The organism is Chloracidobacterium sp. (assembly GCA_015075585.1).
GTDB lineage: Bacteria > Acidobacteriota > Blastocatellia > Pyrinomonadales > Pyrinomonadaceae > OLB17.
Genome location: JABTUB010000001.1, coordinates 173,015 through 230,685, shown reverse-complemented (window position 1 = coordinate 230,685; position 57,671 = coordinate 173,015). Strand labels below are relative to the sequence as shown.

Annotated in this window: 55 protein-coding genes (2 of these 55 running past the window's edge); 29 read left to right on the top strand and 26 right to left on the bottom strand. The window is 54.1% G+C overall.

Going from position 1 to position 57,671, the window contains the following annotated elements; genetic code table 11:
• Nucleotides 1-896 carry the 3' portion of an OmpA family protein gene (locus tag HS105_01070; protein ID MBE7515194.1) on the top strand. It extends 307 nt beyond the left edge of the window, so 896 of the gene's 1,203 nt are visible here — the last part of the coding sequence; the start codon falls outside the window, past its left edge; it ends in the stop codon at nucleotides 894-896.
• Between the two features lie 5 nt (nucleotides 897-901).
• Here the strand turns inward: HS105_01070 and HS105_01065 are convergent, their stop codons facing one another.
• On the bottom strand, nucleotides 902-1,747 hold the full coding sequence (locus HS105_01065; protein MBE7515193.1) for a thymidylate synthase: 846 nt from the start codon (nucleotides 1,745-1,747) through the stop codon (nucleotides 902-904).
• Nucleotides 1,748-1,850: 103 nt separating this feature from the next.
• On the opposite strand from HS105_01065, the gene HS105_01060 reads away from it, so the two are divergent.
• The 10 genes from HS105_01060 to HS105_01015 all read left to right on the top strand — a co-directional run bounded on the left by HS105_01060 (nucleotide 1,851) and on the right by HS105_01015 (nucleotide 12,299).
• Complete coding sequence (locus tag HS105_01060) at nucleotides 1,851-2,312, top strand: hypothetical protein (protein MBE7515192.1); 462 nt, start codon at nucleotides 1,851-1,853, stop codon at nucleotides 2,310-2,312.
• 51 nt (nucleotides 2,313-2,363) lie between these two features.
• Nucleotides 2,364-3,359: a methyltransferase domain-containing protein gene (locus HS105_01055; protein ID MBE7515191.1), complete on the top strand. Its 996-nt coding sequence runs from the start codon at nucleotides 2,364-2,366 to the stop codon at nucleotides 3,357-3,359.
• 8 nt (nucleotides 3,360-3,367) lie between these two features.
• Nucleotides 3,368-4,006 (top strand): hypothetical protein, encoded by a 639-nt coding sequence (locus tag HS105_01050; GenBank protein ID MBE7515190.1) that lies wholly within the window; start codon nucleotides 3,368-3,370, stop codon nucleotides 4,004-4,006.
• Nucleotides 4,007-4,026: 20 nt separating this feature from the next.
• The gene (locus HS105_01045) at nucleotides 4,027-4,788 is read left to right on the top strand and encodes a class I SAM-dependent methyltransferase (GenBank protein ID MBE7515189.1); all 762 of its coding nucleotides are present in this window, start codon (nucleotides 4,027-4,029) and stop codon (nucleotides 4,786-4,788) included.
• Between the two features lie 10 nt (nucleotides 4,789-4,798).
• Nucleotides 4,799-5,758: a glycosyltransferase family 2 protein gene (locus tag HS105_01040; protein ID MBE7515188.1), complete on the top strand. Its 960-nt coding sequence runs from the start codon at nucleotides 4,799-4,801 to the stop codon at nucleotides 5,756-5,758.
• 57 nt (nucleotides 5,759-5,815) lie between these two features.
• Nucleotides 5,816-7,657 (top strand): DNA adenine methylase, encoded by a 1,842-nt coding sequence (locus HS105_01035; GenBank protein ID MBE7515187.1) that lies wholly within the window; start codon nucleotides 5,816-5,818, stop codon nucleotides 7,655-7,657.
• Nucleotides 7,650-8,540 (top strand): hypothetical protein, encoded by an 891-nt coding sequence (locus HS105_01030; GenBank protein ID MBE7515186.1) that lies wholly within the window; start codon nucleotides 7,650-7,652, stop codon nucleotides 8,538-8,540. The genes HS105_01035 and HS105_01030 overlap by 8 nt, the downstream gene beginning before the upstream one ends.
• Before the next feature lie 487 nt (nucleotides 8,541-9,027).
• Complete coding sequence (asnB, locus tag HS105_01025; GenBank protein MBE7515185.1) at nucleotides 9,028-10,947, top strand: asparagine synthase (glutamine-hydrolyzing); 1,920 nt, start codon at nucleotides 9,028-9,030, stop codon at nucleotides 10,945-10,947.
• Between the two features lie 54 nt (nucleotides 10,948-11,001).
• Nucleotides 11,002-11,952 (top strand): prolyl aminopeptidase, encoded by a 951-nt coding sequence (gene pip, locus HS105_01020; protein MBE7515184.1) that lies wholly within the window; start codon nucleotides 11,002-11,004, stop codon nucleotides 11,950-11,952.
• Between the two features lie 89 nt (nucleotides 11,953-12,041).
• Complete coding sequence (locus tag HS105_01015; GenBank protein ID MBE7515183.1) at nucleotides 12,042-12,299, top strand: twin-arginine translocase TatA/TatE family subunit; 258 nt, start codon at nucleotides 12,042-12,044, stop codon at nucleotides 12,297-12,299.
• A 9-nt stretch (nucleotides 12,300-12,308) separates the two neighbouring features.
• On the opposite strand, the gene HS105_01010 is transcribed toward HS105_01015, so the two are convergent.
• Both HS105_01010 and HS105_01005 read right to left on the bottom strand, forming a co-directional pair.
• Nucleotides 12,309-13,097, bottom strand: coding sequence for a methyltransferase domain-containing protein (locus HS105_01010; protein ID MBE7515182.1), 789 nt, complete (start codon nucleotides 13,095-13,097; stop codon nucleotides 12,309-12,311).
• A gap of 13 nt (nucleotides 13,098-13,110) precedes the next feature.
• Entirely contained in the window at nucleotides 13,111-16,809 is a 3,699-nt protein-coding gene (locus tag HS105_01005; protein ID MBE7515181.1) for an FAD-dependent oxidoreductase, read from the bottom strand.
• A 265-nt stretch (nucleotides 16,810-17,074) separates the two neighbouring features.
• Here HS105_01005 and HS105_01000 point away from each other — a divergent pair, with 265 nt between their 5' ends.
• Nucleotides 17,075-19,573 carry a polysaccharide biosynthesis tyrosine autokinase gene (locus tag HS105_01000; protein ID MBE7515180.1) on the top strand — a complete coding sequence of 833 codons (2,499 nt, stop codon included), beginning with the start codon at nucleotides 17,075-17,077 and terminating at the stop codon, nucleotides 19,571-19,573.
• Here the strand turns inward: HS105_01000 and rfbD are convergent.
• From rfbD to HS105_00980, 4 genes are all read right to left on the bottom strand, one after another.
• Nucleotides 19,570-20,412, bottom strand: a complete 843-nt coding sequence (rfbD, locus tag HS105_00995; GenBank protein ID MBE7515179.1) for a dTDP-4-dehydrorhamnose reductase — start codon at nucleotides 20,410-20,412, stop codon at nucleotides 19,570-19,572. The two genes, HS105_01000 and rfbD, sit on opposite strands and share 4 nt — an antisense overlap.
• Nucleotides 20,413-21,423, bottom strand: a complete 1,011-nt coding sequence (gene rfbB, locus HS105_00990; protein ID MBE7515178.1) for a dTDP-glucose 4,6-dehydratase — start codon at nucleotides 21,421-21,423, stop codon at nucleotides 20,413-20,415.
• 28 nt (nucleotides 21,424-21,451) lie between these two features.
• On the bottom strand, nucleotides 21,452-22,087 hold the full coding sequence (locus HS105_00985) for a PH domain-containing protein (GenBank protein MBE7515177.1): 636 nt from the start codon (nucleotides 22,085-22,087) through the stop codon (nucleotides 21,452-21,454).
• 179 nt (nucleotides 22,088-22,266) lie between these two features.
• Complete coding sequence (locus HS105_00980; GenBank protein ID MBE7515176.1) at nucleotides 22,267-23,112, bottom strand: lytic transglycosylase domain-containing protein; 846 nt, start codon at nucleotides 23,110-23,112, stop codon at nucleotides 22,267-22,269.
• Between the two features lie 212 nt (nucleotides 23,113-23,324).
• On the opposite strand from HS105_00980, the gene HS105_00975 reads away from it, so the two are divergent.
• The 5 genes from HS105_00975 (at nucleotide 23,325) to hemW (ending at nucleotide 30,707) form a co-directional block, all read left to right on the top strand.
• A complete protein-coding gene (locus HS105_00975) occupies nucleotides 23,325-24,572 on the top strand; it encodes a magnesium transporter (protein ID MBE7515175.1) in 1,248 nt (415 codons plus the stop codon).
• 169 nt (nucleotides 24,573-24,741) lie between these two features.
• A complete protein-coding gene (locus HS105_00970; protein MBE7515174.1) occupies nucleotides 24,742-26,091 on the top strand; it encodes a hypothetical protein in 1,350 nt (449 codons plus the stop codon).
• Nucleotides 26,092-26,184: 93 nt separating this feature from the next.
• Entirely contained in the window at nucleotides 26,185-27,051 is an 867-nt protein-coding gene (locus tag HS105_00965) for a TlpA family protein disulfide reductase (protein ID MBE7515173.1), read from the top strand.
• A gap of 85 nt (nucleotides 27,052-27,136) precedes the next feature.
• Complete coding sequence (gene purL / locus HS105_00960; GenBank protein MBE7515172.1) at nucleotides 27,137-29,491, top strand: phosphoribosylformylglycinamidine synthase subunit PurL; 2,355 nt, start codon at nucleotides 27,137-27,139, stop codon at nucleotides 29,489-29,491.
• Entirely contained in the window at nucleotides 29,469-30,707 is a 1,239-nt protein-coding gene (gene hemW / locus HS105_00955) for a radical SAM family heme chaperone HemW (protein ID MBE7515171.1), read from the top strand. The genes purL and hemW overlap by 23 nt, the downstream gene beginning before the upstream one ends.
• A gap of 13 nt (nucleotides 30,708-30,720) precedes the next feature.
• Here hemW and HS105_00950 read toward each other — a convergent pair whose 3' ends face one another.
• Nucleotides 30,721-31,509 (bottom strand): tryptophan 2,3-dioxygenase, encoded by a 789-nt coding sequence (locus tag HS105_00950; GenBank protein MBE7515170.1) that lies wholly within the window; start codon nucleotides 31,507-31,509, stop codon nucleotides 30,721-30,723.
• Between the two features lie 344 nt (nucleotides 31,510-31,853).
• Here HS105_00950 and HS105_00945 point away from each other — a divergent pair, with 344 nt between their 5' ends.
• Nucleotides 31,854-32,063 (top strand): cold shock domain-containing protein, encoded by a 210-nt coding sequence (locus HS105_00945; GenBank protein ID MBE7515169.1) that lies wholly within the window; start codon nucleotides 31,854-31,856, stop codon nucleotides 32,061-32,063.
• Nucleotides 32,064-32,115: 52 nt separating this feature from the next.
• On the opposite strand, the gene HS105_00940 is transcribed toward HS105_00945, so the two are convergent.
• Nucleotides 32,116-32,433, bottom strand: a complete 318-nt coding sequence (locus HS105_00940; protein MBE7515168.1) for a hypothetical protein — start codon at nucleotides 32,431-32,433, stop codon at nucleotides 32,116-32,118.
• Between the two features lie 99 nt (nucleotides 32,434-32,532).
• On the opposite strand from HS105_00940, the gene HS105_00935 reads away from it, so the two are divergent.
• Nucleotides 32,533-33,948: an L-seryl-tRNA(Sec) selenium transferase gene (locus HS105_00935; protein MBE7515167.1), complete on the top strand. Its 1,416-nt coding sequence runs from the start codon at nucleotides 32,533-32,535 to the stop codon at nucleotides 33,946-33,948.
• Here HS105_00935 and serC read toward each other — a convergent pair.
• A complete protein-coding gene (gene serC / locus HS105_00930; GenBank protein MBE7515166.1) occupies nucleotides 33,931-35,019 on the bottom strand; it encodes a 3-phosphoserine/phosphohydroxythreonine transaminase in 1,089 nt (362 codons plus the stop codon). The two genes, HS105_00935 and serC, sit on opposite strands and share 18 nt — an antisense overlap.
• 190 nt (nucleotides 35,020-35,209) lie before the next feature.
• Here serC and HS105_00925 point away from each other — a divergent pair, with 190 nt between their 5' ends.
• Nucleotides 35,210-36,586 carry a carboxypeptidase regulatory-like domain-containing protein gene (locus tag HS105_00925; GenBank protein MBE7515165.1) on the top strand — a complete coding sequence of 459 codons (1,377 nt, stop codon included), beginning with the start codon at nucleotides 35,210-35,212 and terminating at the stop codon, nucleotides 36,584-36,586.
• A 140-nt stretch (nucleotides 36,587-36,726) separates the two neighbouring features.
• A complete protein-coding gene (locus HS105_00920; protein MBE7515164.1) occupies nucleotides 36,727-36,864 on the top strand; it encodes a hypothetical protein in 138 nt (45 codons plus the stop codon).
• A 21-nt stretch (nucleotides 36,865-36,885) separates the two neighbouring features.
• Here HS105_00920 and HS105_00915 read toward each other — a convergent pair whose 3' ends face one another.
• Both HS105_00915 and HS105_00910 read right to left on the bottom strand, forming a co-directional pair.
• The gene (locus tag HS105_00915) at nucleotides 36,886-37,128 is read right to left on the bottom strand and encodes a hypothetical protein (protein ID MBE7515163.1); all 243 of its coding nucleotides are present in this window, start codon (nucleotides 37,126-37,128) and stop codon (nucleotides 36,886-36,888) included.
• A 19-nt stretch (nucleotides 37,129-37,147) separates the two neighbouring features.
• Nucleotides 37,148-37,804: a DUF480 domain-containing protein gene (locus HS105_00910; protein ID MBE7515162.1), complete on the bottom strand. Its 657-nt coding sequence runs from the start codon at nucleotides 37,802-37,804 to the stop codon at nucleotides 37,148-37,150.
• 79 nt (nucleotides 37,805-37,883) lie between these two features.
• Here HS105_00910 and HS105_00905 point away from each other — a divergent pair, with 79 nt between their 5' ends.
• Entirely contained in the window at nucleotides 37,884-38,474 is a 591-nt protein-coding gene (locus tag HS105_00905; protein MBE7515161.1) for a ribonuclease D, read from the top strand.
• A 6-nt stretch (nucleotides 38,475-38,480) separates the two neighbouring features.
• Here HS105_00905 and HS105_00900 read toward each other — a convergent pair whose 3' ends face one another.
• The 9 genes from HS105_00900 to HS105_00860 form a co-directional block, all read right to left on the bottom strand.
• Nucleotides 38,481-38,942, bottom strand: a complete 462-nt coding sequence (locus tag HS105_00900) for a PaaI family thioesterase (protein ID MBE7515160.1) — start codon at nucleotides 38,940-38,942, stop codon at nucleotides 38,481-38,483.
• Between the two features lie 72 nt (nucleotides 38,943-39,014).
• Entirely contained in the window at nucleotides 39,015-39,662 is a 648-nt protein-coding gene (locus HS105_00895; GenBank protein MBE7515159.1) for a hypothetical protein, read from the bottom strand.
• A gap of 73 nt (nucleotides 39,663-39,735) precedes the next feature.
• Nucleotides 39,736-41,550, bottom strand: a complete 1,815-nt coding sequence (gene aspS / locus HS105_00890) for an aspartate--tRNA ligase (protein MBE7515158.1) — start codon at nucleotides 41,548-41,550, stop codon at nucleotides 39,736-39,738.
• A 152-nt stretch (nucleotides 41,551-41,702) separates the two neighbouring features.
• On the bottom strand, nucleotides 41,703-42,548 hold the full coding sequence (locus tag HS105_00885; GenBank protein ID MBE7515157.1) for a phosphatidate cytidylyltransferase: 846 nt from the start codon (nucleotides 42,546-42,548) through the stop codon (nucleotides 41,703-41,705).
• A 6-nt stretch (nucleotides 42,549-42,554) separates the two neighbouring features.
• A complete protein-coding gene (locus HS105_00880) occupies nucleotides 42,555-43,340 on the bottom strand; it encodes an isoprenyl transferase (protein MBE7515156.1) in 786 nt (261 codons plus the stop codon).
• Nucleotides 43,341-43,416: 76 nt separating this feature from the next.
• Nucleotides 43,417-43,719, bottom strand: a complete 303-nt coding sequence (locus HS105_00875) for a DUF952 domain-containing protein (GenBank protein MBE7515155.1) — start codon at nucleotides 43,717-43,719, stop codon at nucleotides 43,417-43,419.
• A 17-nt stretch (nucleotides 43,720-43,736) separates the two neighbouring features.
• The gene (gene truA, locus HS105_00870; protein ID MBE7515154.1) at nucleotides 43,737-44,486 is read right to left on the bottom strand and encodes a tRNA pseudouridine(38-40) synthase TruA; all 750 of its coding nucleotides are present in this window, start codon (nucleotides 44,484-44,486) and stop codon (nucleotides 43,737-43,739) included.
• Complete coding sequence (locus tag HS105_00865; GenBank protein MBE7515153.1) at nucleotides 44,483-45,328, bottom strand: hypothetical protein; 846 nt, start codon at nucleotides 45,326-45,328, stop codon at nucleotides 44,483-44,485. The genes truA and HS105_00865 overlap by 4 nt, the downstream gene beginning before the upstream one ends.
• On the bottom strand, nucleotides 45,325-46,089 hold the full coding sequence (locus HS105_00860) for an orotate phosphoribosyltransferase (protein MBE7515152.1): 765 nt from the start codon (nucleotides 46,087-46,089) through the stop codon (nucleotides 45,325-45,327). The genes HS105_00865 and HS105_00860 overlap by 4 nt, the downstream gene beginning before the upstream one ends.
• Here HS105_00860 and HS105_00855 point away from each other — a divergent pair.
• Nucleotides 46,061-46,783 (top strand): hypothetical protein, encoded by a 723-nt coding sequence (locus HS105_00855; GenBank protein MBE7515151.1) that lies wholly within the window; start codon nucleotides 46,061-46,063, stop codon nucleotides 46,781-46,783. The two genes, HS105_00860 and HS105_00855, sit on opposite strands and share 29 nt — an antisense overlap.
• Nucleotides 46,761-47,189 carry an NADPH-dependent 7-cyano-7-deazaguanine reductase QueF gene (queF, locus tag HS105_00850; protein MBE7515150.1) on the top strand — a complete coding sequence of 143 codons (429 nt, stop codon included), beginning with the start codon at nucleotides 46,761-46,763 and terminating at the stop codon, nucleotides 47,187-47,189. Before HS105_00855 ends, queF begins: the two co-directional genes overlap by 23 nt.
• On the opposite strand, the gene HS105_00845 is transcribed toward queF, so the two are convergent.
• Nucleotides 47,179-47,718, bottom strand: coding sequence for a hypothetical protein (locus HS105_00845; GenBank protein ID MBE7515149.1), 540 nt, complete (start codon nucleotides 47,716-47,718; stop codon nucleotides 47,179-47,181). The genes queF and HS105_00845 overlap by 11 nt on opposite strands.
• 169 nt (nucleotides 47,719-47,887) lie before the next feature.
• The gene (locus tag HS105_00840) at nucleotides 47,888-48,352 is read right to left on the bottom strand and encodes a histidine phosphatase family protein (GenBank protein MBE7515148.1); all 465 of its coding nucleotides are present in this window, start codon (nucleotides 48,350-48,352) and stop codon (nucleotides 47,888-47,890) included.
• A 115-nt stretch (nucleotides 48,353-48,467) separates the two neighbouring features.
• Here HS105_00840 and HS105_00835 point away from each other — a divergent pair, with 115 nt between their 5' ends.
• From HS105_00835 to HS105_00825, 3 genes are all read left to right on the top strand, one after another.
• Nucleotides 48,468-48,851 carry a hypothetical protein gene (locus HS105_00835; protein MBE7515147.1) on the top strand — a complete coding sequence of 128 codons (384 nt, stop codon included), beginning with the start codon at nucleotides 48,468-48,470 and terminating at the stop codon, nucleotides 48,849-48,851.
• A 108-nt stretch (nucleotides 48,852-48,959) separates the two neighbouring features.
• Nucleotides 48,960-51,143 carry a TonB-dependent receptor gene (locus HS105_00830; protein MBE7515146.1) on the top strand — a complete coding sequence of 728 codons (2,184 nt, stop codon included), beginning with the start codon at nucleotides 48,960-48,962 and terminating at the stop codon, nucleotides 51,141-51,143.
• Between the two features lie 94 nt (nucleotides 51,144-51,237).
• Nucleotides 51,238-51,903, top strand: coding sequence for a dienelactone hydrolase family protein (locus HS105_00825; GenBank protein ID MBE7515145.1), 666 nt, complete (start codon nucleotides 51,238-51,240; stop codon nucleotides 51,901-51,903).
• Between the two features lie 12 nt (nucleotides 51,904-51,915).
• Here the strand turns inward: HS105_00825 and HS105_00820 are convergent, their stop codons facing one another.
• Together HS105_00820 and HS105_00815 are read right to left on the bottom strand one after the other, a co-directional pair.
• Entirely contained in the window at nucleotides 51,916-53,115 is a 1,200-nt protein-coding gene (locus tag HS105_00820) for a GGDEF domain-containing protein (protein MBE7515144.1), read from the bottom strand.
• 129 nt (nucleotides 53,116-53,244) lie between these two features.
• Nucleotides 53,245-54,177 carry a carbohydrate kinase family protein gene (locus HS105_00815; GenBank protein ID MBE7515143.1) on the bottom strand — a complete coding sequence of 311 codons (933 nt, stop codon included), beginning with the start codon at nucleotides 54,175-54,177 and terminating at the stop codon, nucleotides 53,245-53,247.
• A gap of 143 nt (nucleotides 54,178-54,320) precedes the next feature.
• Between HS105_00815 and HS105_00810 the strand changes: the two genes are divergently transcribed.
• A complete protein-coding gene (locus HS105_00810) occupies nucleotides 54,321-54,536 on the top strand; it encodes a hypothetical protein (protein MBE7515142.1) in 216 nt (71 codons plus the stop codon).
• A 209-nt stretch (nucleotides 54,537-54,745) separates the two neighbouring features.
• On the top strand, nucleotides 54,746-56,719 hold the full coding sequence (locus HS105_00805; protein MBE7515141.1) for a diguanylate cyclase: 1,974 nt from the start codon (nucleotides 54,746-54,748) through the stop codon (nucleotides 56,717-56,719).
• Between the two features lie 16 nt (nucleotides 56,720-56,735).
• Here the strand turns inward: HS105_00805 and HS105_00800 are convergent, their stop codons facing one another.
• Nucleotides 56,736-57,671, bottom strand: partial view of a BamA/TamA family outer membrane protein gene (locus HS105_00800; protein MBE7515140.1) — the final stretch only. The gene runs 2,325 nt beyond the window's last position; the window shows 936 of its 3,261 coding nt (coding positions 2,326-3,261); its start codon lies off the right edge, out of view — the gene reads right to left on this strand; the stop codon is at nucleotides 56,736-56,738.

Here is a 57,671-nt window from a genome sequence, read left to right as displayed (position 1 = left end):
CGATGCCGTACTTCCAGCTTCCCGAGGCTGAACGCGCCAAGTATCAGAAACTGCCGCCAACGCCGACCGAGGCCGCCGAGCAGGCACAACAGGAAGATAAGGGCGGCATTCCTAATTGGGTTTGGGCCGCAGCCGGCCTTATGGCAATGTTCTTTTTCGCGATCGTTGTGCTTGCGGCGGTTTATCTCATCGTGCTTCGCGATACGAGCTACGTCGTAAAGGTCATCGGTGCTCCCGCCGGAAGCACCGTGCAGGTTGACGGCTCGCCGCTTGGCGTAACCGATGAGAACGGGTCCATCCGGCTCGAGAACCTGAAAGCCGGCGACCACGAGATCTCGATCGTTCATCCGACCTACACGTGCGACAAGCAGATGATGAAAGGCGGCAACGGCGACAAGCTTAAGGAAATGACGGCACGCTGTAAAGCGATACCGGCCGCACCGACCGACGACTGTTCGAACATACATGTCGGCGAGGATGACAAGGCCGAACGCTGCTACAACACGGCCCTCGACAGTCTTTCCGATCCGTTCACTCCTGAGGACCTTATAAAGGCGCTAAATATTCTCGTCGTGAATTTTGCGAGCGGCAGTTCGCAGGTTCCCACCGTAAGGCTCGCGGCACTGCAAAAAGGAGCAGGTTTTATAAAGAAGCTGCCGCCGTCGGTGATCCTCGAGATCGGCGGCCACACCGATAATGTCGGCGGTGCTGCCTATAACCAAAAGCTTTCTGAGGATCGTGCCGCTTCGGTTAAGGAAGTGCTTGTAAAATACGGCGTACGGCCCGAAGCGCTTCAAACACGCGGCTATGGAATGAATAAGCCGATCACAACAAATTCGACCGAGGACGGCAAGTACCGCAACCGCCGTATCGAATACTCCATCGTCCAAAAATAAAAGGCTCAGACCGCGACCGCTGCCGAGATCTTTCCCAGCGAGCGGTAATTGTCCAAATGCAAATTCTCAAACTTGAAATTGAGCAGGCCATCGAGGCCTTTCAAGCCCTCGGCATCCTTGAGCCGCAGTTCCGGCAGCGGCAGCGGCTCTCGTGAGAGAAGCTCACTCACTTGTTCGAGGTGGTTGGAATAGATGTGAAGATCGCCGAATGTGTGTATGAATTCGCCCGCTTCGAGTCCGCAAACATGGGCGATCAAATGCGTTAGCAGCGCGTAGCTTGAGATGTTGAACGGTACGCCGAGAAAGGCGTCGGCCGAGCGTTGATAAAGCTGGCAATGCAGAACACGTCCGCGCTCGACCTTGAATTGGAACAGCGTATGGCACGGCGGCAGGGCGACATCATCGCAAACGCGCGGGTCCCAACCCGTAACTATCAGCCGGCGAGAATTCGGATCATCCTTTAGGTGCCTTATCAGCCGTGCTATCTGATCGACACCGTCCTTTGCCGGATAGGTCCCGCCGAATGAACGCCAAAGATAGCCGTAAACCGGCCCGAGATCGCCTTCCGCTCGTCCGAAACGTGCCGTTTGCTCCGCTGTCGCCCATTCCTGCCAAATATCGACGCCGCGTGCCCGCAGATCAGCCTCATCGGTCGAGCCGCTCAGGAACCAGAAAAGCTCCTCGGCGACCCAGCGAAAAGGCACCCGTTTGGTCGTAACGATAGGAAAACCCGCCCGCAGGTCATACCGCGTCTGATATCCGAATACCGATGTCGTACCCGTGCCGGTGCGGTCATCCGTCAGAGTACCGTTCGCCAGGATATGTTTTAACAGATCGTGATACTGTTTCACTCAAGTTGATTGTAAATTGTAAATTGTTGATTGTTAATTGAACAGGGATTTTCTTCCGCCAATTAACAATCAACAATTAAAAATTTACAATTATAGGCTGACGATGAGGAGCAAATTAGAAGTAAGTTTCAATTCGCCGCAGTGCGGCTGGATGTCGATAGGTTTTGACGACGGAACGGCCGAGTTTCACACGACAACGGCACACGCTCCGTACAAAGGCGTTCTCGGCGACCTTATGGCCATTCTTACCGAACTGCAAAAGGACGGTGGCCGTACTGAACATACGTTGAAGTGGAATCGTGATCCCGAGGAATACGATCTGCGCTTCATTCGGGACGGCGAAAACGCCTCGATCGAGATCTATGAGTATCCGACCGCCGAGCGCATCGAGCCGGAGCGGCAACTCGTCTTTTCGCACACGAACACGCTCGATGAGCTTACGGCCGCATTTGCACGCACATTCGACCAGCTTTATGAGGATCGTGATACGGACGATTTCGAGTTCAATTGGCACCAGCCTTTTCCGTATGAGCGATACGAGGAGTTCAAGAGGGCCGCGGCCTGAAGGCGAAGCTGCAAGCTGTATCGATCACGCAAAGCTGACGGCCGCATCCCTATGAAAGAAAAACTGTTAGACCTGTTGGCGTGTCCTATCTGCGGCGGCGATATCTTTCTTCCGTATGCGGGAAAGTACGAGGAACGCGAGATCATTGAAGGAACGCTTGCTTGTCGTAAGTGCGATCGCGAATTCAAGATCGTCCGAGGTGTGCCCAGGTTCGCCGACCTTGAAAAGATCGAAGCGGACAAGGCCGCCACGGCCGGGAACTTCGGCTGGCAATGGACGAATTTTACGCAGGAGGACCCGAAATATGACGATCAGCTCCTCGGCTGGCTCCAACCTGTTAAGCCAGATTTCTTTGAGGGAAAGATGGTCCTGGAAGGGGGCTGCGGCAAAGGCCGCCACACAAAACTTGCCGCCGAATGGGGCGCAAAAGATGTGGTCGGCATCGATCTTGGCGACGGTGTCGAATCGGCATTCGCCCTGACGCGTGAACTGCCGAATGCGCATATCATCCAGTGTGATATTTTCAAGCTGCCGTTAAAAAAGGCGTTCGACTACGCATTCAGCGTCGGCGTGCTGCATCACACGCCCGATCCGAAGAAGGCGTTCATCTCGCTTGCCGGAAAAGTGAAGCACGGCGGACATATTTCAGCATGGGTCTATGGTGCGGAGAATAACGGCTGGATCACACGGTTCATCGATCCCGTGCGGCAAGGCTTCACGTCGCAGATATCGCAGCCGATGCTTTATCAGCTGTCAAAACTGCCGACGCTAGGCGTCTTTCTCTCGACAAAGCTCGTGTATCGGCCGCTGAATATCCTTGCGAGACCCGTTGCGAACAAGCTGTTTTACAACGAATATCTAAATCACCTCGGCTCGTTCGGCTGGCGCGAACAGCACAATATAGTCTTTGATCACCTGGTCGCGCCGACTGCTTTTTACATATCAAAAGACGAATTCGGCGGCTGGTGGAAAGAGATAGGTGCTAAGGATATTGAGATTACTTGGCATAATAGGAACAGTTGGTGCGGCTTCGGCTGCATCGTTTAAGTTGTGATATGAGATTTGAGAAAGGTATTGACGAAAAATATCAGCGGTCGATCGAGGATGCTTTCGCGACCATTCTGGCAAAGGGGAACAATCACCACAAGGCTGTCATCGGCGCCATTCTCGAATCCCAATTGCTTGTGCGTGTACGGCCCGTGTCAGAGGTCAATGCCTCGGGCGTAACGGGCGTGATCAATCCCGTCATGACGAACATCCGATTGAAGCGTGAACGCATGAGCCTCATAGATGCCCTCGGCGAGATCTACATCACGATCGCCAAAGAGACGATCGACACCGGCGGCCAACAGGGCTGCGAAGGCACCTTTGTCCACGAAGGCCAGCATGCTTACGACTTTGCTCAGACGCTCGAAAGCCTTTCCAACGCCGATATGAATCCGCTTGGTGTCTTCAACCCGACGCTTTACGAAATGGAGCTTGCCGCACACAAAAGTGCCGGCGACTATATGCTTTGCATCGATCGTGAACCGTATCTGGATGAGGGCCTGCAGTTGATGATACTGTGCCGCGAGGACGGCAAATGCGAGGTCGACCCGACAGGTATTGACCGGCGGCTTCGCGAGAGTTACGGCCTTGAGTTGAACGGCAACCAAGGATCGCTCGCGACCGAAATGATGGGTATTGTGGTCTGAAGCGGCCAATGTAAACCTTTATGTCAACAGCGCTTCCGCAGGAAATGCAGCGGCACACATACGCGATCATGGATGAGGTCGAAGGGTCTCATTGGTGGTTCGTCGGTCGGCGCGCGATCCTCGAAAGCTTTCTCGATACGATCGTTCGGAAACTGCGGCCCGGCACGGACAGCCTAAAGATCCTCGATGTCGGCTGCGGCACAGGGGCAAATGTCGAGATGCTGTCGCAATACGGCGACGCCGAGGGGGTTGACGTTTCTGACGATGCGCTTGAGTTCTGTCGGCAAAAGGGCCTTCGTGTGCAAAAAGGCCTTGCGGAAACGCTGCCTTATGCAGACGAGACCTTTGATCTGACAACGGCTCTCGACGTGATCGAGCATCTCGATGAGGATCTTGCCGGCCTTAAAGAGATGCACCGCGTTACGCGAAGCGGCGGTTACTCGCTATTTTTCGTACCGGCATTTATGTGGCTCTGGGGCGTGCAGGACGACATCTCACACCACCGCATACGCTATACACGACGGCAGATCGTCGATCGCATAACAGCCGCGGGTTACGAGGTCGAGCGGGCAACATACGCTAATTGGACATTCTTTGTGCCGATATTGACGGGCCGTCTGCTTATGAAAACGACGGGGCTGCGGCCCGCGAGCGAGAACAATATTAACGTCTCGGCCCTAAATGGCCTGTTCGGCAACCTCTTTGCCGCAGAGCGTTTTTGGCTCAAGCGTTATAATTTCCCGGTCGGCGTCTCGATCGTCGTGGCGGCAAGGCGGCCGTAACTGTTCACTGATGACAACATCCGATCAAAAGCCTGAGCTCTCGCTGTTCCTGCCCGTCCTTGACGAGGAGGATAATTTGCGGCCGATGCATTCCAAGATAAAGGTGGCACTCGATGCGCTCGGAAAGAGTGCCGAGGTCATCTACGTCGATGACGGCTCGACCGACAAGAGTCTCGCGATCCTTAAAGAACTGGCGGCCGAGGACAGCCGCGTCCGTGTGATATCACTGCGGCGGAATTATGGGCAAACTGCGGCGATGTCGGCGGGCATCGATGCCGCAAGAGGCGACATTCTGATCCCGATGGACGCCGACCTTCAGAACGACCCGGCGGACATCAAACGACTATTGGATAAGCTCGATGAGGGCTACGATGTCGTTTCGGGCTGGCGAAAGAACCGGCAGGACAAACTCGTCTCGCGAAAGCTGCCGTCGCAGATCGCAAATCGGATCATCTCTTGGATCGGAGGCGTTCATCTGCACGATTACGGATGCTCGCTAAAGGCATATCGCCGCGAGGTGCTTCAGGATGTAAAGCTCTACGGCGAGATGCACCGCTTCATCCCGATCTTCGCATCGTGGGCCGGGGCACGCGTTACCGAGATACCGGTCGATCACCACGCCCGCACGATGGGCAAGTCAAAATACGGTATTTCACGCACCGTCAAGGTCATTTTCGACCTGATGACGATCAAGTTCATGGCGTCGTATCAGACAAAGCCGACCTATGTGTTCGGAACGTTCGGGATGCTGGCTTTCTTTCTTTCAATGATCGCGGGCATATGGGCAGTTGTCCTCAAGATAGAAGGGACGTCGTTCATCCAAACGCCGCTGCCGGTCGTCGCGGTCGTAATGCTGGCGATCTCTGTACAGTTTTTCTTGATGGGGCTGCTCGCCGAACTCCTCGTCCGCACCTACCACGAGTCCCAGGACAAGGCGATCTACGCTGTGAGGGAAAGAATAGGGTTTTAGGCGCAGTAGTCCTTGGGATTTTCCTATTAGGCTTTACTTGTTAAACTACCATTAAGTATGCGTTACTACGGTGCAAAAACCAAGCTACTGCCATTTATCGAGGGGGTTGTTAAGATAACAGGAGTAAATGGTACGTCCAACTTTGTGGATCTTTTCTCGGGCACTTCGGTAGTTGGTCGGCATTTCAAAAAACTTGGCTTCACCGTAATAGCAAACGACACTCTTGAATTTTCTTACGCGATTGCTAAGACCTATATCGAACTAAACAAAGAACCACAATTCAAAAGGCTGAGTTCCCACCTCAAATTTAAAAATGGAGTTAAAGGATTATTTGACTACTTGAATAACCTCAAGACTCAAAAAGCGGGATTCATGTATGAGAATTATTCTCCTACCGGTGGCAGAAAGTATTTCACCGACCAAAACGCATTAAGAATCGACACATTCCGCTACTTATTTGAGGAATGGAAGGATGAAAAGCGCATCTCCGTATCAGAATATTATTACCTAATCACTTCCCTTTTGCGTGGAGTAAACCTCGTAAGCAATGTTTCAGGAACATATGCCGCATACTTAAAAACTTGGGATAAGAGGGCACTGAACTCTTTGAGACTTGAACCGGTAGACATAATTCCTAGCGAGAATAAGAACAAAGCATTCAAACAAGATGCAAACGAACTTGTAAAAGAAATTCAACCAGACATTCTCTATCTTGACCCCCCGTACAATGGTAGGCAATATGCTTCAAACTACTTCATACTTGAATTGATTGCAGAAGGTTGGTTTAAAAATATGCCTGAGATTTATGGCGAAACAGGCATGAGAAAGTATGACCATCAAAAATCGAAATATTGTTCAAAGGTTAGCGCATTAGGTGCATTAGAAGACTTAATTTCCTGCTCTTCGAAATCGCAATACATTGTTTTGAGTTATAACAACGAGGGCGTAATTCCCCAATCGGCAATTTATCAAACACTCTCACGTATCGGAAGAGTTGAGACTTTTACGGAAAACCATAAACGATATAAGAGTATCAACCAAACAGCTGAAGATCCACAACTAACACGTGAACATTTGTTTTTAGTTAAGCCTACTAAGGCGGTTAATCAAACCAACAGCTTGACTGGCAAAGAATGGTTACGAAATTCTTTCAGTATTTGGCGCGATCTTGGAAAGTCAGATGAGGAAAAGCAATTACATCATCCTGCAATTTTTACTATAAGGTTAATCTCAAAACTTATTGAAACTTTCTGCAAACCAAATGGTGGCAGAATTCTGGACTGCTTTGCGGGATCGGGAACTACACTAATTGCAGGCTTGAAAAATGATAAAGACGTTATAGGCATTGACTTAAATCCCGACTACAAAGAACTCTTTGTGAAGAGAGCTGCAAGCTCTTACAACATTGTACCTCATGGACTTGAAGACAAATACATTGTTGGCGACTCCCGGCATCTATCACAAAAGTTAGAGTTGGAGTCAGTTGACTTGTGTATAACGTCACCGCCCTACTGGGACATTTTGAACAGGCAACGAACGGCGGATTACAAGGAAAACGAAAACTACTCGAACAAAGATAACGACTTAGGGAACATCACAGGTTACGACGAGTTTATTTCCACCCTTAAGGAAGTCTGCAACGAGGTATTCAAAGTAATGAAGCCAAAAGGCTACTTCATTATGAATGTTATGGATTTGCGGAAGAAGGATAAATTTTTCCCTTTGCATATAGATGCCGCGAGGATTGTACAAGAAGTCGGCTTCTCATTTGAAGATATTATTATCTGGGACCGACAACAGGAATACAATAACATGAGGCCCTTGGGCTACCCATACAAATTCATCGTAAATAAGGTGCACGAATACGTGCTAATATTTCGGAAGCCCGTAAATGGATAAGAACAAAGTCTCAACCTTTCTAACACCGGATATTTCTTATTTACTCGGGCTCATTACAGGCCACGGAGAAATTCAATACAACAATGACGTAAAGAGAATTGTTATTGGCTTTGAGTACAAATCTCTTGAATCAAGAGCAATTACGAGAGTTTTTGACCAGCGTCTGCATATACAGACATCCCTTGATCCAGTTGTGCATCGATTGCAGCAGATTGGAGTCAACGTGGAGAAAGTAGTCGACAAAAAAATTTCAATTCTTCTCACTTGGGTTAAAGAAGATATTGCCTGGCTATTTATTAAGTTCCTAATAAACGGAACTCGATTTAGTTTTCATGATTTCCTGATTCCGGAGCCGATGTTTGAAACGAATGATACGAACAAAAAAGAATTCTTAAGAGGGATCGCTGACGTCACCGGCTTCGTTCGAAAATCCAATGTTTATACGGATGGTAGGCATCGTGTCTATATTGAAGTTTCGAATAAGAATTGGTTTCTTCCACCGCAGATATGCCAGCTTACCCAATCGCTCAACGTCCCTATTCAATATATTGGCTATGGTCATCCGAATATAAGGGGTGGAACCGGAACGAGTTGGGCAAAAGAACATCAAATCAAAATTTTCGCAGACGATTTTGAGAAAATTGGATTTTATATTTCTCACAAGAACGAAGCGTTGGCTGAACTCTCTGAATTTAACAAAGCAAATTTCAAAACACGGAAGGCGTTGTGTACAGGAGTTGTTGGTAGAGGAAAGACAAAAGGCGCTCATGATCATGAAACGCATGATAAGTTGCCGAAAGAATTAAATGGCCGACATTTCAATTCTTATAAAGAGATTTGCAAGTGTTTAGGTTGTTATTTGCAAAACGATTGCGATGTATAAAAACGAGATAGAAATGTATCCTGACGTAATAAAGTGGCTAAATAGTGACTTGCGGCAAAGGTTAGGAAAGGAAGCAACAAATATTCATGTGCTTGATACTCATAACAGCGACCTAAGCAATTTCATCTTGCAACTGAATTACCAGACGTTTTTCCCTGAGTTTGCAACCTATCACATTCGTCAAGATATTACAGGCTTTGTTGAGTTTGCGAACAAAGTTGATCTCGTTTTTGTCGAATGTAAGAATTCACCACTTTCGCTATTGCATCTCTCCCAGCTCATAGGATATTCCTGTATCGCACTTCCAGTATACTCGATTCTCTTAAGTCCAAAAGGAATGGGATCGACGCTAAACAGACTTCTCCGTACTTACAATCGCAGAGACGCCTTGGAGTTTAGGCCGAATCGGCGAATCGATGTAATCAAATGGGACTATCTGAAACAGGATGCGGATCGCACGAACAGTATCATCCATCAAAGATTCTAGATGTGCGGAATTGCGGGTTGGATCAACCTGGACACAACTAAACCTAACCGCGACGTTGAGGGCGTGCTGCACTCGATGTGCGAGGCGATCCTGCATCGCGGGCCGGATTCCGAGGGTCTGTGGACGGATGACCGAGTCGCGCTCGGCATGCGAAGGCTTTCGATCATCGATCTCAAGACGGGCGATCAGCCTGTTTTCAGCTGCGATAAGAGCGTTGTCGTTATGATGAACGGCGAGCTTTACAATTATCGCGAAGTGAGGACGGAACTTGAGAAACGCGGCCACAAGTTCATCACAAGTTCCGACACCGAGATCGTGCCGCACCTATACGAAGAATACGGCGAGGCATTGGTCGATCATCTTAACGGAATGTTCGCTTTCGCGTTGTGGGATGCGAAGCGGCAAAAGCTCGTCATCGCACGCGACCGCTTTGGCGAAAAGCCGTTGTATTACGGTATTTTTGACGGCAAGCTGATCTGGGGCTCCGAACCGAAGGCCATGCTCGCACATCCGGCGGTAAATGCCGAGCTTGATCTCGACTCACTCCGACAATACATCTCATACGATTATGTGCCCGCTCCGAGGTCGATCTACAAAGGCATTTCCAAGCTTCCGGCCGCACACATGATGACCGCCGAAGCCGGCGAGGTGCGGATACGACGATATTGGCGGCTGTCGTGGTCAGGCGGGGAGGCCCAACACCGCGGCGAACGTCACGGATCTTTATTCAACAAGCGCGCGGATGAGCTTTGCGAACTGCTTTCCGATGCAGTGCGGATGCGGCTTGTCGCGGATGTACCGCTCGGCATACTGCTCTCCGGCGGGATCGATTCGTCAACCGTTGCGGCCCTTGCAACAGAACATGCGAGTGAGCGTGTCAAAACATTCTCGATCGGATTCGAGGAAGATTCGTTTGACGAGTCGCGTTATGCACGGCTTGTAGCAAAGCACCTTCGCACAGAGCATTACGAGGATACGCTGTCGGCGGCCGCGGCCGGAGATCTGATCGGTGAGATCGGCGAATGGCTTGACGAACCGTTGTCCGACGGCTCTTTGATACCGACATATCTGCTCGCTCGTTTTGTAAGACGGCACGTTACCGTTGCTCTCGGCGGCGACGGCGGGGATGAGCTTTTTGCCGGCTATCCGATGTACCGCGCACATCAGATCACACAAAAATTCCTTGCGATACCGGCCGCGATACGCCGCCGCATGATCGCACCGGCGGTACAACGGCTGCCGGTCTCGCGGGACAATATGTCCTTTGATTACAAGGCGAAGCGTTTCATACGAGCGGCTGAACTTGACGGCATCGAACGCCACCACACATGGTTCGGCTCGTTCGCGTCGGCACAGCATAACCGGCTTTTGACCCGCAGTGTGCTCGAAAATACCGATGCGGACATCTATCTCGGGCCGCGAGAACTGTTCGAAACGACGGACGCCGAAACGGATATCGAGAGATTTCAGCAGGTCGATGTCAGCTATTACCTTGCCGAGGATATCCTGACAAAGGTCGATCGTGCTGCGATGGCCGTCTCGCTCGAAACGCGGGCGCCATTTCTCGATCCGCGTGTCGGCCAATTTGCTGCGGCGTTGCCGCTCGAATACAAACTTCGGGGCAAGAGCGGCAAGCACATCCTAAAAGCGGCCTTGCGCGGCCGACTGCCCGACGAGATATTGCATCGGCCAAAAAAGGGCTTCGGAATTCCGGTCGCCGAGTGGCTACGCGGGCGGCTTCGGCCGCTGGTTGAGGAGATGCTTGCCGAAAAAAGGCTTGCCGAGCAAGGCCTATTTGAACCGGCATATGTACGCAGCCTTATCAGCGAGCACATGCACGGCAAGGCGTCGCACCACAAGGAACTTTGGACGCTGCTCGTCTTTCAGCTTTGGTACGACCGATATCTCAGGCGCGGATGACGCCTACGGCCCTAAAAAGTGGATACTTCCGCCGCTTTAGCGTAGAATTGCGCTATGGCTTCCCTTTATCCGGAGATCGAACCTTTTGACAGCGGCGAAGTACGCGTCTCGGACATTCACACTATACATTACGAGCGTGTCGGCAATCCTAACGGCGTACCCGTCGTGTTCCTGCACGGCGGCCCCGGCGGCGGCTTGATCCCGCTCTATCGGCAGTTCTTCGACCCGTCGTATTATCACGTTATCCTTTTTGACCAACGCGGTTCAGGGCGATCAACGCCGCACGCTGATCTTCGCGAGAATACGACCTGGGATCTTATCTCTGATATCGAGGTACTTCGCGAGAAATTCGGTATCGAAAAATGGTACGTTTTTGGCGGCTCATGGGGCTCGACCCTCAGCCTGGCTTATGCCGAGACACATCCGCACCACTGCAACGGGCTGATATTGCGCGGCATATTCCTGACACGAAGGAAAGAGCTTCAGTGGTTCTATCAATACGGTGCAAGCGAGATATTCCCAGATTTTTGGGAGCGTTACCGCGATGAGATACCTGAGGACGAACGCGGCGATATGATCGGTGCGTACTATAAGCGCCTTACAAGCGACGATGAGGCAACGCGCCTTTCTGCCGCACGCGCGTGGAGCGTGTGGGAAGGCTCAACATCTAAGCTCTACCCTGACAAAGACCTAATGGAGCACTGGGAAGGCGAGCATGAGGCCTTGAGCCTCGCCCGCATAGAGTGCCATTATTTTATGAACAATTCGTTCTTCCCGACCGAGAATTACCTCATCGAGAATGTTGATAAGATACGGCACATTCCGACCGTGATCGTCCAAGGGCGTTATGATGTCGTCTGCCCCATAACATCTGCGTGGGAACTTCATCGAGCGTTCCCTGAGGCGGAATTGGTCGTGATACCCGACGCAGGACATTCGATCTCGGAAAAAGGCATTTCGTCAGCATTGGTCGATGCTATGGAGAAATTCAAAAAAGCCGTCTGATCTATAGTGAATTTTCGGCCAAAGGTTGTATGATGAAATCAGCCGATCACGCAACACGGAGCGTCTTAAGTGATCGGTGAGCGTGTGTTATGAATTTTGGAACTACAGAGATCCTTCTGATCGTCGCAGTGCTTTTCCTGCTGTTCGGAGCATCGCGTTTGCCGCAGCTTGCAAAGTCGCTGGGCCAGTCGCGTAAAGCATTTAAGGAAGGCATGCGTGAGGCGGAGGAAGAAGAAAGATCCGGACAACTGAATAATGCGGCGCCGGCACCGCAGATCACTCAAATGAGCGACGCCGAGCTTAAGGCTGAAATGGAACGCCGCACTGCGGCAAAAGCCGAGCACTAAAGCCCGCGTTCAGGCTTTCTTTCCCGTAAGCAAGGTCGCTTTTACCGAGAACCGAAAGGAGAGCGTTCCTGCGTCTTTGTCTATCAACTGCGCCAGCCGTTCGGCCGCGGCTTCGGCCGCATCCACATCCAGCCCTGACAGCCATTGGGGCAGAAGTATGTCCTGCACCAATGGAGCCGAGATGAATTCGGCGCCGTCCTGAAACTCAAATATCTCGTTTGCCGTCTGCGTCTCAACATCGGTCATGCCGAGTTCCTTTGCGATCTCTTCGAGCCGAGTGGTCGAGTGCAGCCCTGCGATCAAAGCTTCGACATCGAAGCTGTGGTCGGCATCATCCATCAGCACTTCCCAAAGCAGCGAGAATATCTCGCCGTAACTGCCTGCGGTAGGCAAAAATACTGCGATGCGGCCGCCGCTTTTGGCAAGTCGTACAGCATCGCCGATAAGTTCCTCAGCCTCATCGGTTAGGATGAAAGAGCCGTCAGCGATAACTGCATCGAACGCGTCGTTCTCGAAACGTATCCGCGAAAAATCGACCTTTGAACCGACCGCCGCAGCCTTATCGCGTGCGATCGCGAGGATCTCGTCCGTTTCGCACAAAGCAAAAATATCTGTCTTTTCACCGAAGCGCTCGTCGAGAGCCAGCGCATGGCTGCCCGTACCGGCATTGATATAGAGAAGCGTCTCAGCATCGGCAAGATCGAGATGCTGATCCGCAAGCTCAGTAAAACGCTGCGTCCAAATGCCGTCGATAATGTGTTCGCGGAGGAACGCGAGTTCCTTTTGTGTCTTAGCCATACCGTCGTGCTGCCTATCTGATGAGTGCTGCGGTCCGCATGGTCTCCTTGAACTCCTCTTTGCTGAACGCGCGGTCTAGCCAAAGATTCGTCAACTTTTCTTGAATGCTGTTCGCTTTCAGTCGTTCGTTCAGATTCTTGAAGTCAACGAAATCGAGATGCTGATCCTGATTGAAGCACGAGAAAACAAAGAACTCCTCGCCGGTGTACGGGTTGACATGCCGCTGCAGGCACTGCGCACAGACCTCTTTCATCATGCACTGCATCGGGCTGTTGATCGAACCGATCGCCGTGTGGCCGGGCCTTAGGAACGGCTTGAGCGACGTGTGCCGCGCCTCGCGTACGCCGTTCATCATACGGTCGGAGCCGATGGCAACGATGCGGTCAACGTCGCTCAGCTCGACGGTCTTATCGCCGAGCTTGCCCTCTGCATACGCGACCATTGCTTGGACGATATTGCCGCGGAAATGCGCATCCTGCGGTCTTGACGGGACGATCTCACTTCCCCGATCGGTTGACCATATCACCTGATCGGTAGCCGTTTCGATCTCTTCGCGTTTGTAGAGGTCGTCGCCGTTCTTATAGCCGGCGAAGTAGATCACCTTGTTGTTGTTCTCACGCAAGGCACGCGCGATAGAGAACAGAACGGCATTGCCGAGCCCGCCGCCCGCGAGCAGCACATTCTCGTTCTCGGGTATCTCGGTCGGTGTGCCGGTCGGCCCCATCACTAGGACCTCTTCGCCCTCTTTTAGAAGCGAGACGAGCCGTGAGCTTGTTCCCATCTCGAGCACGATCATCGAGAGCAGGCCCTTTTCAACATCGACCCACGCACCGGTGAGAGCAAGCCCTTCCATAAGAAGCTTATTACCCTCGACGCTTGGTGCCGTCGTCTCGAAGTTCTGAAGTCTGTAGAACTGTCCCGGCCGGAACTTGCGTGCCTGGAGCGGTGCCTTAACGATAACGTCAACTATCGTCGGCGTCAGACGGTCGATCTTGACGACATACGAGCGGAGTTGCTCATTGAGTGTCGCCTCGAGATCATCGAACTTCTGCAGCAGATCGGACGATCTACCCGTGTCACGCTCGCCCAGTTCATCCGCAAAGATCTCAACAACCTTTTGATAGCCGTGCTTTGCCGATGCCATCGCCTTTACGACATTACCGGCATATTTGGGGTGATTGTCGCCGTAATACGAGATGAACTTGCCGTCATGCTCGTATGAAGTGAAAAAGCCGGTCTCGCCTTTCGGTGTTTCGACGCTGTGCAGCTTGCCGTCGGCTCCGCGTTCGATATGATGCGGCCGGAAATACTGCCGCCAATCGTCCATCTTAAAGGTTCCGGGCTTTTCCTTTTCATAGATGACGTTGGGCGAAGTGCCCGCAGCGACACAGACCGTGCGTGCCGGGAATTCGCGAATATCGCCGGTGCTATTGAATTTCGCCGTTTCTGCGTCGTATTCGAGCCGCTCGAACTTCAGGGCCTTTACCGCGCCGAATTCATCGGGAACGGCCTCGACCGGCGACATACATTCGACGAATTCAATACCTTCCTCAAGCGCCTTTTGCACCTCTTCGTGATTGAGACGATACGCGGGCGAGTCTTGAAGCCGCTTGCGATAGACAAGCGAAACACCGCCCCAGCTTCGCACCATCGACAGCAGATCCGGCTCTTCGCCGGCCTCGGCAGCTCGCACGCGTTCAGCGCGGATCGCCCGTGCGTGTTCGAGAAACTCAGGCAGAACTGTGAGTTCTTCCGGGTCAAAGGCCTTCATTACCTTTTCTTCACCAAATTCTTCGACGACCTGCTCATATTTCTGCAGCATCTTTTCGACCTGTATCGGATAGTAGGCGAATATCTCTGTCGCACTGTCAACGCCGGTAAGGCCGCCGCCTATAACTACCGCAGGAAGGCGGATCTGCAGGTTCGAGAGCGTGTCCTTCTTGAACGCACCCGTGAGCTGCAGCGACATCAGAAAATCGCTCGCCTGTCGGATGCCTCGTATAAGGTTATTCTTCATCGGGACGATCGTCGGGCGGCCCGCACCGGTCGCGATCGCTATGTGGTCAAAGCCGTAGCTCCAAACATCCTCGATGGTCAGCGTGCCGCCGAACCGTACGCCGCCGTATGCCCTGAAGTTGCGACGCCGCGACAGCATTAACTGAAGGATGGTCAGGAAGTTCTTGTCCCAGCGGACGGTGATACCGTATTCCGAAACACCGCCGAAGCCTGAAAGAATGCGTTCGTCGAGGTCCTGCTTGATCTCGGCGATGTCTTTGATCGGCTTCGGGCAGGTGCGGCCGAGTTCGCCTGTCCAAAGGTCGCGGAGCGGCTCGATCTTCAAGCCGTCGATGCCGATGACGCCAAAGCCCTCGTTCAAAAGATAATGTGCAAGCGTGTAGCCCGCAGGCCCCATACCGACGACAAGTATATTCTTGCCGTTGTAAGGCAGCGGGTACGGCCGCCGGGCGTTAAGCGGATTCCAGCGGGCCAAGAGTGAGTAGATCTCAAATCCGAACGGCAGGTCGAGTACGTCGGTCAAGATCGACGTCTCGGTCATCGGTATGTTGACCGGGTCCTGTTTCTGAAAGATGCAGCCCTTCATACAGTCGTTGCAGATGCGGTGGCCCGTACCGGCACACATCGGGTTATCGATCGTTACCAAAGCAAGTGCTCCGATCGAATCGCCCTGCTTCTTGACCAGATGCATCTCCGAGATACGTTCTTCGAGTGGGCAGCCTTCGGTCTTTATGCCAAGAGGGTTGCGCTTTACCGTTCCGTCGTTCTCATGCAGTCCGGTCGAACAGCTATCCTTGCCGCGTTCATGACATATCAGGCAATAGTCGATCTCGTAAAGCGAATCGCGCATCGAACCACGCTCATCCGTCAGTTTGAAGCCGTCTCGCCGGCGCAGGCCTTCCTCAGGCCCCGTCATTACGTTGGCCAGGTCAGGCTCAGGACGGATCAGATGGATAAGGTTCATGTAATCGGTGGCATGTGCGGGCCTGAAGCTGTACCACTTCTTTGACCTCGCAGAGAACGCCGCCGCAGTCCATGCCTCGATAATGCCAAGGGCCGCTTTGATCGCGAGCAGGTCGCCGGCCGCTTCTTCGCCGATGACATTTGCCGTATAGAATTCACCGAACTCTTTGTCCTTAAGCGTCTCGTACGCCTTTTCAACACGCAAAACCGTATCCGCAACGGAAGACGGTATCTCGACCGGCGGCTTTGCAAGTATTTCTTCCGCATCAAGCAGGCGGCAGGTCATATCTGCGATCGAAAGCTCTTCGTCGTGAACCAATGTTTCGTCGAATGCGGCATTTCGCAGCTGCGTGACCGCAAGCCAAAGCTTCGCTTCATGCAGCTCGGCAAGCTGATCGGGCTTGAATTTCTTTGCAGCACGGCGTTGAACAAAGAATTTGTACTTCCAGATCGGATTTTGGATGGTGATCTGCTTGCCGAGCCATTCACGCTCCTTTGACACGCCGAAAAGCCGTGCGACAAAATCCGACAAGAAAGGCGCTGCATCGGTCAATATCTTTGACTCGGCGCGGCGTTCGTAGCCTATGCCTCCGGCAGCGATATACTTTTGAAGAGATTCGCCGAGAACGGGATCCTTATCCGTAACCTCCTTATAAAAGTCCAAGGTCAGAGACCTCAGTTTTATCGGGTCAAAAAGGTCAGAGTATCGGTAAGGGGCAATGCCGAGTTCCATATCGAGCGTGCCGACAGTGCCGTTGTTGATCGATGCGTCAGTCATATCCTTCACCTCGCACCTAAGCGAAGTTCGCCGTGCGCAGGCTAAATGATTAATATATCACGCGGGCGACGGCACTTCGCAATGGGTCGAAGAAAGGCTGCCAAGAAGCGAATGCAAAAAATTACTGTGTAAAGTGCTGCTAAATATGTTATAAAAACAGGTTCGTACATTTCTTTTCGCAAAAGGCGGAATCAGTGAATGATAACGACTTTAAGGTGGTATGGAACAAGATCAAAGGCTTACGCCGCTCCCGCGCGGTGCTGAATTACAAACATCGCAACACGGCGAGTATCCCGCGAGCTACGGCGGCTTCTATGACGATGAGACCCTTGCCGGAAAGCGGTCGCTTCGCCATTATTACAACATTGTCTATAAACGCCTGCCTCTTGTAGCGGCGATCGTCATTGTTATTACGGCGGCGGCGGCGTTCTACTCATATCGTCAGCCGTCGATCTATCAGGCCACGACCGAGCTGATCATCGAGCCCCGTAAACCGCAGATCACGCAGAAAGATGCGATCAACATCAACTTCGGGAACGATCAAAACTACTACAACACCCAAATGCTGCTCCTGCAGAGTCCCGATCTGATGAAAAAGGTCGTTCTCGCACTCAACCTGCAGCACGATGCTAGCCTTTTGCCTGACCAGAACAGAGGTTTTTTCGCATCGCTCAGATCACTGTTCGGCGGAACTTCGAACACTGCATCGGATAATGCACTGCCTGTCGTCAATGACATGACGCCCGGCACCGACACGGCGAACAAGATCCAGCTCACACCTGAAGAAGATTTGCGGGCGACACGCTATGCCGCGATGCTTGGCGGCGGCTTGAAGGTCGAGCAGCTCGAAGGCACCAATCTCGTCTCTGTCAGCGTACAGAATCAGAACCCTGCGTTGGCAGCCAAATTTGCCGATAAAACTGCTGAGCTTTTTATCGACGAGAATGCAAAGCGAGAACAGGAAGGTTCGCAAAACGCTTACGATGAGCTTACAAAGTCGATCGAAGAGCTCAAACATACACTTGCCGAACAAGAGAATGAGCAAATGGCGGCACAGCGCGACAGCGGCCTGCCCCTTCAGGATAAGGGCGGCGATCTTCGTGCCTCGAACTTGCAGACCTTGCTGACACAATACAACACGGCACATGACGAGACCGCGCGAATACAGGCCCTTTACAACGCCGCTCTAAGCGCCAGCGGAAAAGGCGACATACTTTCCGTAGTCGGCGACAACAAGGCACTGCTTGATGTCAGAAGCCAGAACCTGCGCCGCCAGGCCGAACTTGAGAAGCGGATCGAGGATATCGACCGCAAGATCAACGAGGCAAGGGAAAAGAAAGAACAGCTCCTTACAAAATACACGCCTGAATATCGTGACGTAGTAGCTGTAACGGCGCAGATCACCGAACTCGAAAATCAGAAGGCCCGCATCAGCCGCGAGGTCTCAGAGAAGATCAAGGTCGAAGGCGACAAACTGCAAAAGGATGCCGAGCGGGAAGTGCTTGCAAGCCTCCGTTCGCAGCTCTCGGCCGCGCAGCAGCGTGAGGAAAAGGCCCGCATAACCTACGCTCAAGCCTCAGATCGTGCCAACGTCGAAGGCCAAGCTGAGACCCGACTGACGACACTGAAGCGCGAGATCGAAACGAACCGCAACTTGCTCGACACGTATCTGCAGCGGCAAAAGGAACTCGAGCTGACGCTGACCGGCGGCAGGCCCAACAATATAAAGATCTCGAATATGGCCGCAGTACCGCAGGCACCTGTCGGCCCGCAGCGTGTTCGCAATATCCTGATCGCGATGCTCGCATCGCTTGCAATGGGCATCGGCCTCGCATTCCTGCTGGATTACCTCGATGATTCAGTACGCACCTCGGATGACATCGGGCGCCACCTCGGACTGCCGACACTCGGGCTGATACCTCATCGTGCAGGATCGAAGGGTTCACAGGCCGCTCTTGAACTCAAGAACGGGAATGCCTTGACCATTGCGACGCTTGAAGAGCGCAATTCGCCGACCGCCGAGGCGTATCGGCATCTTCGAACAAGCCTCCTTTTCTCATCAGCGGGCAAGCCCCCGCAGACAATACTTGTAACCTCGGCACAGCCATCTGAAGGCAAGACGACGACCGCCGTAAACACCGCGATCACACTCGCGCAGGGCGACGCCGAAGTTATCATCATCGACTGTGATCTGCGTCGTCCGCGGCTGCATTCATATTTCAATTTGGCGAACTCACACGGCCTTACGAACTACTTGTCGGGCGAGCGTTCGACAGAAAATCTCATCAAGGTGCATCCGGAACTGCCGCGTCTCAAGATCATTACAAGCGGCCCGATACCGCCAAATCCGGCGGAACTGTTGTCCTCGGATGAAATGCGCAACCTTTTGCAGTTCCTACGCGGGCGGTATAAACACGTCATTATCGACTCGCCACCGGCGTTATCCTTCACTGATGCGGCCATTCTCTCGACGATCGTTGACGGCGTGGTACTCGTAGCAATGGCCGGCAAGAGCTCGCTGCACCTATTGAGGCAGTTCAAGAAGCGGCTCAGCCATATCGGAGCGAGGGTCTATGGCGTGGTGCTCAACGGCGTTAAGGCAGGTTCGACCGATTACGACTATTATGGCAGCGGCTACTACGATTATTATCATCGAAGCAGTGCCGATGATATGACGCCTATTATGGACGAAGCTGTTGAAGAAGAAAGGATCTCTTAACCGCCGATGAAACGTTCAAGTGCCTCGATCCAATCCGGCATCGGGCCGAGGCCGAACCTTTCCGAGAATAAACACGCCATCTTTGAGCTGTCAGGCCGTGCGGCAGGACGGCGCAGGGAGTCTTTCGAAACGCTCTCGATCAGCGATACGTCAAAGCCGCCGATGCGGCACACCTCGCGGGCAAACCCCTCATAGGTCGTGCCGCTGCCGGCGTTAGTTACGTGAAAGATGCACGGAAGATCGAGCACGGCAAGTTCACGAATACGCCGAGCAAGATCGGCCGCGTAGGTCGGCGTTCCGTAAGCGTTACTGATCGCTTTTATCGTTTTCCCTGCCTCAAGCAGCTCAGGCATCACGCTCAGGAAGTTCGTGCCGCCCGTACCGTAGATCCAGCCGGAACGCACAATAATGGCGCGGGCATTCGCAGCACGCACACGGAGTTCGCCTTCGAGTTTCGACCGCGCATAAACGCTCGCCGGTGCCGGCGTATGACGCTGGGTATAGAAACCGTCGAAGCTTCCGTCAAAGACGAAATCGGTCGAGATGGTTATAAGAAGAGCATCAATATCCCGACACGCAGCCGCCAAATTCTCGGGGCCAAACGCGTTGACGGCAAAGCATTTCTCCTGCTCATTTTCCGCACCGTCAACATCAGTATAGGCGGCACAGTTCACAACAACATCGGGCCGCACATCCGCTATCGTACCGCGGGCCTGCTTACTGTCAGTGATATCAAGCTCGGCGCGCGGCAGGGCAACGACCTCGTCGCCCGCGCGGAAGCAATGGTCAGCCATTGCCTTTGCAACCATTCCGTTCGCTCCCGTGATCAGAACTCTCACTCAGCGTGCCCCGTACATTTTCTGGTAATAGCTGCGATATTCGCCGCTGCGGATCCGCTCAACCCATTCACGGTTCGCCAAGTACCATTCGATCGTTCGGCCGAGTCCTTCCGTCCAACTGACGGCAGGCGTCCAACCGAGCTCGGTTTCGGCGAGTGTCGGGTCGATAGCATATCGGCGGTCGTGGCCCAGCCTGTCCGTAACATATTCGATAAGCGAATGCGGCTTGCCAAGTGCGTCCAATATAGCTTTTACAACGTCGATATTGTACTGCTCGTTACGTGCTCCGATATTGTATGCGGTGCCGTCGCGGCCTCGTTCATACGCGGCCCAAATGGCTGAGCAATGATCGTCCACATAGATCCAATCGCGCACATTCCTGCCGTCGCCGTAAACCGGCAGCGGAATGTCATTGAGGGCGTTGGCTATCATCAGCGGAATTAGCTTTTCTGGAAACTGCCGCGGGCCGTAATTGTTGCCGCAGCGTGTTACAACTGCGTCAACGCCGTGCGTCTCGCGTGCGGCCCGCACAATGAACTCCGCCGCCGCCTTCGACGCGGCATACGGCGAATTAGGCTGTAAACGTGAAGCCTCAGTGAACAGTTCGCCGCTGTCATCCGGCAGTGAGCCCATTACCTCATCTGTCGAAACTTGAACGAAACGCCTCACCTTCCTCTCGCGCGATGCATCGAGCAGGACCTGAGTGCCGATTATATTAGTCCGCAAAAATTCGTCTGCCGAATGAATGCTGCGATCGACATGCGATTCGGCAGCGAAATTAAAGATCGCCTCACAGCCGTCAGGCAAGGCGGCCAGTACCGCTTCACGGTCGCAAATATCGCCTTTTACAAAGGTGCAGCGTGAAGTATTAAGGTCAGCGAGATTTTCGAGGTTGCCGGCGTAGGTCAGCAGGTCGTACACCACGACCTCGGCATCGCTCTTCTCAAGCATCTGACGCACGAACGCCGAGCCGATAAATCCCGCACCGCCGGTAATAAAAAAAGTTGCCATTGGTCAAAGCCGCCTGGTAAAAAGTGTTTCAACGCTCCAATCTTCGCATCTGCTTGAGAAGTGCATCGGCGTATTTTTGGGGCGAATTTATATTCTTCAAAATGATAGTGCCGCCCTGCTCGCTTGCATTGTCGATCGAGAGGTCGCCAAAGCCTACAAGACGCTGGAGGATCGTTGTCTGCACGGTAACATCCTGGATCCGACGAAGCGGGATGTTACGCGTCGTGCGTGCTATCAAGCCGCTGTCGATCTCGATCTTGTTCTCGGTCAGCGTATAGCGGATCAGCCGTTGCTTTATATGATAGATCGCCGGGATCAGGAATAACAGCAAGCCCAGAGCAACAAGGATCCATGACGCGACACCCGAGAACAGAGCACTTGCAAGGCCCACAAAAATCAACGCACCGACCGCCGCGAGCACATAGCCCGCTTTTACAAAGACCAGCGTCGGCGAGATCGAGAATATCTTCTGCTCCTCGTGATGATGGTCAGCGTCATCAACCGGTTCGACACGCTCCGTCGCGGGCGGCGTGCCGAGAGCAGACATCATCGGCGCTTCGCCGCGCGAAGCAACACGCGTTTCTGTCTCGTCTATGCCTGCACCGCACTTTCGACAGAACTTTGCGGTGTCGGAATTTTCTTGTCCGCAATTCTCACAGAACATATCCGCTGTATTATTCCCCAAAAGACATCGATTATCCACACCCGACGCACAAAAACGCGGCCGGTCAACGCAACCGGCCGCATGTCTTTCGACGAATGGAGAAGAGAGTTGCTCTTTGCTCGGTGGAAGTCTGTTCCGTCGAAAAGGCAGCAACGACCTTTTCGCAGCGGATCTGAAAACTATTGATTAACGAGCCGCATCCTGCCATCCGCAAGGCGGATCGCGACGGCATCCTGCCTAAAGGACAATTCAAGCGTCGGCTTCTTTTCGAGCTTTGCGGCGGTCGCATTATTTACACGTCGATAGTTTCGCGCGAACGTACCGTCCGAGATCGAAGCGTATCGGCTCGTAATTCTGCGGACGTATTCGCGCGTCTCGCTGTACGGCGGTATCGTGTTGCCGTATTTCATTACCGCGCCTTCACCGGCATTATAACCCGCAAGAGCCAGCGTTATATCCTGTCCGAACATATCGAGCAGCATCCGCATATACTTCACGCCGCCCTCGATGTTCTGCTTTGGATCATAAATGTTCGTTACGCCGAGGCGGCGCGCCGTTGCCGGCATCAACTGCATAAGGCCGCTGGCGCCTTTGTACGAGGTCGCCTTCAGCTTGAACGACGATTCCTGATGCATCTGTGAGTAGATAAGCAGCGGGTCGATTCCGTATCTTCGGCTGGATTCGACTATGTAAGAATCGATCGTGAGGTCGCCGGTTGTAAAGCCTTTCATATCCTTGGATGCACTCATCGTCAACCGGGCGCGATTAGATGCGATAAGGTCGTGCGGCTTTGCAAAGCCCTCATAAACAGCCATTTGCGGCCGTGATTGGACGGTCCTTTTTACAAGCGGCTTCTTGGATTTGACCGTCTTTTGTTTGGCAGTTACCGCCGCGGCCGTTTCGGGCCGGTAAACCTGAACACCGCGTGCGGTGTCAAAATTGTCGAAGAATCGAGGAAGGTTTTGTGCGTAGGATTGGCTGCCGAGGAGGCAGAACGTCAGAAGTGTGAAGTAGGTTGCTTTCATTTGGTCGGTTTACGAACGGACGGGTATCTGCACGGCTCGGTGCGCCATTCGGCTTGCCTTACCGCCTAATCTTATACAAAGACCTAAGACATCATTTGTTCCACAAAACTAAAGATGTTTTAACTATTTTTATACCACCGGCGAATATTGAGCGTTCGACACACCGCCGATCGTTAGCGACGCGACCGATTTTGAGTTAAAGTTTCGTTTATATGCTGTACGTATCGCAGATACTCAACAGGCCGATCACGGATGCGCGGAACGAGAAGATCGCAGCCATCCGAGATGTCGTTGTGCGGTACGGGGACGAGGATTATCCGCCTGTGGTAGGCATCGTGGCACGCTATCGCCGGCGGAATTTCTTTATGCCGAGCGGTAATTTTACGGATCTAGGCCCGCACGGCGTCCGCATGACGACGACGGTGCTCGACCTTACGCCGTTCAAGCGCCACGATGGCGAAGTGCTGCTTATCAAGGACGTTCTCGACAATCAGCTTATCGACGTTGACGGTAAGCGGGTTGTTCGCGTCAACGATGTACAGTTGATCGAAACGGGCAGCGGTTGGCGCGTGTCGGGTGCTGATGTGAGCCTGCAGGGCTTTGTTCGCCGCTTGATGCCGCAAGGTTTTTTCGGCAGTGCTCGTCCGGTCGAAGTTATTGATTGGGCCGATGTCGGCTACCTTGCGACCGACACAGCGACGGCCACCGTACAGCTCAAATCATCCAAGGACAAGCTCTCACGCCTGCATCCCGTTGAGATCGCACAACTTGCGGAAACGCTCTCACCGATACACCGCACAGAGGTTGTCGAAAGCCTCGACGATGACATCGCCGCTGACACGCTCGAAGAGATGTCAACCGAGGCTCAGGCACGCATCCTCGAGGAAATGGATGAGGAGCGTGCCGCCGATATTCTCGAAGAGATGTCGCCTGACGACGCGGTCGATGTGCTTGACGAGATGGATGACGAAAAATCGGAGCAGTTGTTTGCCTTGATGGAGGATCATGAAAAGGCGGATGTTGCCGCGCTGATGGCGTATGAGCACGACACGATCGGCGGATTGATGACCACCGAATTCGTTACCTTTCCGCGCGATCTGACGGTCGGCGAAGCGATCCGCTCATTACGCGAGATGGCAGAGACACCGAACATGATCTACTACCTGTACATCGTCGAGAAGGAAGGCTCGCGAAAGATCTGCGGCCTTATCTCGCTCCGTTCTCTGATACTTGCCGACCCGACAAAGAAGCTCGAAGATGTGATGCGTGTCGATTTCCGCTTTGCGAACCCGCATGAATCTGCCGAGGAAGCGGCACAGGCGATAGCCGAATACAATCTGCTTGCTTTGCCTGTGATCGATGATGACGGCGACATTGCGGGTATCGTTACGGTGGACGACGCGATGGAGTTGATACTGCCAAAGAATTTGGGCCGCAGGCTTCCGAGGATCTTTAGCTAGAATTGCGAACAACGCTGTTTATGTTCCGGGAAATTAGTCGTTCGTGACAGGCGGCCTTCATTCAGTTACCATTCGCGGTTTGCTTCGTGTCACAGATCGCTGATCGGCGGTGTTTCCTTTTCTTAGCCTAGATCTACGCTAAATTTTCTAAATTGGAGGCCCAATATTGATGCAGACCCGTAGCCGATCAAAGATCATTGCCGTTCTTAGCTCCCTCATAACTCTTTTGCTGCTAAGTACAGTTCATTTTGCCCAAGACACGAAGGCGACTGCCCCGGCGACGCTTCCGCTGAAGGATCGCATTTGGATGGCGTCGAAGATGTACGAAAGCGTACAGATGTATTTTGCACATTGGAAGGCCGTGCCCGACCTCGGCCTCGATGCGATCTACAAGCATTTCATCGACCGGATCGCGGCCTCGGACGACCGGCGGGAGTTCGACTTCGCTGCCATGGAGTTCATCGCCGCATTAAAGAATGGCCACACGACCTACAACGACCCTTGGTTGGACCGGTCCGACCCGAAGCCGGTCGGTTTCGAGGCGAGAAAGATGCCCGACGGGAAGTTCATTGTCAACCTCTCTGCGAACAGCGATATCCGGGCGGGCGATGAGTTGCAGGCGATCGACGGTAAGCCGTTCTCACAGTTCTTCAAGGAGAATGAGAAATACGTAACAGGATCAAGTGAGGCGGCGCGGCTGCATGGTTTCTTCTACCGTCCATACCTGTTCCCGAAACGGTTCGAACTGACGGTCAGCGGACGGAAGTTGACGGTCGATCGCTATACACAGAAGCTCACGTGGCCTGCTTTCGTGGACGAGACGCAGGGAAAATTGCTTGACGGCGGTATCGCCCTCTTAAACATCCCATCGTTCGGTGACGCGAAATACGAGCAGAAGGCCGTGGATTTCATTCGGGCCAATGCCTCGGCAAAGGCGTTCATTATCGATGTTCGCGGAAATGGAGGCGGGTCGACCCCGGCAAAGCTGATCGCTGCCTTGATGGATCGGCCGTATTACGATTGGGTCGAGGCATCGAGTGCGAACGTGGGTTCTTTCGGAGCTTACAGCCAGCTTGCGAGCCTCGTTCCACCAGAATCTCGGGATGCAGAATTAAAGAACGTGATCGATATCGGCTCCTCACTCGAGCGTGTCGAGGTCCGCTTTGCGAATAAACGAAACCTTCCCGACCATCCGCTCTTCAAGGGGCGCGTCATCGTACTGACCGATTCGGGATGCGCGTCGGCGTGCGAGGACTTCGTGATGCCTCTCAAGACCAGCGGCAGGGCCGAGGTGTATGGCTTGCCTACCGAGGGAAGCACGGGGCAGCCGTACCTATACGCATTCGAGAATGGAATAAACTTCCGTGTTGGGGCAAAACGAGCGTACTTTCCCGACGGAACTGAGTTTGAAGGCGTTGGTATCACGCCGAACGTCCTTATCGAGCCGACGCCGGCTGACATTCGCGCCGGAAAGGACATGGTACTCGAAAGAGCTATAGCAAATGCGCTACGTTATTAGTAACGTCGGCTGCCGATGATACGGCTTGGCTAGTTTTGGCCCTTGCACATCAAAAGCCGGCTGTCGTGCCTGTTCGGCCGGCTTTTGAAAGAGATGAAATTCACTCGTATATCGTGGGCATTTGCCGTTCTCGTTCTCATATCGAACTCATTTTCACAGACATCTCCGCGAGTTCCAGTAACCGTGATCGACAGCGCTCAATTGCAGGAATTGCTCAAGCCGAGCGGCAAACCTGTGCTGATCAATTTTTGGGCGACGTGGTGCGAGCCGTGCCGCGATGAATTTCCGGACCTTGTAAAGATCGACAAATACTACCGCGACCGCGTTGATATCCGTGCCGTCTCGCTCGACTATCTTTCTGAGATAGACGGCGATGTGCAGAAATTCCTGACCTTGGTCAAGGCACAGATGCCGGTCTATCTTTTGCATACAAAGGATGAGACTGCGGCGTACAAGAGCGTTTCACCCGACTGGACCGGCGCCTTGCCGATGACCGTACTGATCGCACCGGACGGCAAGATGTTCTATCAGCGGATGGGCAAATTCCGCTACGAGACCCTAAAGGAATACCTCGACCGGCTGCTTGCCGCGCCGCCTTCGGACATGGGCATCATCGAAGAGATGGAGTTCGTGAAGGTGCTCAACGGCAAACGCGACGAAGTTCGTTATTACTATGAGAATAACTGGCGGCTTTATCGCGACGCGGCGTTCAAACGCGGGATGATCGATTCTTTCGAATATATTGATGTTACGGCTCCTGCGGACGGTGCGTTCGACATCATCCTCATAACGCGGTATCGCGGCCAAGAGCAGTACGACGAGCGTGAGAAGAATTTTGCAGAGTTGAGCAAAGAACTGTCTCCAAAAGGCCCTTTCCTGCGAGGCAATTCAAAGCCTGACGCGTTTCGAAAGGTCGTGCATCGCTACGTCGGCAAGCCTGTCTTCTATATGTTCAAATAACGCCGCTGCCGCATCCACCATCGACATCGCCGGCAATTGTCGGTAAAATACTCGTTTCATTGAACGTACGGGTTCTCGACTTACCATGCATGCAATAAAGATCACGCCGGATGTCATCGATCAGCACGGTCTTTCAACGGAAGAATACCAAAGGATCGTAGGCTCTCTGGAACGCGAGCCGAATCTTACCGAACTCGGCATCTTCAGCGTTATGTGGTCGGAGCACTGCTCCTATAAATCGTCGCGCGTTCACCTTAAGCGCCTGCCGACGAGCGGCGAACGCGTGATCGTACCGCCGGGCGAGAATGCCGGCGTCGTCGATATCGGCGATGATTGGTGCATTGCGTTCAAGGTCGAGTCGCACAATCATCCGTCTTTTATCGAGCCGTTCCAAGGTGCGGCTACGGGCGTCGGAGGCATCCTGCGCGATATTTTCACGATGGGAGCAAGGCCGGTTGCCGCGATGAACTCGCTCCGTTTCGGGCCGATCATTGCGGAACAAGCGGCAGGAGACGGGGAACGGGAGAAGCTCTCGACCCGGTCCGTCAATCGGAATCGTTCCATCCTCAAGGGCTGCGTCTCGGGCATCGGCCATTACGGCAACTGCTTTGGCGTGCCGACCGTGGGCGGCGAGGTCGTTTTCGATCCGTCATACAGCCTCAATCCGCTCGTTAACGCCTTTGCTCTCGGACTCGTGCGTAAAGATCAGATCTTCTTTGGCAAAGCGACAGGCATCGGCAACCCTGTGCTCTATGCCGGTGCAAAAACGGGCCGGGACGGCATTCACGGCGCCACTATGGCTTCCGCCGAGTTCGATGATGATGCATTGGAAAAGCGGCCGACCGTACAGGTAGGCGACCCTTTTCTTGAAAAGCTCCTTCTCGAAGCCTGTCTCGAAGCGATGCGCTCCGGTGCCGTCGAAGGCATACAGGATATGGGTGCGGCCGGGCTTACAAGCTCCTCGGTCGAGATGGCCGCGCGTGCAGGCACGGGCCTTGAGCTTGACCTTACGCGGGTGCCGCAGCGTGAGACCGGAATGACCGCGTACGAGATGATGCTGTCCGAGTCGCAGGAGCGGATGCTGATCGTGGCAAAGACGGGACGCGAAAAAGAGGTCGTCGAGATATTCAACAAATGGGATCTCGATGCGGTCGTTATCGGCAAGGTGGTCGAGGGCGGCCGGCTAAAGATATTCCATAACGGCGAACTTGAAGCCGACCTGCCCGTACTCGCCTTAACTGACGAGGCGCCGAAGTACCACCGGCCGATGTCAGAACCCGCTGCGTCAGCGGCGGGTCAGTTTGCAGTAGGTGATTCAATATCATCGAACTGGCCGCCCGCTTACGCAGGCGGTTCTGACTCGAACTGGCCGCCCGCTTACGCAGGCGGTTCTGACCTTGCCGACGCCCTCAAGAAGCTGCTTGCCTCACCGAACATCTGCTCAAAGCATTGGGTTTATGAACAGTACGACTCGATGGTGCGAACGAACACCGCCGTTCTGCCCGGTGCTGATGCCGCCGTTATACGCATCAAAGAGACGCGGCGTTCGATAGCGATGTGCCTCGACGGAAGCGGCAAATTTGTCGCCATAGATCCGCGAATGGGTGCAAAACTTGCGGTCGCCGAGGCCGCACGCAACGTTGCGTGCGTCGGTGCAAAACCTATCGCAGTAACTAACTGCCTCAACTTCGCTTCACCCGAGCGGCCCGAAGTAATGCGTTCATTTTCGGATGTGATCGACGGCATGGCCGAGGCGTGCACGGCCTTTGATACGCCGGTAGTCTCGGGCAATGTCTCCTTTTATAACGAAACGGACGGCCGCGGCATCCTGCCGACGCCCGTCATCGGCATGGTTGGCCTGATCGAAAACACAGGCAGCATCATCACACAAGGCTTCAAGAATGAGGGTGATCTTATTGCCCTGCTCGGCGTTACCCGCGACGACCTCGCAGCAAGCGAATATGCACAGACTGTTCTCGGGCTTTCGACCGAACAGATCATAGCTAACGGCATCTGCCCGCAGGTCGATCTTGAGGATGAAGTAAAGCTTCAAAACGTTCTTTGTGAGCTTGCCGCCGCGGGCTTGGTCGCATCAGCCCACGATTGCTCAGATGGCGGACTCGCTGTCGCCATTGCCGAAAGTTGCTTCTCTTCACTCAACAGAAAGGCCGTCGGTGCCAAGATCGAACTTGCGGGCGGCGGCCTCTCGGATGCGGCACTGCTTTTCGGCGAAACACCTTCGCGCGTTGTCATCAGCTTTGCTGCCGAGAATCTCGATAATGTCAAAGGTGTCGTCGGGGACGTTCCGTTCGAGGTGATCGGCAAGGTTCGAGGCGACACGCTTTCGATAGACGTCGGCGGCCGTAATGCCGTAGATATGCCGATATCGGAGTTCGAAAGTACGTGGAAGGGCTCTTTTGGAACGATCCTCGACCAATAATGTAGCTCGGCCGACGCATCCGTGCCAGACAATGACCGCAGGCGTTTATCTGCACATTCCATTCTGCAAGTCGCGTTGTTCGTACTGCGATTTCGCAACGGACGTTTGGCGGAGCGGCGATGTAGTGGAAAGGTATGTCGAGGCACTGTGCCGCGAGATCGAGTCAGAACCCGCTGCGTCAGCGGCGGGTCAGTTTGCAGTAGGTGATTCAATATCATCGAACTGGCCGCCCGCTTACGCAGGCGGTTCTGACATTGACACGATCTATTTTGGCGGCGGAACTCCGTCGCTGCTGACGCCCGAGCAGGTCGGGAGGATACTTGCGGAAGTAAGAAAGCGATTCTCGGTCGCCGATAATGCGGAGATCACCCTTGAGATGAACCCCGCGACGGTCACGCACGAGAGCCTTGTGGCGTATCGCTCGCTGGGCGTCAACCGTGCGAGCTTCGGTGTGCAGACATTTGATGACCGCGATCTGAAACTGCTTGCCCGCGGCCACGATTCAAAAGACGCACGCACCACCTTTCGTATGCTGCGTGATGCCGGTTTTACGAACATCAGCTTCGATCTGATCGCCGGTCTGCCCGGACAAACTATGGCGAACTGGATGCGAAACCTCGATGAGGCGGCGGCACTCTCGCCGGAGCACATTTCGCTCTATCTACTTGAGATCCATGAAGGTACGCCGCTTGCCGAACAGATGCGTTCGGGGCGGCGAAAGGCGATCGCCGACGAGCTTGCAGCGGAGATGTACGAGGCCATGCTCGATCGGCTTGCCGCGGAGGGTTACGAGCAGTACGAGATATCGAATTTTTCGCGTCCGGGCTTTGCCGCGCGGCATAATGTGAAATATTGGCGGCTCGATCCTGTCTTCGGCTTTGGTGTCTCGGCGCACTCATTCGACGGCCGCCGGCGTTACGCGAATGAACGCGACACGGCCGCGTACGTCCGCTCGATAGAACAGAACGGGACGGCGAAAGTGATGTGTGAGGATGCGGTTTTGGCTTCGGAGTTCGTCTTTCTCGGCCTTCGCATGGAGGAAGGAATAAGCCTCGATGAGTATCTTACGCGTTTCGGCCGCGACCTGATCGAGGAACTTCGTAACGAACTTGCCGACCTCATCGATAAAGGCCTTATCGAAATGAGCCCTTCGCGGATCAAGCTCACACGAAAAGGAAAACTCTTTTCAAATGAGGTATTTGCAGTGTTCGTCTGACACCGCCTAACGCTTAGGCTTCGGTCGTAAGATGCGTGCGAGCCTCCCATATCTCAGGAAAGAATTTTTTCGAGAGCGTTGACATCAGATAGCCGACGCCGTCGCTGCCGCCCGTTCCGCGCTTCATCCCGAGCATCCGCTCGACCATGAGCACATGATTGTGCCGCCATGAGAGTATGAGTTCATCATGCTCGATCAGGATGTCCTGCAGGTTGTAGATCTCGGAGTATTTCTCGGGATGCGTCAGCACCTCGACAACGGCGGCGACACGTTCATCATGTGTCGAGGTTCTCATTCCGCTGCGTTCGAGCAAAGCCCAGAACGTATCCGCAAGCGACGGTTCCTCAAAACGCCGTCGCAGTTTCGGGTATGCATATTCATCATCGCGGAAGAACTCCAGTATCTTCTCGTCCTTTGCGCCGGAGGCGAATTCCAGCTCGCGAAACTGCATCGACTGAAAGCCGCTCGCGGGCCTAAGGCGATCGCGGTATTCGAGAAAGCCGATCGGCGCCATCGATTCGAGAATATGTATCTGCGTCGTTAAAAGCCTTTCGATCGCAAGCACGCCGCGCAGTGAGTGATTAGCTCGAAAGATGCGGCCTTCGTCAAGCCATTTTGTCGCGGCGGTAACCTCGTGAAGTATCTGCTTGAACCAAAGCTCATACGTCTGATGAATGATGATAAAAAGCTGCTCGTCGTGGCTGGTCGGCTCTGAAAGCGTCGTCTGCAGCTCCAAAAGTTCCGGCACGCGCAGGTATTTGTTGTAGGACAGCGGTGGATTCGTTCCGTATTCGTCAGCCATTTGTCAGCTTGCTCCTTTATTGGCGTATTTAGTCAATCTTGTGCCATAGGTGCGTCGAATGTCAATTTTGTTTACAAAACAGCGTGTAAAGGCAACAAACTTCTTGACATCAATGCCCTGAATTAGCTAAATTTCATTCGTCAATCAGACAATTCTCAGTTGAACAGAAACATTTCTTGCGGTTTAAGATCTGTTGCTTGAGCAGATGCTTTCAGGCACAAGTAAAAGAGCGATGCGATCACGCCTCAGGTTAACGTCCCCTGTTTGACGGTGCGCGCCCGATCTGACGGCAAATGCCGCCGGGGCGCGTCAAGATGTTTTCAGCTTTAGGAGGAATTAGACGAATGCCCAAGACGACAGGCAAAGTTAAATGGTTCAACAATGCAAAGGGCTACGGCTTTATCGAGCAGCCCGGCGAACAGGATGTTTTTGTACACTACAGTGCGATAACAGGGGACGGATTTAAGACCTTGATACAAGGCGACCGGGTCGAATTTGAGGTAACTGACGGCCCGAAAGGGCCGCAGGCCGAGAATGTCGCAAAGGTTGCGTGAATACGATCTGACCGTATAAGACCGAGGCTGCCTTGCCGGGCAGCCTCATTTATTAAAATTCCTCGCCTTTTGCCTTCATTTGCCGCCGCCACAGTTCTCTGTACGAAGTGAATCGCGAGACAAGCGTGTTGAAGTAATAGCGTTGTGCGTAGGCAAGGCTGCGGTTATCGGAAATGCGTTTGATGGTCGATTCCATCCTGGCACGCGCTTCGAGCGGCGGCCTTTTTGATGCACCGTTGAAATAGATATCGAACTCGATCTTGAGCCGCCGCATATCCTCTTCAAGACGCGAGAGCTGCAGGTCGATATTCTCAGATTCCTCGGAACGCTGTTTGCTTGCACGGGCTAGATTTTTTTGAATTGTGGTCATCGGATCGGGTAGGAAAATAAAGCGGCGGGCGACGTTGCCGCTTTCTTATAAAAACGCCCATTGCGGTATGATTTCCGTAAATTGCGCTACGATTGCTAAATGCCGAGTTCTTCCGATCCTACAATTGCAGCCTTGCGGAACCTTCCGTCGGTCGAGGCTGTATTGCGAACGCCTGCGGCAATGAAGTTCATTGAAAATGCCGGGCACGAAAAAGCGGCGGGAATGGTCCGCGAGGCGATCGAGTATTTGCGAAACAAGATCTTGGCGGGAGATGAAATGGGGCGCGAGGAGCTGCTTACCGCTGCGGAATGGCTGCTCGTCGAGCTTTCGCACCGGCATGAGCGTGCAAAGCTCCGGCGCGTCATAAACGCGACCGGTGTCGTGCTGCATACTAATCTGGGACGTGCGCCCTTATCCGAGGAAGCAGCCCGCTCTGTCAGTAACATTATTTCGGGCTATTGCTCGGTCGAGCTTGATATAGGAACCGGCCGCCGCGGCGGCCGCAGCACCTTTGTCGATCGCCTTATCTGCGAACTTACCGGCGCCGAGGCTGCGATGGTCGTCAATAACTGTGCGGCAGCGGCATTCATTGTCTTAAAGGCATTGGCGGCGGGCGGCGAGGTCATTGTCTCACGCGGCGAATTGGTCGAGATCGGCGGCGACTTTCGCGTGCCCGATGTGCTCGAACAGTCAGGCGCCGTACTCCGCGAGGTCGGCACGACGAACCGAACAAAAGCCGCCGACTACGAACGCGCCGTCTGCGATGCAACGACGATGCTGCTGCGTGTCCATCCGTCGAACTATCGCATCGTCGGCTTTTCTGCGACGCCTGATGTCGCCGACCTCGCAGCGATCGCTGCTAAGCACGGCCTTATATTTTACGAGGACATCGGTTCGGGTGCGATCAGTGATCTCGCTGAATTCGGCATCACGGATGAGCCGCTCGCCGCCTCATCGCTCTCCAGAGGGGTTGATATTGTTACCTTCAGCGGCGACAAGCTGCTCGGCGGGCCGCAGTGCGGCATCATCGCAGGCAGAAAGGAGCTTATTGAGACGCTGCGCCATTATCCGCTGTACCGCGCGCTGCGTGTGGACAAAATGACATACGCAGCTCTAGGGGCGACGCTTGAGTCATACGCACGCGGCCGCTCAAATGAGATCCCTGTCATAAGTATGCTCTCGCTTACTCGTGACGAGATCAGAACACGTGCCGAACGCCTTTTGGCCGAAATGTCGGGCGATCTGCCGGCTGTGATCGAGATAATTGACGGCGATTCTGCCGTCGGCGGCGGTTCGGCTCCGCTTGCCCGTCTCGCCACGGCGTTGATATCGATCCGCCATGATGAGGCCACGGCAGACGCACTTGCCGCTCGGTTCCGAATGGCGACGCCGCCCGTGATCGGACGTATCGAGAACGACCGCTTCATATTGGATCTTCGGACAGTATTTTCGGATGAAGAAGCAGAACTTGGCAGGACGATCGACGCTGTCTGCCGCTCAGCCGTTGCGGCGTAAGAAGTCCTGCATCAGATCGGCAAGAGCGACGACGCCTTCCACCGGCATCGCATTATAGATCGACGCTCTTATGCCGCCAAGCGAACGGTGTCCGGCGAGGCCGCTCATACCGTTAGCCAGGGCTTCGGCACAGAATTGCTTATCAAGTTCAGGCGTCGGCAGGTGAAAGGCGACGTTCATCAGCGAACGAGCCTCTTTCTCCGCATAGCCGATATAAAAGCCGCCGCTCGCATCGATCGCATCATATATCATCTTTGCCCTAGCGACGCTTCGCCGCCGCATCTCGTCAATGCCGCCTTCTGCTGCAACGTGATCGCAAACAAGCCCGATCATATAGATAGCCCACGTATTCGGCGTATTGACCATCGATCCGTTATCGCGGATCACACGGTAATCCAGTATCGGTGAACGCTCGCCCTCAATAAGCTCAAAAAGGCCGTCGCGGACAAAGGCGACCGCAATGCCGCTGGGCCCGATATTCTTCTGCGCGCCGGCATAAACAAAGGCATACCTGTTCCAATCGATCGGCTTGGACATTATGTTCGATGACATATCGCAGATGACCGGGACCTCGCCGCCGTCAACATCGTAGTGGAACTCGACACCCTCGATGGTCTCGTTCGCAACGTAATGGATATAGCGAGCGCTCGGCGAGAATGTGAGTTCGGCCGGACCAGGTGTCGTGAGACGCCCATCAGTGCGGCTGTCCCAAGCGATGTTCATCCGACCGAAGCGTTCGGCCTCGGCAAATGCCTTACGGCCCCACACACCTGTGAGAATAAAGTCTGCCGAAGTGCCTTCGCTGATAAAATTGAGCGGGATCATCGCGAATTGAAGCGATGCTCCGCCTTGTATGAACAGAATGCGGAAGTCATTCGGCACCTTCAACAGGAGGCGAAGGCCCTGCTCAGCGTGTTCAAGTATCTTTTTGAACTGTTCTGAGCGGTGGCTCAACTCCATCACGCTCATACCCGAGCCGTCAACCGAAAGCATCTCGTCGCGAGCTTTTTGCAGCACAGCATCGGGCATGACGGCAGGCCCGGCACTGAAATTAAAGATCCGCTTTTCCATAAACAGCTCCGTGCAGACAGAATGCGCCGACCAAGAAACATATCATAGGCGACCGCAACTGTTTTGCGCGAATGAGGGATTTCGGATTTCTGCTGCGCGTAGGATACAATGACCTTTGCATCGAACCATTTTAGCGAAGCAAACATCACAAGTTCGAGGGTAGTACCCATTCGAAAATTTGGAGGAAAGAATGTTTAAAAGGGCGGCTATTGGATTGATCGTTGCGGGCTTGCTGATCGGTATCGGATCGATCGCGGCGCTTGGCCAGACGGTCATTACGTCAGGGCGTGTCGAGCTTGAAAAGCAGGATGGCAGCCGCGTACCGGTTGCAGGTGCGACTATTGATGTTTTTCGAACGGATATCAAGGGCAGTGCAAGCGGTACAAAAACGGATAAGAAGGGCAGTTTTACCTTTGCAAATCTTCTGATCGGCGGCGTTTACACCCTTGTTTTCAGTGCTCCGGACTGTGAGCCGACTTTGATCCAAAACATCAAGGCGGGCTCAGAAAAGATCGTTGTAACTATGCACCCCGGCGACGGACGGCGCTGGACCGCTGACGAGGTCGAAAAGGCTCTTTCCGGTGCGGGTTCTTCAGTGGGCAGCACGACGAAGGGCAATGCAGAATCGACGACGCCTGCGGAAAAGAGCAAAGAACAGATCGAATACGAAAAGAAGGTCGCGGAGATCGAAGCGGATAACAAGCGCAAGCAGAAAGCGTATGACATCGTAGCCGCATCAATGAAAGCGGGTAACGACGCCTTTACCGCAGGAGCTAACCAGGTAAAGGCAAAAGACCTGTCCGGTGCAGTAACGAACTTCACGACAGCCATTGCAAAGTATGACGAAGGAGTTCAGGCTGAGCCGAACTTCGTAGGCTTGACCACACCGCTTTTGAATAACCGCGCGACGGCACTTCGCCAACGCGCGGTCGCCACATACAATCTTGGCACAAAAGAAACCGACGCTGCGTCAAAGACCTCAATGTATGACCGTGCAAAGAGCGACCTGCTCGAATCTGCAAAGTCGTATGAGCGCGCTTGGCAGGTGATACAGTCTGCAAAACCCGAAGAGATCGCAGCTGTTAAGGATTTTGATACGCTCAAAAGCGATACCATTCGCGGCTCTCGTGACACGTTCGCGATGGCCGTTGCCACCGAGCGGATCGATCCGGCTATCATCGAGATTGCAAAGGCTATGATCCCCGAATATCTCAAGGTCGAACCCGATGCGGCAAAGAAGATCGAGGCGCAGCTTATCATCGCCGATATGTATCGAATAAACCAAAACCGTGAAGAGGCGATCGGTGCGTACAAGGCTGTTCTCGAAGCGGCCCCGGACAATGTGGATGCGCTCGCGGGCGCCGGCCTGATGCTGGTTGATCTTGCGTGGCTCAAGGATAACGACAAGGCCCTTGCTCAGGAAGGTGCGAACTATCTGCAAAGGTTCGTTGCCATTGCTCCGGATTCGAACAAGATGAAGGAAGGTGCCAAAGGCTACCTTGAGATCCTAAAACAGCAGAGCATCGTCCCCGTAAAGACTGCTACACCATCGAAGAAAAAGCACTAAAGCCGTGTCCGGCCATTACATAGCCGTGTTCGGGGTCGCCCCCGAACACGGCTTTTTCCATTGCACGCCTATTGTCACAAAGTGCCGTTCGGCGGTGTTCCTATTTTTACGGGAGAAATTTTGTGAAAGGTGCTTAACAGATGAAACTAAGATATTTGCACACCGCCTTGGCCGGCGTTCTGTTCATCATAATTGTGATCGGCAATATCGTGATCGTCGCGCAGAGCGAGAGCGGGGTCGAACACGACCGCTCGCCTGACCAGTCGCTGATGCCGTAAACGAGAACGGCCAAAAGGGCCTCAGGCGATCATATAAAGTGCGAGGTACGGCACAAGATTCAGAAAGAACACGCACAGTTTGTAGATCATAATGCCGTAGAAATTCGCGGTCATCAGTTTCTCTTCATCAATGCCGAACATAGCCTTGATAAGCGGTGCCGCCTTTGGAAAGAACGCAAATGATACGGCTGACCAGACCATGAGCAGAATATAGTTGAAGACCGTGCACCAACCGAGAAAGGTTTTTAGCGTTTGCAGGTTCATAATTCGGCCTCGCTTCAGGTCATTCGAACTGTTTCTTGAACTCCTCGATCTCAGCTTTTAGAGCATCGATCTCAGATCTTAACGCTGCAACTTCCGTTTCGAGCTTTTCCACACGCTCATTTGCGTGGCCGCCGCTGCGAGCGCTTGCCCCTATTGAAGCCGCAAGTGCTTCGGTATCGATCTCGCCCGACAGTGTATGGGCGAAACGTGCTTCCTTGCGGCCGGGCAATACAGGCAATTTAGTAACGAGCGGCTCATCGCGCCGGGCAAGCTTGTCGAGTACTTCCTGAACCTCGCCAAGCCCCGCGAATTCATACATACGGCCGGTTCGTTCACGAAGCTCGCCCAAGGTTTGCGGCCCGCGCAAAAGCAGTACGGCCATCAAGGCTGTCTCAGCCGGCTCAAGTTCGAGAACACCCGGCAGCATGTGCTTGTATTTCGGCACGCGGCTCGTGCTTCCGTAAAAGACATAGACAAGGTTCCGATCGCGCAGGTGTTCGATCGCAGACGCCGCGGTCTGCTCATCAAGCGACATCACAGGGTCGCGATTATTCTTTTGATTGCAGGCGTTGACGAGTGCGTTCAGCGTCAGCGGATAATATTCGGGGGTTGTAGGCTGCTTTTCGACAAGCGATCCGAGGATGCGGGCTTCGACATCTGAAAGGATTTCAGGCATGGCAATGTAATAGATCCAAGGCGTACGGACGACCGCCGGTCTTAGCAAAGCCGTACCAAAGTAATTTACAATTTAACGAATGGATATTCTAGTCGCGCGCGGGCCTGCTGACACAGATGCTGCACTTAAAAGGCTGTCGGATGCAGCCGCCATCGGGTGCGATACCGAAACTTCCGGGCTTGATGCACGCGCGGGCCGATTATTCTCGGTCCAGTTCTCGGACGGCAGCTTGAGCGTTCTCGTACCGCTGAGCGAAGGCGTAGAGCTTGGCAGATTTACCGAGCTTTTAGCTGATGATAATGTCGTGAAGATCTTTCACAATGCCCGTTTCGACCTCGATTTTCTGCATGCGTCCGGCGTAGCGGTCAACAATGTCTTTGACACGATGATCGCCGAAAAGGTGCTTACCAAGGGAGCAGGCCAATCGGCGTCGCTTGCCGACACACTTTACAGATACTTTGCCGTCGATCTCGACAAATCGCAGCGTGCAAAGTTCAACCGCCGCTGGAGCGGCGTGTGGACGGACGAGCTTGTCAACTACGCCCTTTCAGACGTCGTTCATTTACCGAGGCTTCGTGAGGAACAATTGAAATGGCTCGAAAAGTTGGGGCTTTATAATGAGTTCATCACTCGTTCAGAACAGATGATCTCGCGTGCCTGCGCCCCTTAACGCAAACTACCAGCGATGATATGCGGGATGCCCTTCCTGCACCGCGACAAAGGTTCCGCGGCACGTTGCACATACCTTATCATTTGCAATCAGCTCAGCTTCGACAGTTGCGCGATCTTCTGCCGATTCGACCACGCGGGCGCGAAGGTGTATCGGTGCGTCAAAAGGCGTCGGGCGTTTCAGTTTGACATGAAAATCGGCCGTCACCGTGCAGTCTGGCTTGTCCTTGCCGTCACGTTTCATCAAAAAATACGCCGCTGTCCAGTTCGAGTGGCAATCCAACAGCGTTCCGATAATGCCGCCGTTGAGCATGCCGGGAAACGCCTGATGCTCAGGCCGCGCATGCCATACAGCCACGACCTCGTCGCCTTCGGGATAGCTGTTAATGTGCAGCCCTTTTTCATTTGCCGGGCCGCAGCCGAAGCAGATACTATTCGGTGAATATTCTTGTTGAAGTGAGCGTTCCATTGCGTTGTAACAAACTTTACATATAGCCGCAGCGATGTAAAGGACCGCAGCCGGCGATCGTACGGCAAACAGCTATTTATTGCCGTCTTTGTTCCCGATGAGATGCGGGCCGACCTTTTCATCAAGCAGATCGGTAATGCCGTCAAGCGACTCTATATGTATCGGCTTGTCGCGTAACGCCCGTACAAAAAATATCAGCAAGAAGATGAGTGCCGCGATCTGAAACGCTACATTGCTGATCTCGGCCACCGAAGTGATCTTGCCCAACAGGCCGAGGATCGTCGTTACAAGCAGTATGCCAAGATGAGCCGCAAGGCCCTGTGCGGCGTGAAAACGCACCTTTGTCTCGCCTCGCGGCAAAAGCAGCAAAAGCACCAGGCCGGCAACCAGGCCGATGTACCACGGAAAATACGGCAGTGCCGTCGCAATGTTCTCCGGCAGGCCGATCTTATCGACCTTTCTCTTTTTAGGATCGGTCAGCGATGCGAATTGAGCAGGAGAATGTGTCGGCACGGCCGAACCGTTGAATACATTCTGATGAGCCTCGAACGCACGGTCGGCAAAACGCCGAGTTCGCTCTTCTACCTGTGATGTCGGGGCAACCGGTGAAGTATTGTCAGCACCGTCAAGCGGACGCGTCGCTGCAGCGGCCTCGGCCGCTGCCTTTGCTCTCGCGGGAAAATCCGGATCGAGCGGATTTGTATCGTACTTCGAAGGCATCTTTGCTAGATCATTTTACGATATTCCAAGTGTCGAAGTTCGCGTAAAATTCGCTCCGTCCGCGGCCGGTTCATTATTCGGCGTGCTTGACCTCGATGCCGAGTTCATCAAGTTGAGCCTCATCGACATCGCCCGGCGAGTCCATCATAAGGTCCTGAGCAGACGCCGTTTTCGGAAACGCCATCACGTCGCGTATATTCTCGGTTCCGCTGAGTATCATACAAGTGCGTTCGATTCCGGCGGCAAAACCTCCGTGCGGCGGCGTGCCGTACTCAAGCGCGTCGAGAAAGAATCCGAAGCGTTCGCGGGCGATCTCAGGCGAGAGGCCTAGGGCCTTGAAGTTCAGAGCCTGAATTTCCTGCTGATGTATTCGGATCGAGCCGCCCGCACATTCGTAACCGTTTATCACGGCATCATACGCCTTTGCACGGACCTCGCCGAGCAGGTGATGTTTTGAATCATCGTTCACCGCGGCCTTGAACTTTTCTAGATCCTCATCCATCGGCGAGGTGAACGGATGATGTGCGGCAACATAGGTATCGCTTTCCTCATCGTGCTCGAACATAGGAAATTCCGTTACGATCAGCGGTTTGTACGCCGAGCGGTCGATCAGATCTTCGCGGCGGGCGACCTCGAGCCGTAATGCACCCAGCGATGCCGCAACGACCGGCTTGCGGCCCGCGACGATCAGGACGGCGTCGCCCTTCTCGGCGCCCGCGGCCGTTATGAGCCGCGCGATCACCTCTTCGCCCAATGCCTTCATCAGGGAAGATGTTGTCTCATCACCAAGCTTTATCCACGCGAGAGCGCCGGCACCGTAACGTTTTACATATTCCTGAAGCTCGTCGGTCTGTTTTCGCGAGTAATCCGCCTTGCCCTTGACGACGATGCATTTGACCTTGCCGCCTTTGGCGAGCGTATCGGCGAACGGCGGAAAATCAGTATCGCCAAGATGTTCCGAGAGATCGACAAGCTCCATGCCGAAACGCATATCGGGCTTATCGCTGCCGAAACGGCGCATCGCCTCGGCGTACGTCATGCGCGGCCACACTTCCGGCAGCTCGACATCTATCAGCTTTAGGACGTGATTGAACATTCCTTCCATCAGGCCATAGACCATCTCCTGATTGGCGAACGAAAACTCCATATCAAGCTGCGTGAACTCGGGCTGCCTGTCGGCACGCAGATCCTCATCGCGAAAACAGCGTGCGATCTGATAGTAGCGGTCAAGCCCTGAGATCATACAGATCTGCTTGAGTATCTGCGGCGACTGCGGCAAGGCAAAGAATTTGCCCGCGTGAATGCGTGACGGAACGATAAAGTCGCGTGCCCCTTCGGGCGTTGATTTCAAAAGGATCGGCGTCTCGACCTCGATAAAACCGCGCGTGTCGAAATACTCGCGTATAGCGCGAACAGCCTTAGCACGCATCATTATGTTCTGCTGAAGCCGCGGCCTGCGGAGGTCAAGATAACGGTATTTGAGACGTGTATCCTCGGCAGCAAGGTTCTCGGAGCCCGCGACCTCAAGCTGGAACGGCGGCACCCTAGCGTCATTCAGGACAAGCAGGTCACTAACCTTCACCTCAACATCGCCGGTCGCGAGCTTCGCGTTCCTAGCCGCTTCATCGCGGGCGACGACCTCGCCCTTTACGGCGATGACGAATTCACCGCGAATATCCTTCGCCTTAGCATGAGCTTCTCCGGCTGTTTCTTCGCTTACAACGGCCTGTGTTACGCCATAACGGTCACGCACATCAATGAACGTAAAAACGCCGAAGTCGCGCTTCTTGGCGACCCAACCCATCAGCACAACCTGTTTGCCGACGTCGCGGACACGCAGTTCGCCGCAAGTGTGTGTTCGTTCGAGAGTGCCGAGTGTATCCAACATAAACTTTTGCCTCATTCTGCCTTTAAGCAGGAAATAACGGCTCTATAAATGAAAAACGCCCTTCGAGGTCTCAGACAACCGAAGGGCCAAGCGCTGTGTCGTACGTGCGCTGAAGCCCTACATATTATTGTCGTTAACCCGCAGATCGGCGTTCATGACGAAAAATAAAACCTAGCGAAATAGTACAGTATCGGTGCTCCGAAGAGCAAACTGTCGAGCCTGTCGAGAAAGCCGCCGTGCCCGGGCAGGATCGACGCCGCATCTTTTGCCCCTGAGCCGCGTTTTATTGCCGATTCGGTCAGATCGCCAAGCACGCCGACCGCCGCGATAACAACCGCGAGCGGCAAAGACCACTGATACGGCAGTTCCGGAAAGAACCACCATGTGGCAAGTGCGGCGGCGGCAGCGGCGGCAAGCAGTCCGCCGAAAAGGCCCTCGACCGTTTTGCCGGGCGAAATGCCGGGTGCGAGCTTGTGTTTACCGAAGGCCCGGCCTGCAAAATACGCTCCCGAATCAGAGCAGAAGATCACGAGAAAGAAATACGCCAAAAGGTGCGTCGAAAGGCCCGCGGGCGTTTCAAAGCCAACCCTTACGGCAACGAGATAGCCGCCCAGGAACGCGATATAGATCACGCCGAGCAGTGTAACGCCCGTGCCCGCAAGCATCTTTGAGAAGTCGGCACGAAAGCGGACCGCCTGAGCTATCAAGAGTGCCGCCGAAAAAAGTGCCAGCGCGAGAAGCAGCAGGTCAGGCGCCGAAGCAGGTGCGTTCACTAGGAACGCAAGGAACAGCAATACGGCACCGATATAGCCGACAGCCGCATCAGCTTTCAGCTCCAGCTTCTTGGTGAGCGAGAAGAATTCAAAGATGCCCGCACCCAAAGCGAATGCGGCAACAGCGATGAAAAGCCACACGCTTTCGGGTATCCACAGCGGCAGGATGATCGATGCAATGATGATCGGCAGTGCGATCGCGGCTGTAAGAATGCGGGTCTTCATAGGTGGCTAAGTCCCTGCGGCCGAGACGCCTCCATATCGGCGTTCTCGCTTTTGATAATCGATGATCGCCTCAAAAATATTAGGACGGCGAAAGTCCGGAAAGAGTGTCTGCGTAACGTATATCTCGCTGTACGCAAGCTGCCAAAGCAGGAAATTCGAGATGCGGAATTCGCCGCTCGTACGTATCATCAGATCGACCTCGGGCATACCGTGCGTGTAGAGGTTCCGCTCAATATCCTGCTCGGTCAGCTTGTCACCGCTGATGCCGCGAAGATCGAGTTCGCGATATGCAAGCCTTGCGGCCCGGACGATCTCGGCACGCGAACCGTAATTCAGGGCGACATTCATCACCATTCCGGTATTTTCTGCCGTGTATTTGACGGCGGCGTTCAGCTCTTTTTGAACATCAGCGGCAAGGCCCTCGACATCGCCTATCACACGGAAACGGATATTGTTCTGATGTACGCTTTTCAATTCGCGTTTCAGCACACGCTTGAGCATCGACATCAGGCCTGAGACCTCTGCCTTCGGCCGCTTCCAATTCTCGGTCGAGAAAGCATAAAGCGTTATCGCCTCGATGCCAAGCCTCGCGCAGGTATCAATTATCGCCTTTACCGACTCCGCACCGGCATTATGGCCGAATATTCTCGGTTTGCCCTGAGCCTTTGCCCAGCGGCCGTTGCCGTCCATGATGACAGCGATGTGCCGCGGCAAGCGCGTCAGATCGATCGCTGCAAGCAGCTCGGCTTCACGCGAATCAGGCTTAACGATCCCGGCAAAATTCGGATGCATCACAAAAAAGCTTGCCGCAGACTAACACAACTGCTGCTGAAAGTCGCAGCTCGAACGGCTCTCAGCCAATGGGCGGTCAGTGCTTAACGATCTTCGTTTCGTGCTTGAGTATCGCGCCGCGGTTGATCGGGCCGTAAATATGCGGGTAGTGTTCGCCGCCCGTAGATGGCTCGACAACGAGTTTCGACGTGAGTTTTCCGCTGTCGATCGTAAGGACGATAACTTTTTCCCGATCGCCGTAATGCCGCTCGATCGACCTTTCAAGCTGGATAGCAAAACTGCAGTGGATAAAGCCTTCCGTCGCCAAGCTCTCGGCTCTGTATTCGTCGCCGTCGAACGCCGCCCATACTTCGGGCATTACAATGTGAAAAATTATCATAACTCTGCTTGCCGCCGCTATTCGTAACCGACTTGGAGAAGGGTGAGGCCTTGTGCGGGCGCCGTCTTGCCGCACAGCGACCTGTCGCCCGTCAGTATCGCGGTTTGTATCGTTTCGTTATCCTTTACGCCTTGGCCTGCTTCGATCAATGTGCCGGCAAGCGAACGGACCATATAGCGCAAAAAGCCGTTCGCCGTGATGCGGAACTCGATCATCGAGCCGCATCGGTCATCCCAGTGCGATGTTACCGAAACATCGCTGACGGTGCGTACTCGATCCTCGCTGTCCGATTGTGCCGCCGAGAATGCGGTCCAATCGTGCTTGCCGAGAAAAAGCCTCGCCGCATTGTTCATCTTCTTGACATCGAGCGGCTTTGGTTCGTGATGCGCAAAGCGCCGCCAGAATGGCGACATTACGGGTGCATTCACAATGCGGTAAAGATACGTTTTCTGCTTTGCCGAAAAGCGTGCGTGAAACTCATCCGGTGCCGTTTCGGCCTTCATTATCCTGATATCTCGCCAGAGGTTGCCGTTTATCGCCGAACGCAATTTCTCGGGCGTAAAGGCCCTGCTCAGATGCACATTCGCAACTTGAGCGTCGGCGTGAACACCGGCATCTGTGCGGCCCGAGCCGGTAACCTTGACCTCTTTGTTCTCGATCATGCCTATGACGCGCTCCAATTCTCCCTGGATCGTGCGTGAATTCTCCTGCACCTGCCAGCCGTGAAAATCGGTACCGTCGTATTGGATCGTGAGTTTGAAGTTCATCCGAGAAATTTGTCCACTGCGGCAGCAAAGCGGCGTGGCGCCTCTGTATCCATTCTTAGATACAATGAAGGCTCGATCAATTCAAGCTCCATTAGAGCATACCTGCCGTTGAATTTAACCAGATCAACGCGGGCATAAAGCAGCGTTTTGCCTATCGCCCGCACAACAGAGTCGCACGCTGCACGCAGGCCTGCGTCCGGGCGGATCGCGGTAATTATGCCGCCGTGTTCTTCCTGTACGCGAAAGTCGCCGGTCTTTGGCCGCTTGACGATCGCGTGGCTGTATTCGCCTGCAAAATAAAAGAGAGAGAACTCGCCTTCATCCACAATTGACGCGACGAAAGGCTGCACCATGAACTCGCGGCTTGCAAAGATCGATCCCAGAGCGTCGTCGTATTCAGCGAGCCGAAAGGTGTTTTCCGCGGTGGCACTGACCGTCGGTTTTATAACGACCTCGCCGCTCTCCGACGCTGAGAGCCACTCGGCGAACGAATCGCGTGAATACTCCGTTGGCCAAAGCGTAGGCACAATATCGACGCCGCGCTCGGACATATCGCTCAGGTAATGCTTATCGAGGTTCCATTCGATGATATCGAGCGGATTCTCAAGCCGCGTGTGTGCCGTTATCTCGGCGAGAACCGCAAGAAACTCCTTGGGCGTTCGCTGGTAATCCCAGGGCGTTCTGATGACAACCGCCGCGAACTCGTTCCACGGCCGCTCCGTCTGCCGCCATGAGAGTGTCTCAGCTGCGTAACCGAGATCTCCAAGCGGCACGACCGCAAGCTCGTCATCTGAGACATACCCGCTTAGGTCGTCGGTCGAAAGGAAGCAGATCTTGCTCATTTTGAGATGATGCGGCTGCCCGGCTTGACAGCTTCGATCCCTTTGGCACACATCGGGCAATCTTCGGGAGCGAATGCGGGAACATCAAGGCCCGCGAGCGAAATGCGCGATACACCGACATCGGCCGTTCCGCCTGAGCGGTCGATGATCGAAGCAGCGGCGATCACATCGCCGCCCGCGCGCTCCAACGCGCCTATGCACTCGCGTGTCGAGCCGCCCGTCGTTATCACATCTTCGACCACAAGGATGCGTTCGCCGGGCCGCAGCGTAAAACCGCGTCGAAGCGTCATTTCGCCGTCTTGCCGTTCGGTCCAGATAAAGCGGGTGTTCAGAGCTTCCGCTGCGGCGTAGCCGATAATTATGCCGCCGATGGCCGGCGAAGCGACCGTATCGATATCCTTGGTCAAAAATCGCTCGGCTATCGCACGCCCGAAATGCGCCGCATCGGCTGGAAATTGCAGGGCGAGAGCACATTGGAGGTATTGCGGGCTGTGCAAGCCGCTCGAAAGCACAAAATGCCCTTCGAGCAATGCCTCGGCGGCGCGAAAATGATCGAGTATCTGTTCAGGTTCCAATTTAAGTTTTACCTCAGCGCCTAATGTCGTTAAAATCGATTGTAAGATGCCGATGTACTCAAACCTAATCTCGGAGTCAGTGCTTGTCAGCGATACCGTTTCGCTGCTTCGTTCGCACAACGGTAAAGCGTCAGCGGTCAATATCGTCGATCTTGTAATGAAGATCCGACGGCCCGAACGCACCATTGCCCGCGAATTGGTAAAGGAACTCGTCGAGCATGACCCGCGGCTTCAGTTAAATGGTGATACGGTTGAGCTTATCGATACGGAATACGGCAGCCGCGGGCTTGATGATGCCGAGTTCGTCGTATTTGATCTCGAAACGACCGGTGCACAGGCGCCGCCCGACCGCATTACAGAGATCGGCGCGTTCCGAGTAAAGAACGGCGAGGTTACCGAAGATTTTCACACGCTCGTAAACCCCGGCCAGCCGATCCCGCGCTTCATCACTGAACTCACGGGCATCAACGACGATATGGTTGCAGAGGCTCCGCATTTTGCCGACATCGCGGGCGAATTCCTTCAGTTCATCGGCGATTCTGTCCTTGTCGCGCACAATTCCGGGTTCGATATGCGATTTCTCGATCACGAGATAGGGCTTGTATTTCCCGAACACCGCGTTGCAAATCCGTGCCTGTGTACGGTGCAGCTCTCGCGGCGGCTTCTGCCGCATATTGCGAACCATAAGCTTAAAACGGTCGCCGAGCATTATTCGATAGACCTTGTCGATCATCACCGCGCAAAAGCCGATGCCTATGCGACCGCACACATTTTTGTCAACCTGCTGATGAAGATCCGCGATGAGGGCGTGAATGACATTTCAGGCCTGCGTCAGTTCAGCTCGCGAAATAATAAATATGCCAAACGACTTTACGCCTGAGGGCAGCAATCAACAGGGTCTTGAGATCAGGCCGACACCGCGTGCGGAAATGGATCTTTTTCCGCTCGATTCTTTCCCGTATGAGTTCTCGGGCAGCGAGATATGGGTTGACTTTGAGATACCCGAGTTCACTGCCATCTGCCCTTTCTCGGACTTCCCTGATTTTGCGGTCATAAGGCTCAAATACATACCGAATCGGCTGTGCATTGAGCTTAAAAGCCTCAAACTTTACATAAATTCATTCCGCGATGTAAAGGTGTTTCACGAGCATGTGGTGAATATCATTCTCGAGGACTTTGTCGCCGCGTGTGACCCGCTGCGTGTCGAGATAGAAGGCGACTTCCATGTTCGCGGAAATATTAAGACAGTGGTGCGGGCAAGCTATAAGAAAGGCATCAGTGAGTAGATGCCGAGAGCGAACATCCGCCGGCATCGCCATGCTTTGAGCAAGCTGTCTCGACCAGCTGATCGACAACATCGCCGACCTGCTTGCCGATGGCGACCCGGGCATTTGAAAGCTCGGAAACCACAAGGAAACGAGCCTTTTCCATTAGCGTCTGCTCGCGGAACGAGAGCTTTTTTGAACGGCTGAGAAACGATAATTTCTTGAGAACATCGGCGACCTCAAAGACGTTGCCTGACCGCACTTTGTCGATGAAATCTTTTGAGCGGGTCTTCCAGTCCGATGAGAGTTCTTCGAAATCGTCGCCGAGCTGTTCGAGAAGCTGCCTGCATTGTTTCGTATTTATCAGCGGCCTGATCCCGAGGGTGTCAACGGTCGCATCGGGTACAAAGATCGTAGAGTTATCACAAAGGAGCCTGAGCGAGAAACCGCTCAAGACCTGAGTGCCGTCATCGAATTCTTTGCGGGCCTCGACCACGCAAACACCCTGATTCGGGTACGCGACCTTTTGCCCTATGGTAAGTGCCAACATCGCTTCTTTTGTGAAAAGACGGGGCTTTAACTACAGATAGCCGACCACTCACACGCAGCCTCACAGCAAATCCTGCTCATCAATATAAGCCGATGATAGCACACTCTTGCGCCAAAATGTAAGAAAAATTTGCTTTGCGGCACTGCTGTCCGACAGCGGGGCAAGGGCGTCATTCGATGCTGCGAGGGTGGATCAGTTCGCGTAAGTTCCCGCTGCCTATCGTAACCTTGCTCCACGAAGCGGCGTCGAAGGTTATGCCAGCAAGCGTGCCGGTCGGCATCGACACCCCAACATCGGTCAAACGTGCGGTCAAAGACGACATCGTAGGCTCATGCCCGACGAACATAACGGTCGTAAGCATATCTGAAAGGCCGTTCACGAGGTCAAGGAGCTGTCCGACAGTCGCTTCGTAGATGCGAGGTTCGATCGTGATCGGCCAACCGCTGTCAGCGATCACAAGTTCGGCGGTACTGCATGCCCGTATCGCTGATGATGTGATCACCGCTTCGGGGATGAGGCCGTTCGCCCGCATATACTTGCCGATGGCAGCGGCAGCGCGTCTGCCGCGTTCATTCAACGGGCGGTCGTGATCGGCAAGCGATGCATCGCCCCATTCCGATTTGGCATGCCTCATCAGAAACAGCGTTCTCATATACACAGATGGTTGAAACCTCTTATCAACGAGTTTCGTAAAACCAGATCAACGGTTAATGCATCTAACCTCACGAACAACGCAATTGTAAACCATTGTGAAAGGGACGATCGATAAAGCAAAGTTCATCAAGATCCTCGCGGGTTTTTTTCTGCTTCTGCTTATGTTCGAATTCGTATCGCACGGCGCGATCTGCCGTGCCGGCTATCACCACAGCACGGATGCCTCAGTCACCGCCAAAGACAGCGGCCACGAAGACCCGTGTGCGACGATGATCTTGTGTTCGGATTCGAAACGGCAGGACGATCTAAGCCCCGTCCGCGGACACGATGCCGGCTCGCATAACGCCTTGTTCGCACAGTTGTTCACCAAAACCGTCGAAGCCCCTGTGATCAAACAGGGCGTAAAGCCACTCTACGACGCACAGGCCCTTTTCAGGCCGCCTGACCCTCTATTTCATCCGCCGGAACCGACCGCATAAAGGACCGCACTATGCCTGAACAGGCATGTTTCGCATTGCGCCTCTTTTGCGCCTGAAATGGCGTTTCCTGCATGGCGGGCATCGGCCTGCCGCTCCGGTTCCGATGATATGAGATACACGATATTTTCCTTTTTAACCATTATTGCCCTTTCCTTTTCCGCCAACGCCCAAACCACCGGCGTGATCACAGGCCGTGTTACGTACGGCAGCGATAAAAGCCCGCTGCACAGCGTTTCGGTGCAGCTCGTCGAGCTGAGCCGCTCAGCAGCCACCGACGACCAAGGCGTTTATACCTTTGTGAATGTTCCGCAAGGAACTTATCGAATTGTCGCCCATCTCGAGGGTTTTTCCGACACAAAAGACCCGGTTACGGTGGCTGCGGGCCAAACCGTAACAAAGAATATAGAGATGCAGCTCGCCGGCGTGCGCGCGGAAGTTACCGTAACCGCCAGCGGTGCGGAACAGACACCTTTTGAGTCAATTGCCTCGGTCAGCAGTGTTGATTCGACGGCGCTTGCCGCGCGCGGCGGCATTAGCCTTGGCGAAGCTCTTGATAATGCGCCGGGTGTTGCTAAGCGTTCAGCAGGCCCGGGCTCATCGCGGCCTGTTATTCGCGGTTTCGACGGCGACCGCGTAAAAATTGCATCGGACGGCATCGGTGTCGCCTCGCTCGGTTCGCAGTCGGGTGACCATGCCGAGCCGGTAGATGTGTTGGCGGCCGACCGCATCGAGATCGTAAAAGGGCCTGCAACACTGCTTTACGGAAGCAATGCCATGGGCGGCGTTGTCAATGCGGTCAGCGGGCATGATGAAGGCGCACATCCCGGGCTTCGAGGCTTTCTGTCCGGCATCGGAAGCAGTGTTGACCGGCAGGCATCGGCGGCAGGCGGCATGGAATACGGAACTGATCGCTGGGTGGCTTGGGGCAACGGCAGCGCGCAGCGTACCGGAGATCGAGTCGCAGGCGGCAATTTCGGCAAGGTCCAAAATTCATCGGTGCGAAGTGCGGCCGGCTCGGCAGGTTTCGGATACTACGGCAAGAAAGCATTCGTGAACGGCAGCTACAGCGAGTATCAAAGTCGCTACGGCATACCGCTCGATATCTTTGAGGCCGACCCCGAGGTCCGCTCGATAAAAATGCGGCGCGGCGACCTGCGGCTGAATTTCGGCTACAGCGACCTGTCGATGCCGATCACGAATATTAAGATCACGGCCGATCTGAGCCGCTATCGCCACTACGAGATGCAGGGCGACGAGATCGGTACGACCTTTCGGAATAACGTCAATTCATTACGCGGTATGTTCGAGCAGCGGAAGGCCGGAAGGCTGACGGGGCGTTTCGGCTTTGACGCATCAAGCCGCAAATTCTCGGCCGTCGGTACCGAAACTCTCATCAATGGGCCTATCAAGCAAACAGAAACGTCAGTATTCGGGCTTGAAGAGCTGAAGTTCGACCGCGTCGTACTCCAATTCGGCGGCCGCATCGAGCGCAATGCGTATGACCCGCAGGACGTGCTCTTGCCGAAACGTGAATTCACCGGAGCTTCGGGCTCTGTCGGCGGCCGCATCGGCTTATGGAACGGCGGTGCGTTCGTCGCGAACTATTCACACTCATATCGTGCCCCGGCTCTGGATGAGTTGTACAACAACGGCCCGCACGACGGCACCCTTCTTTTCGAGGTCGGCAACCCAACGCTCATGCCCGAGGTGAGCGATGGGATCGACCTTTCCATTCGGCATCAGAGCACGCGGTTCAAGGCTGAGGCAAATTACTTTTACTATCACATTCGCAACTTTGTATTTTTGGCGCCGTCAGGCACGCTCGATAGCGGCAGCGGTTTCGAGATCGCAAACTATACGCAAGGCAACAGCCGCTTTGCCGGCACCGAATTGTCGCTTGATGTTAGAGCGAACAAGTTTTTGAACCTCACATCGGGACTCGATCAGGTAAGTGCCGAACTCGCGAACGGCACGCCGCTGCCGCGCATAGCACCGCTTCGCGGGCGCGTCGGGCTTGATATCCATTTCCGGTCTATAGCCGTAAAGCCCGAATTCATCGGCGTTGCACGACAAGACAGAACATTCACGAACGAAACGCCGACGGCGGGTTACGGCATTATGAACCTGAACGGAATGTACGTGATCTCGGGCAAGCACACTGCTCAGATATTCTCTGTCGCGGCATACAACTTGACCAATAAGCTGTACTACGACCACATCTCGTTCATTAAGAGGCTTGCACCGGAGGCAGGCCGAGGTGTGCGTTTTAGCTATACTATCAGGTACTTCTAGCAGGTCGAAAGTGTAGTATGATTGAAAAATACTATTTAGAGGAGACGAGGGACGGGCGGCCTTCCGGCCGATCGCGGATCGTCCCGTTGGAGATATGATTACAGAAACGATCGACTTTACTACATCGAACGGCCGCTCAAGTGCCTATGTTGCAATGCCGGAAGGCGAGGCCGCAAAGGCTGTTATAGTCGTGCAGGAATGGTGGGGCCTTAACGACCACATCAAGGACATCGCGGGGCGCTATGCTAACGAAGGCTTTGTCGCCATTGCTCCCGACCTTTATCGCGGTGTTTCGACCGACGATCCTGCTGAAGCCTCAAAGATGATGCACGCATTGGCCTTCGAGGACGGCGTTAACACGATAAAGTGCTCAATGGATGCCGCACGCAAGAAATATGGCATTTCGCACTTCGGCATTACGGGCTATTGTATGGGCGGCACGTTCGCACTGCGTTCGGCATGCGAATTGGAAGGTATCAGTGCCTGCGCGGCCTTCTACGGCGACATTCCCGAGGATGATGTACTCCGGCAGCTTACTGCTCCGGTAATTTTCATCTCGGGAAAACGCGACGCTTGGATCACGCCGGAAAAGGTCGCCGGACTCGAAAGAGCCGCCGACCGATTCGAGCTGCCGGTAACCTCGCTCGTGTATGATGCAGACCACGCATTCTTTAACGACACGCGGCCGGATGTTTACGATGCAGCCGCGGCAAAAGATGCATGGGCCGTAGTAACGGGATTTTTTAGCGACAAGCTCTGATCCATCGCAATGTCAGACGGTCAATTCGGCAGGTTCCTCGGCTGTCAAAGCTTGCGGCGACAGCCGCTTGTGTTCCTGTTTCTGCAAGTACATCTTGGCGTCTGCCTTTTCGATGGCCGCCTCGATCTCGGCGATATTTGCGAAATCCTCAAACGCGTGTGAGACGCGGATCGTGATCGGCTGATAAACACCGTCGAGAATGATGCTCGACAGCGATCCGTTCATCCGCGACATTCTGCACAAAGCGGCCTCGGATCTGAGGCCGATCATTATTACGAAGAACTCATCGCCGCCCCAGCGGAAGATCAGGTCTTCGGCGCGTATGACGTTTCGGATGGCCCTGACGACAGCGCGGATGGCCGCATCACCCGCAGCGTGGCCGTAAACGTCATTTAATTCTTTCAGATCGTCGATATCAAAGAAGCCGACGCAGCCGGCCGATCCCGAAGAGCCGTCGCCGTGCGTTGCCAAATAGCCGTGAAAGGCATGGCGGTTCAGCGCGGTCGTCAACGGGTCGATGTGGGCCAGCTCTTCAAGCTTCTCGTGTGCCTCACGCAGCCTTTCATTCGCGGTCTTGACGTCCGAAAGGACCTTTTCAAGCAGTACGATCACCATACCGAAGCCGAGCAGCGTCTGCAGCACCAGATCGGCGACCGCGTTGTAACCGAGATATTCCGCCGGAACCGTTAACCAAGGCCGCAGCGTGAATACGATAAGCGACTGCGCAAGATCGATAATCAACAGGCCCAACGCTACGAGCATCACGCGGCTGCCGAAACTCTTGATGCCGCTCTGCCATACGGCAAAGAATGCGATAGCGAAGAATCCGCTCATTATGACCGAATGGATTTTTAGCGTGAGTGTTACATCCTCACTCAGGAACGGCAGGCTGAACGCGGCCAGAATAAATGGGATCGCAAATATCTCGGTTGAAAGACGCAATTCCGAGTTTGTCCTTAGGCTTCGGCATCCTGCAACAAGGAGATAACCGAAGAAGTACTGCGCGAGAAAGTAAAAGCCGAATAACTGGTATGAAAAACCGTCGTAATCAAAGGCCAGGCGAAGGCAAAATAGTGAGAATGAAAGGAAAAGCCATGCGTTCGTCCAATACTTCAGGGCAGCCAGGTTCAGGGATCGACGCAGGAATAACGTCAGGAGCGTGATCAAGGATACGCCGGCAATTTGAATGATCAATCCGATCTTGGAATCCATACAAAATGATCGCGGGGATGAGGAAGGCTTATTTGTTGGGAACTACGCGGCAGCGATGTGAGGAAAGAGCGCCGTGAGGCCACGCTCTATTACATTGTAATATAGCCGAGCGGCTCTCGTCCAGAACTTTTATTGTAGGAATTCTAACAGCTCGGAGGCGTTAGGAAGTGCTGTTCTTGCCCCGAGGGCGCGACATTTTAATGCCGCGACTGCATTTGCCGCGCGGGCCGCATCCTCGACCGTCATATCTGTAAGCAGGCCGTAAAGCAGCCCGACGCGGAATGAATCGCCGGCACCTGTCGTATCTTTGCAGCCGCCCGGAACGGCCATACCGTCGGTTCGGACAAAGTTGCCGCCTGCACGCAGAAGCGAACCTTTTTCGCCTAACGTAACACCCGCAACGCCGCTGCCAAAACGCTCCTGAATAGTGGCCAACGCATTCTCGTGATCGGCTATTCCGGTGAACTTAGGCAGGAAATCAGCCGACGTGATCAGGATATCTACGAGGCTGAGGAGTTCTTCGATGCCTTGAAAGATGTTGTCAACATCGATCGAGACGATAGTACCGGTTTGTTTTGCCGCAGCGGCCATCGCTATGCAGGCTTCGACGTCGTGCGGCGTGAAATGCAGGACCTTACCCGTTGCGGCCGCCGCGAGCGGAGCGTCACCGCGCGTGTATGAAAGTCCGGCTTCCCGCTGCCAGATCACGGTGCGTTCGCCTGATCTTTCATCGATGATAATAAAGGCGATCTGTGTCGCCACGCCCGGAACGGTTTCAGCGAAGGAAAGGTCGACTCCTTCAGCCTCAAGGCTTTGCAGGCCGATGCGGCCCGCGGCATCATCGCCGAAACGCCCGATATATGCCGTTCTAAGCCCGAGCCGTGTAAGGCCGGCAACCGTCGTTGCGGCCTCGCCGCCCGGTGCCTGAAGATATGAGGAAAGTTCGATCTTCGAGTTGAATTTCGGATACTCAGGAACTTGGATCAAGAAGTCAACCGCGTTCGTGCCGAAGCCTACGACATCGAGAACTTTTGTGCGATCGATCTCAAATGGAAAACGCATTTTGCTCACATTCACAGCACTCGTAAGAATTGCCTTGCCAAATCAATACTGAGCGCGATAGATTGAATAACAGGCTCCTATTCTCGCTTGAAATTCGAGAATGAGGCAAGCCAGACCATCCGATCCTTGGAGCCGAATAAGAGATGCCGACATCTGTCTGTCCCGAATGTGCCGAATCAGTTTTTGTTGATGCCGAGTCAGAGCAGGGTGATACTGTCACGTGTGATGAGTGCGGCGCTTTGCTGACCATCGTCGGTCTCGATCCGATCGAACTCGATCCTATCGCCGATGATGATGAATATGACAGAGGCTCAAAAGCGTACGACGATTACGAAGATGACTATGACGACAATTTCTGACCGAGATCGCCGTCATCGGTCATTTTGACCGAGTATTTCAACGCATCCCTTCATTCTGACACATCAGTTTACTGTGTCGTTCCCTCTTGCAACCAGGCTAAGTGTGTTTTTTCAAAGGCCATCCTTACGCAGCCGTGATTGGCACGCGATTTGTTTAGATCATTGACGGCAGTACTTCGTTCGGCGAACTTTTGTATCAGCCAAATGTTATGAAGCTAAGATTACCTTCCTACAATGGTAATAGGGCCAAGCTGGCCGCAGCGATCGCATTCAGCTTGGTGGTTTATGCCGCAGCCTATTTATATTTTGGCGGAGCGATAACCGCTTTGCTTGCACCATTCGGCGTACTCGCCGTCGCAGCCTATCGTATCCACATCCGCCGGCTTGAGAGAAAGAACGAACAGCTTGTAAAGACCAACAAGATACATATCGCAACGGTTGAGGCCCTTGCCACAGCGATCGATGCGCACGACCAGAGCGGCTCATCCCACGTACGGCGTATGCAGATCTATTCTGTCGGGCTTGGCAGGGCCGTCGGTATGTCCCGCGATGAGGTCGAGGCGCTTCGAACGGCCGCTCTTCTCCACGATATCGGCAAACTCGCCGTGCCCGATCATATCCTCAACAAGGGTGACGAGCTTACACCGATCGAATTTGAAAAAACAAAGATACATTCAACGGTCGGGGCGGCGATCCTTAATTCGATACAATTCGAATCGCCGGTCGCACCTGCTGTAAGGTCGCATCATGAGAACTGGGACGGCACAGGCTATCCGGACGGTTTGGCAGGGGAATTGATACCTCTTTCCGCACGCATCATCGCCATTGCCGATGCGTATGACACATCGCTTAGTGCGAGGTCGATGTTCAAGGTCAGCTCTCGCAAAGATGCCCGCGAGGTGATACTTCAGGGCGCCGGCAAGCTGTTCGATCCGGTGTTGGCCCAGGTCTTTCTCAAACATCTGACAGCGTTCGAGGCCGAGATCGAAGAAGCGGGCCTCAGCTACGAGGCGGAGTTGGCATCGGAACGATCCGGCCACGGACGCGATTCATTCGTATTCCACATCAAGGAAGCCAACCGTGAGGCTAACCGCTTGTTCGAGATAGCTCGTGAATTCGGCTCGGTGATGAATATTCAGGATACGCTTGCAATGTTCGCCGGCAAGGTCGCCGAGTTCGTCCCGTTCGATACATGTGCGATCTATCTTGTCGATGATACATATCAGCATGCTGACGCTGTGTATGTTGAGGGCGAGAATGCCGAGGTGCTTGGCTTGCGGCGGATCCGAATCGGTGAAGGAGCCACGGGCTTTGTACTAAAGCACTGCGAAAGCGTTAAGAACGTCAATCCGGATCTCGATTTCGCCCATTCACTCGAACACGTAGATGATGAATATACTTCGATGGTATCGCTGCCGCTGATGTCCGCGGGTGAACTTCTCGGTGCGATCTCGGTGTATTCAAAGAAGATCCATGCGTATTGCGATGAGCATGTTCGTTTGCTCGAAACCGTTTCGCAGCTGGCGGCGGACGCGATCTATAAATCACGCTCGCACGAAGAAGCACGGGCATTTGCTCTGACCGACCCGATGACAGGCCTGCCAAATGAGCGAAGCCTCCGGCTGCAGTTCGATCGCGAGGTCGCCCGTGCTGAGCGCCACCGTGCGGGTTTCCAGGTCGTGATGCTTGACCTCGACGGCTTTAAGGCTGTTAACGACTCGTTCGGACACCAGACCGGCGACGAGATGTTGTATGAGATCACACAGGTCATTCTCGGCCAGCTTCGCGAGTATGATTTCCTTGCACGCTACGGCGGAGATGAGTTCGTGGCGTTGATACCCGAGACGGATAACTCCGTGATAATGGATGTGTGCGACCGTATAGAGAAAGCCGTCGGCGAGTTTGAGCTGATCGTCAATGCAGACAAGTCGGCCCGCGTCGGCGTCAGCATCGGTGCGGCATATTGCGCTGACAGCACAACCACTTTTGAGGACTTGATAAGCGCGGCCGACCGTGCGATGTATCAGCAAAAGAAGCTCCGCAAGCTGCGCCAGCGGGACCCGCGGGTATCGCTTCCCGCCGCACAGTTGGCCGACGTGATAAATGCCGAAGGAGATCCGCACATTCCGCAGGTGTCAGCCGAATTCGTTGTCGAGCTGGATGAGACGCACGTTGTTGCGTGAGCGGAGGCGTACCGCGTCAGAAGGCCTGTGCAAATCGAAAGTGGATCTGTGTCTGCTGCAGCCGATAGGTTGCGGGCGGCGCCGTTCCCTGCGGTATCAGGAACTGCGGCGGATTCAGCAAGTAGCCGACATCCACTCCCAACTCACCGCCTACGGGCGTCTTTAGCCGCAAACCGAGCCCAACGGTGTTCGTCCACAGTGCCCGCAGATTCCGCCGCAGCAGGTCGTTCGCAGGAACTTGAGGCGGCTTGAAGATGTCGCCGATCCGCCGGAAGACGTTTCCGCCGTCATAGAATGGCACCGCTCGCAGCGTCTTGGTCAGCGGTATTCGTGCTTCGAGATTTACGATGGCCAGAGCGTTGCCGCCAAATGGTATGGTAAAAGGATCGAGCGTAACGATCTGGCCGCTGCTGTTTCGGAAGGTGCCCTCAGGAACGACGACCACGCGCGGTCCCGCTTCTTCGAAATTAAAGCCTCGCAGCGTATTTGATCCGCCGGCAAAGAAGCGCTCGCTGACAGGCAGCAACCCGTTCAGATCTCGAAGATTCGGGTCAGTGCCAAAGCGGTTCCGCGCCGAGAACGCCTGAGCGAGGCCGATCACCGCACGCCCCGCCAGCGTTGTGTTATGAAGCTTCGTCAGCGTGTAATAGTGGTTATAGGACGCCTGAAACTTGTGAAAACCGATATTGGCCCCCAGCTGCGGTATCGACACGTTATATTCGGCGGTGATATAGCTTCCGTTCGTAGGGTCGCTTGCGTTATAGCGGCAAGGATCTCCCAGTTCACCTTTTTCGATCAGCTCCAGCAGCGAGTATGCACGAGTGCAGTTCGTACGTGTATCGCGGGCAAATGTCGCTCCGAAACCCGAGATGCGAACACGCCTGTCCGGCATCAAAAGATCCTTTATCAGCAGGCTTTCGATGTTCTGCAGGCGGACGTCCTCGAACCTGTA

Bases quoted from the DNA above. Each gene is read 5' to 3' on its own strand.
- HS105_01060 (MBE7515192.1), top strand. From the start codon at position 1,851: ATGAGGAGCAAATTAGAAGTAAGTTTCAATTCGCCGCAGTGCGGCTGG.
- HS105_01055 (MBE7515191.1), top strand. From the start codon at position 2,364: ATGAAAGAAAAACTGTTAGACCTGTTGGCGTGTCCTATCTGCGGCGGC.
- HS105_01050 (MBE7515190.1), top strand. From the start codon at position 3,368: ATGAGATTTGAGAAAGGTATTGACGAAAAATATCAGCGGTCGATCGAG.
- HS105_01045 (MBE7515189.1), top strand. From the start codon at position 4,027: ATGTCAACAGCGCTTCCGCAGGAAATGCAGCGGCACACATACGCGATC.
- HS105_01040 (MBE7515188.1), top strand. From the start codon at position 4,799: ATGACAACATCCGATCAAAAGCCTGAGCTCTCGCTGTTCCTGCCCGTC.
- HS105_01035 (MBE7515187.1), top strand. From the start codon at position 5,816: ATGCGTTACTACGGTGCAAAAACCAAGCTACTGCCATTTATCGAGGGG.
- HS105_01030 (MBE7515186.1), top strand. From the start codon at position 7,650: ATGGATAAGAACAAAGTCTCAACCTTTCTAACACCGGATATTTCTTAT.
- asnB (MBE7515185.1), top strand. From the start codon at position 9,028: ATGTGCGGAATTGCGGGTTGGATCAACCTGGACACAACTAAACCTAAC.
- pip (MBE7515184.1), top strand. From the start codon at position 11,002: ATGGCTTCCCTTTATCCGGAGATCGAACCTTTTGACAGCGGCGAAGTA.
- HS105_01015 (MBE7515183.1), top strand. From the start codon at position 12,042: ATGAATTTTGGAACTACAGAGATCCTTCTGATCGTCGCAGTGCTTTTC.
- HS105_01010 (MBE7515182.1), bottom strand. From the start codon at position 13,097: ATGGCTAAGACACAAAAGGAACTCGCGTTCCTCCGCGAACACATTATC.
- HS105_01005 (MBE7515181.1), bottom strand. From the start codon at position 16,809: ATGGAACTCGGCATTGCCCCTTACCGATACTCTGACCTTTTTGACCCG.
- HS105_01000 (MBE7515180.1), top strand. From the start codon at position 17,075: ATGGAACAAGATCAAAGGCTTACGCCGCTCCCGCGCGGTGCTGAATTA.
- rfbB (MBE7515178.1), bottom strand. From the start codon at position 21,423: ATGGCAACTTTTTTTATTACCGGCGGTGCGGGATTTATCGGCTCGGCG.
- HS105_00985 (MBE7515177.1), bottom strand. From the start codon at position 22,087: ATGTTCTGTGAGAATTGCGGACAAGAAAATTCCGACACCGCAAAGTTC.
- HS105_00980 (MBE7515176.1), bottom strand. From the start codon at position 23,112: ATGAAAGCAACCTACTTCACACTTCTGACGTTCTGCCTCCTCGGCAGC.
- HS105_00975 (MBE7515175.1), top strand. From the start codon at position 23,325: ATGCTGTACGTATCGCAGATACTCAACAGGCCGATCACGGATGCGCGG.
- HS105_00970 (MBE7515174.1), top strand. From the start codon at position 24,742: ATGCAGACCCGTAGCCGATCAAAGATCATTGCCGTTCTTAGCTCCCTC.
- HS105_00965 (MBE7515173.1), top strand. From the start codon at position 26,185: ATGAAATTCACTCGTATATCGTGGGCATTTGCCGTTCTCGTTCTCATA.
- purL (MBE7515172.1), top strand. From the start codon at position 27,137: ATGCATGCAATAAAGATCACGCCGGATGTCATCGATCAGCACGGTCTT.
- HS105_00950 (MBE7515170.1), bottom strand. From the start codon at position 31,509: ATGGCTGACGAATACGGAACGAATCCACCGCTGTCCTACAACAAATAC.
- HS105_00945 (MBE7515169.1), top strand. From the start codon at position 31,854: ATGCCCAAGACGACAGGCAAAGTTAAATGGTTCAACAATGCAAAGGGC.
- HS105_00940 (MBE7515168.1), bottom strand. From the start codon at position 32,433: ATGACCACAATTCAAAAAAATCTAGCCCGTGCAAGCAAACAGCGTTCC.
- HS105_00935 (MBE7515167.1), top strand. From the start codon at position 32,533: ATGCCGAGTTCTTCCGATCCTACAATTGCAGCCTTGCGGAACCTTCCG.
- serC (MBE7515166.1), bottom strand. From the start codon at position 35,019: ATGGAAAAGCGGATCTTTAATTTCAGTGCCGGGCCTGCCGTCATGCCC.
- HS105_00925 (MBE7515165.1), top strand. From the start codon at position 35,210: ATGTTTAAAAGGGCGGCTATTGGATTGATCGTTGCGGGCTTGCTGATC.
- HS105_00920 (MBE7515164.1), top strand. From the start codon at position 36,727: ATGAAACTAAGATATTTGCACACCGCCTTGGCCGGCGTTCTGTTCATC.
- HS105_00915 (MBE7515163.1), bottom strand. From the start codon at position 37,128: ATGAACCTGCAAACGCTAAAAACCTTTCTCGGTTGGTGCACGGTCTTC.
- HS105_00910 (MBE7515162.1), bottom strand. From the start codon at position 37,804: ATGCCTGAAATCCTTTCAGATGTCGAAGCCCGCATCCTCGGATCGCTT.
- HS105_00905 (MBE7515161.1), top strand. From the start codon at position 37,884: ATGGATATTCTAGTCGCGCGCGGGCCTGCTGACACAGATGCTGCACTT.
- HS105_00900 (MBE7515160.1), bottom strand. From the start codon at position 38,942: ATGGAACGCTCACTTCAACAAGAATATTCACCGAATAGTATCTGCTTC.
- HS105_00895 (MBE7515159.1), bottom strand. From the start codon at position 39,662: ATGCCTTCGAAGTACGATACAAATCCGCTCGATCCGGATTTTCCCGCG.
- aspS (MBE7515158.1), bottom strand. From the start codon at position 41,550: ATGTTGGATACACTCGGCACTCTCGAACGAACACACACTTGCGGCGAA.
- HS105_00885 (MBE7515157.1), bottom strand. From the start codon at position 42,548: ATGAAGACCCGCATTCTTACAGCCGCGATCGCACTGCCGATCATCATT.
- HS105_00880 (MBE7515156.1), bottom strand. From the start codon at position 43,340: ATGCATCCGAATTTTGCCGGGATCGTTAAGCCTGATTCGCGTGAAGCC.
- HS105_00875 (MBE7515155.1), bottom strand. From the start codon at position 43,719: ATGATAATTTTTCACATTGTAATGCCCGAAGTATGGGCGGCGTTCGAC.
- truA (MBE7515154.1), bottom strand. From the start codon at position 44,486: ATGAACTTCAAACTCACGATCCAATACGACGGTACCGATTTTCACGGC.
- HS105_00865 (MBE7515153.1), bottom strand. From the start codon at position 45,328: ATGAGCAAGATCTGCTTCCTTTCGACCGACGACCTAAGCGGGTATGTC.
- HS105_00855 (MBE7515151.1), top strand. From the start codon at position 46,061: ATGAAGATCCGACGGCCCGAACGCACCATTGCCCGCGAATTGGTAAAG.
- HS105_00860 (MBE7515152.1), bottom strand. From the start codon at position 46,089: ATGGTGCGTTCGGGCCGTCGGATCTTCATTACAAGATCGACGATATTG.
- queF (MBE7515150.1), top strand. From the start codon at position 46,761: ATGCCAAACGACTTTACGCCTGAGGGCAGCAATCAACAGGGTCTTGAG.
- HS105_00845 (MBE7515149.1), bottom strand. From the start codon at position 47,718: ATGTTGGCACTTACCATAGGGCAAAAGGTCGCGTACCCGAATCAGGGT.
- HS105_00840 (MBE7515148.1), bottom strand. From the start codon at position 48,352: ATGAGGCATGCCAAATCGGAATGGGGCGATGCATCGCTTGCCGATCAC.
- HS105_00830 (MBE7515146.1), top strand. From the start codon at position 48,960: ATGAGATACACGATATTTTCCTTTTTAACCATTATTGCCCTTTCCTTT.
- HS105_00825 (MBE7515145.1), top strand. From the start codon at position 51,238: ATGATTACAGAAACGATCGACTTTACTACATCGAACGGCCGCTCAAGT.
- HS105_00820 (MBE7515144.1), bottom strand. From the start codon at position 53,115: ATGGATTCCAAGATCGGATTGATCATTCAAATTGCCGGCGTATCCTTG.
- HS105_00815 (MBE7515143.1), bottom strand. From the start codon at position 54,177: ATGCGTTTTCCATTTGAGATCGATCGCACAAAAGTTCTCGATGTCGTA.
- HS105_00810 (MBE7515142.1), top strand. From the start codon at position 54,321: ATGCCGACATCTGTCTGTCCCGAATGTGCCGAATCAGTTTTTGTTGAT.
- HS105_00805 (MBE7515141.1), top strand. From the start codon at position 54,746: ATGAAGCTAAGATTACCTTCCTACAATGGTAATAGGGCCAAGCTGGCC.